This window comes from Klebsiella pneumoniae complex sp. WS1778, from assembly GCF_049472055.1.
GTDB classification, from domain to species: Bacteria; Pseudomonadota; Gammaproteobacteria; order Enterobacterales; family Enterobacteriaceae; genus Klebsiella; species Klebsiella quasipneumoniae.
In genome coordinates this window covers 684,633-740,176 of the sequence record NZ_JBKGTJ010000002.1, presented here as the reverse complement: position 1 = coordinate 740,176, position 55,544 = coordinate 684,633, and the positions used below count along the sequence as shown (strand labels likewise).

At 57.7% G+C, this 55,544-nt stretch carries 55 protein-coding genes, 1 other RNA gene and 1 other annotated feature (2 of these 57 cut by a window edge); of the genes, 35 read left to right on the top strand and 21 right to left on the bottom strand.

What is annotated here, in order from left to right:
- Positions 1 to 381: the 3' portion of a YbgC/FadM family acyl-CoA thioesterase gene (locus ACLEXF_RS13460; protein ID WP_048323174.1), read on the top strand. The gene continues 21 nt to the left of window position 1, outside the view; only the last 381 of its 402 coding nucleotides appear in the window; its start codon lies beyond the left edge, outside the window; it ends in the stop codon at positions 379 to 381.
- A gap of 128 nt (positions 382 to 509) precedes the next feature.
- On the opposite strand, the gene queC is transcribed toward ACLEXF_RS13460, so the two are convergent.
- The gene (gene queC, locus ACLEXF_RS13455; protein ID WP_043521445.1) at positions 510 to 1,211 is read right to left on the bottom strand and encodes a 7-cyano-7-deazaguanine synthase QueC; all 702 of its coding nucleotides are present in this window, start codon (positions 1,209 to 1,211) and stop codon (positions 510 to 512) included.
- A 66-nt stretch (positions 1,212 to 1,277) separates the two neighbouring features.
- Entirely contained in the window at positions 1,278 to 2,975 is a 1,698-nt protein-coding gene (locus ACLEXF_RS13450) for an SgrR family transcriptional regulator (protein WP_114506127.1), read from the bottom strand.
- A gap of 127 nt (positions 2,976 to 3,102) precedes the next feature.
- Here ACLEXF_RS13450 and cof point away from each other — a divergent pair, with 127 nt between their 5' ends.
- Positions 3,103 to 3,921 carry an HMP-PP phosphatase gene (gene cof, locus ACLEXF_RS13445; protein WP_032455636.1) on the top strand — a complete coding sequence of 273 codons (819 nt, stop codon included), beginning with the start codon at positions 3,103 to 3,105 and terminating at the stop codon, positions 3,919 to 3,921.
- Positions 3,922 to 3,965: 44 nt separating this feature from the next.
- On the opposite strand, the gene ACLEXF_RS13440 is transcribed toward cof, so the two are convergent.
- Entirely contained in the window at positions 3,966 to 5,018 is a 1,053-nt protein-coding gene (locus tag ACLEXF_RS13440; protein WP_023319850.1) for a PLP-dependent cysteine synthase family protein, read from the bottom strand.
- 115 nt (positions 5,019 to 5,133) lie between these two features.
- On the opposite strand from ACLEXF_RS13440, the gene ACLEXF_RS13435 reads away from it, so the two are divergent.
- From ACLEXF_RS13435 to amtB, 5 genes are all read left to right on the top strand, one after another.
- Entirely contained in the window at positions 5,134 to 5,592 is a 459-nt protein-coding gene (locus ACLEXF_RS13435; protein WP_004204786.1) for an Lrp/AsnC family transcriptional regulator, read from the top strand.
- Between the two features lie 42 nt (positions 5,593 to 5,634).
- Positions 5,635 to 7,407 carry a SmdA family multidrug ABC transporter permease/ATP-binding protein gene (locus ACLEXF_RS13430; protein ID WP_017898906.1) on the top strand — a complete coding sequence of 591 codons (1,773 nt, stop codon included), beginning with the start codon at positions 5,635 to 5,637 and terminating at the stop codon, positions 7,405 to 7,407.
- Entirely contained in the window at positions 7,400 to 9,178 is a 1,779-nt protein-coding gene (locus ACLEXF_RS13425) for a SmdB family multidrug efflux ABC transporter permease/ATP-binding protein (protein ID WP_004204783.1), read from the top strand. Before ACLEXF_RS13430 ends, ACLEXF_RS13425 begins: the two co-directional genes overlap by 8 nt.
- A 243-nt stretch (positions 9,179 to 9,421) precedes the next feature.
- A complete protein-coding gene (gene glnK / locus ACLEXF_RS13420) occupies positions 9,422 to 9,760 on the top strand; it encodes a P-II family nitrogen regulator (RefSeq protein WP_002891893.1) in 339 nt (112 codons plus the stop codon).
- Positions 9,761 to 9,793: 33 nt separating this feature from the next.
- Complete coding sequence (amtB, locus tag ACLEXF_RS13415; protein WP_004204781.1) at positions 9,794 to 11,080, top strand: ammonium transporter AmtB; 1,287 nt, start codon at positions 9,794 to 9,796, stop codon at positions 11,078 to 11,080.
- A 51-nt stretch (positions 11,081 to 11,131) separates the two neighbouring features.
- Here amtB and tesB read toward each other — a convergent pair whose 3' ends face one another.
- Entirely contained in the window at positions 11,132 to 11,995 is an 864-nt protein-coding gene (gene tesB, locus ACLEXF_RS13410) for an acyl-CoA thioesterase II (RefSeq protein ID WP_004204779.1), read from the bottom strand.
- Positions 11,996 to 12,211: 216 nt separating this feature from the next.
- On the opposite strand from tesB, the gene ACLEXF_RS13405 reads away from it, so the two are divergent.
- Positions 12,212 to 12,703 carry a YbaY family lipoprotein gene (locus ACLEXF_RS13405; protein WP_115664651.1) on the top strand — a complete coding sequence of 164 codons (492 nt, stop codon included), beginning with the start codon at positions 12,212 to 12,214 and terminating at the stop codon, positions 12,701 to 12,703.
- A gap of 38 nt (positions 12,704 to 12,741) precedes the next feature.
- Here ACLEXF_RS13405 and ACLEXF_RS13400 read toward each other — a convergent pair whose 3' ends face one another.
- Both ACLEXF_RS13400 and ACLEXF_RS13395 read right to left on the bottom strand, forming a co-directional pair.
- Positions 12,742 to 13,053: an MGMT family protein gene (locus tag ACLEXF_RS13400; RefSeq protein ID WP_004204778.1), complete on the bottom strand. Its 312-nt coding sequence runs from the start codon at positions 13,051 to 13,053 to the stop codon at positions 12,742 to 12,744.
- Positions 13,054 to 13,119: 66 nt separating this feature from the next.
- On the bottom strand, positions 13,120 to 13,527 hold the full coding sequence (locus ACLEXF_RS13395) for a hypothetical protein (protein WP_017898905.1): 408 nt from the start codon (positions 13,525 to 13,527) through the stop codon (positions 13,120 to 13,122).
- A gap of 241 nt (positions 13,528 to 13,768) precedes the next feature.
- Here ACLEXF_RS13395 and ffs point away from each other — a divergent pair.
- From ffs to ACLEXF_RS13380, 3 genes are all read left to right on the top strand, one after another.
- An RNA gene (gene ffs / locus ACLEXF_RS13390) (signal recognition particle sRNA small type) lies at positions 13,769 to 13,865 on the top strand.
- Between the two features lie 311 nt (positions 13,866 to 14,176).
- Entirely contained in the window at positions 14,177 to 14,434 is a 258-nt protein-coding gene (locus tag ACLEXF_RS13385) for a hypothetical protein (RefSeq protein WP_004204776.1), read from the top strand.
- Positions 14,431 to 14,646 carry a hypothetical protein gene (locus ACLEXF_RS13380; RefSeq protein ID WP_004142688.1) on the top strand — a complete coding sequence of 72 codons (216 nt, stop codon included), beginning with the start codon at positions 14,431 to 14,433 and terminating at the stop codon, positions 14,644 to 14,646. Before ACLEXF_RS13385 ends, ACLEXF_RS13380 begins: the two co-directional genes overlap by 4 nt.
- A gap of 134 nt (positions 14,647 to 14,780) precedes the next feature.
- Here the strand turns inward: ACLEXF_RS13380 and ACLEXF_RS13375 are convergent, their stop codons facing one another.
- Positions 14,781 to 16,208: a PLP-dependent aminotransferase family protein gene (locus ACLEXF_RS13375; protein WP_004204774.1), complete on the bottom strand. Its 1,428-nt coding sequence runs from the start codon at positions 16,206 to 16,208 to the stop codon at positions 14,781 to 14,783.
- Positions 16,209 to 16,296: 88 nt separating this feature from the next.
- Here ACLEXF_RS13375 and ACLEXF_RS13370 point away from each other — a divergent pair, with 88 nt between their 5' ends.
- Positions 16,297 to 16,911, top strand: a complete 615-nt coding sequence (locus tag ACLEXF_RS13370) for a YczE/YyaS/YitT family protein (protein WP_004204770.1) — start codon at positions 16,297 to 16,299, stop codon at positions 16,909 to 16,911.
- Between the two features lie 44 nt (positions 16,912 to 16,955).
- Here the strand turns inward: ACLEXF_RS13370 and ACLEXF_RS13365 are convergent, their stop codons facing one another.
- The gene (locus ACLEXF_RS13365; protein ID WP_130944936.1) at positions 16,956 to 17,783 is read right to left on the bottom strand and encodes a nickel/cobalt efflux protein RcnA; all 828 of its coding nucleotides are present in this window, start codon (positions 17,781 to 17,783) and stop codon (positions 16,956 to 16,958) included.
- Positions 17,784 to 17,947: 164 nt separating this feature from the next.
- On the opposite strand from ACLEXF_RS13365, the gene ACLEXF_RS13360 reads away from it, so the two are divergent.
- Positions 17,948 to 18,220, top strand: a complete 273-nt coding sequence (locus ACLEXF_RS13360) for a metal-sensing transcriptional repressor (protein WP_004204767.1) — start codon at positions 17,948 to 17,950, stop codon at positions 18,218 to 18,220.
- 62 nt (positions 18,221 to 18,282) lie between these two features.
- Here the strand turns inward: ACLEXF_RS13360 and ACLEXF_RS13355 are convergent, their stop codons facing one another.
- Together ACLEXF_RS13355 and ACLEXF_RS13350 are read right to left on the bottom strand one after the other, a co-directional pair.
- Positions 18,283 to 19,842, bottom strand: a complete 1,560-nt coding sequence (locus ACLEXF_RS13355) for an EAL domain-containing protein (RefSeq protein ID WP_004204766.1) — start codon at positions 19,840 to 19,842, stop codon at positions 18,283 to 18,285.
- Positions 19,843 to 20,077: 235 nt separating this feature from the next.
- Positions 20,078 to 21,187, bottom strand: a complete 1,110-nt coding sequence (locus tag ACLEXF_RS13350; RefSeq protein WP_023319854.1) for an ABC transporter ATP-binding protein — start codon at positions 21,185 to 21,187, stop codon at positions 20,078 to 20,080.
- Positions 21,188 to 21,542: 355 nt separating this feature from the next.
- Here ACLEXF_RS13350 and ACLEXF_RS13345 point away from each other — a divergent pair, with 355 nt between their 5' ends.
- From ACLEXF_RS13345 to ACLEXF_RS13320, 6 genes are all read left to right on the top strand, one after another.
- Positions 21,543 to 22,775 (top strand): maltodextrin ABC transporter substrate-binding protein, encoded by a 1,233-nt coding sequence (locus tag ACLEXF_RS13345; protein WP_017898899.1) that lies wholly within the window; start codon positions 21,543 to 21,545, stop codon positions 22,773 to 22,775.
- A 62-nt stretch (positions 22,776 to 22,837) separates the two neighbouring features.
- Positions 22,838 to 24,145: a carbohydrate ABC transporter permease gene (locus ACLEXF_RS13340; RefSeq protein ID WP_017898898.1), complete on the top strand. Its 1,308-nt coding sequence runs from the start codon at positions 22,838 to 22,840 to the stop codon at positions 24,143 to 24,145.
- 10 nt (positions 24,146 to 24,155) lie between these two features.
- Positions 24,156 to 25,007, top strand: coding sequence for a sugar ABC transporter permease (locus ACLEXF_RS13335; RefSeq protein ID WP_004204761.1), 852 nt, complete (start codon positions 24,156 to 24,158; stop codon positions 25,005 to 25,007).
- Positions 25,008 to 25,011: 4 nt separating this feature from the next.
- Complete coding sequence (locus ACLEXF_RS13330; protein WP_004204760.1) at positions 25,012 to 26,214, top strand: glycoside hydrolase family 53 protein; 1,203 nt, start codon at positions 25,012 to 25,014, stop codon at positions 26,212 to 26,214.
- A gap of 30 nt (positions 26,215 to 26,244) precedes the next feature.
- Complete coding sequence (locus ACLEXF_RS13325) at positions 26,245 to 28,302, top strand: beta-galactosidase (RefSeq protein WP_407259911.1); 2,058 nt, start codon at positions 26,245 to 26,247, stop codon at positions 28,300 to 28,302.
- A gap of 63 nt (positions 28,303 to 28,365) precedes the next feature.
- Positions 28,366 to 28,680 carry a glucose PTS transporter subunit EIIB gene (locus ACLEXF_RS13320; protein ID WP_004204757.1) on the top strand — a complete coding sequence of 105 codons (315 nt, stop codon included), beginning with the start codon at positions 28,366 to 28,368 and terminating at the stop codon, positions 28,678 to 28,680.
- Between the two features lie 136 nt (positions 28,681 to 28,816).
- Here the strand turns inward: ACLEXF_RS13320 and ACLEXF_RS13315 are convergent, their stop codons facing one another.
- Positions 28,817 to 30,088: a maltoporin gene (locus tag ACLEXF_RS13315; RefSeq protein ID WP_004204756.1), complete on the bottom strand. Its 1,272-nt coding sequence runs from the start codon at positions 30,086 to 30,088 to the stop codon at positions 28,817 to 28,819.
- 270 nt (positions 30,089 to 30,358) lie between these two features.
- On the opposite strand from ACLEXF_RS13315, the gene ACLEXF_RS13310 reads away from it, so the two are divergent.
- The 3 genes from ACLEXF_RS13310 (at position 30,359) to ykgO (ending at position 31,949) form a co-directional block, all read left to right on the top strand.
- On the top strand, positions 30,359 to 31,429 hold the full coding sequence (locus ACLEXF_RS13310; RefSeq protein ID WP_004204755.1) for a LacI family DNA-binding transcriptional regulator: 1,071 nt from the start codon (positions 30,359 to 30,361) through the stop codon (positions 31,427 to 31,429).
- 116 nt (positions 31,430 to 31,545) lie between these two features.
- The gene (locus ACLEXF_RS13305; RefSeq protein ID WP_004204754.1) at positions 31,546 to 31,809 is read left to right on the top strand and encodes a type B 50S ribosomal protein L31; all 264 of its coding nucleotides are present in this window, start codon (positions 31,546 to 31,548) and stop codon (positions 31,807 to 31,809) included.
- Complete coding sequence (ykgO, locus tag ACLEXF_RS13300; protein WP_002892018.1) at positions 31,809 to 31,949, top strand: type B 50S ribosomal protein L36; 141 nt, start codon at positions 31,809 to 31,811, stop codon at positions 31,947 to 31,949. The genes ACLEXF_RS13305 and ykgO overlap by 1 nt, the downstream gene beginning before the upstream one ends.
- On the opposite strand, the gene ACLEXF_RS13295 is transcribed toward ykgO, so the two are convergent.
- A complete protein-coding gene (locus ACLEXF_RS13295; protein ID WP_004204753.1) occupies positions 31,946 to 32,644 on the bottom strand; it encodes a GNAT family N-acetyltransferase in 699 nt (232 codons plus the stop codon). The two genes, ykgO and ACLEXF_RS13295, sit on opposite strands and share 4 nt — an antisense overlap.
- Before the next feature lie 100 nt (positions 32,645 to 32,744).
- Here ACLEXF_RS13295 and ACLEXF_RS13290 point away from each other — a divergent pair, with 100 nt between their 5' ends.
- Positions 32,745 to 34,202: a PLP-dependent aminotransferase family protein gene (locus ACLEXF_RS13290; RefSeq protein WP_048294265.1), complete on the top strand. Its 1,458-nt coding sequence runs from the start codon at positions 32,745 to 32,747 to the stop codon at positions 34,200 to 34,202.
- On the opposite strand, the gene ACLEXF_RS13285 is transcribed toward ACLEXF_RS13290, so the two are convergent.
- Positions 34,171 to 34,641, bottom strand: a complete 471-nt coding sequence (locus tag ACLEXF_RS13285; RefSeq protein ID WP_004204751.1) for a YlaC family protein — start codon at positions 34,639 to 34,641, stop codon at positions 34,171 to 34,173. The genes ACLEXF_RS13290 and ACLEXF_RS13285 overlap by 32 nt on opposite strands.
- 42 nt (positions 34,642 to 34,683) lie before the next feature.
- Between ACLEXF_RS13285 and ACLEXF_RS13280 the strand changes: the two genes are divergently transcribed.
- Entirely contained in the window at positions 34,684 to 34,806 is a 123-nt protein-coding gene (locus tag ACLEXF_RS13280) for a hypothetical protein (protein ID WP_032426076.1), read from the top strand.
- Here the strand turns inward: ACLEXF_RS13280 and maa are convergent.
- The 5 genes from maa to acrA form a co-directional block, all read right to left on the bottom strand.
- Positions 34,778 to 35,344 (bottom strand): maltose O-acetyltransferase, encoded by a 567-nt coding sequence (maa, locus tag ACLEXF_RS13275; RefSeq protein WP_004204750.1) that lies wholly within the window; start codon positions 35,342 to 35,344, stop codon positions 34,778 to 34,780. The genes ACLEXF_RS13280 and maa overlap by 29 nt on opposite strands.
- A gap of 158 nt (positions 35,345 to 35,502) precedes the next feature.
- Entirely contained in the window at positions 35,503 to 35,721 is a 219-nt protein-coding gene (locus tag ACLEXF_RS13270) for an HHA domain-containing protein (protein ID WP_002892050.1), read from the bottom strand.
- 26 nt (positions 35,722 to 35,747) lie between these two features.
- On the bottom strand, positions 35,748 to 36,122 hold the full coding sequence (gene tomB / locus ACLEXF_RS13265; protein WP_002892066.1) for an Hha toxicity modulator TomB: 375 nt from the start codon (positions 36,120 to 36,122) through the stop codon (positions 35,748 to 35,750).
- A 484-nt stretch (positions 36,123 to 36,606) separates the two neighbouring features.
- A complete protein-coding gene (acrB, locus tag ACLEXF_RS13260; protein WP_004204748.1) occupies positions 36,607 to 39,753 on the bottom strand; it encodes a multidrug efflux RND transporter permease subunit AcrB in 3,147 nt (1,048 codons plus the stop codon).
- A gap of 22 nt (positions 39,754 to 39,775) precedes the next feature.
- Positions 39,776 to 40,969, bottom strand: coding sequence for a multidrug efflux RND transporter periplasmic adaptor subunit AcrA (gene acrA, locus ACLEXF_RS13255; RefSeq protein ID WP_004204747.1), 1,194 nt, complete (start codon positions 40,967 to 40,969; stop codon positions 39,776 to 39,778).
- A 142-nt stretch (positions 40,970 to 41,111) separates the two neighbouring features.
- Here acrA and acrR point away from each other — a divergent pair, with 142 nt between their 5' ends.
- Together acrR and mscK are read left to right on the top strand one after the other, a co-directional pair.
- Positions 41,112 to 41,762 (top strand): multidrug efflux transporter transcriptional repressor AcrR, encoded by a 651-nt coding sequence (gene acrR / locus ACLEXF_RS13250; protein WP_004204746.1) that lies wholly within the window; start codon positions 41,112 to 41,114, stop codon positions 41,760 to 41,762.
- 128 nt (positions 41,763 to 41,890) lie between these two features.
- Positions 41,891 to 45,238 carry a mechanosensitive channel MscK gene (gene mscK / locus ACLEXF_RS13245; protein WP_049093333.1) on the top strand — a complete coding sequence of 1,116 codons (3,348 nt, stop codon included), beginning with the start codon at positions 41,891 to 41,893 and terminating at the stop codon, positions 45,236 to 45,238.
- Positions 45,239 to 45,273: 35 nt separating this feature from the next.
- Here mscK and ACLEXF_RS13240 read toward each other — a convergent pair whose 3' ends face one another.
- The 3 genes from ACLEXF_RS13240 to priC all read right to left on the bottom strand — a co-directional run bounded on the left by ACLEXF_RS13240 (position 45,274) and on the right by priC (position 46,966).
- On the bottom strand, positions 45,274 to 46,185 hold the full coding sequence (locus ACLEXF_RS13240; RefSeq protein ID WP_053810700.1) for an Rpn family recombination-promoting nuclease/putative transposase: 912 nt from the start codon (positions 46,183 to 46,185) through the stop codon (positions 45,274 to 45,276).
- Positions 46,186 to 46,252: 67 nt separating this feature from the next.
- Positions 46,253 to 46,426 carry a pleiotropic regulatory protein RsmS gene (rsmS, locus tag ACLEXF_RS13235; RefSeq protein WP_004204742.1) on the bottom strand — a complete coding sequence of 58 codons (174 nt, stop codon included), beginning with the start codon at positions 46,424 to 46,426 and terminating at the stop codon, positions 46,253 to 46,255.
- Between the two features lie 12 nt (positions 46,427 to 46,438).
- Positions 46,439 to 46,966 (bottom strand): primosomal replication protein N'', encoded by a 528-nt coding sequence (priC, locus tag ACLEXF_RS13230; RefSeq protein WP_004204741.1) that lies wholly within the window; start codon positions 46,964 to 46,966, stop codon positions 46,439 to 46,441.
- A 69-nt stretch (positions 46,967 to 47,035) separates the two neighbouring features.
- On the opposite strand from priC, the gene ACLEXF_RS13225 reads away from it, so the two are divergent.
- From ACLEXF_RS13225 to ACLEXF_RS13185, 9 genes are all read left to right on the top strand, one after another.
- Entirely contained in the window at positions 47,036 to 47,422 is a 387-nt protein-coding gene (locus ACLEXF_RS13225; protein WP_423265772.1) for a DUF454 family protein, read from the top strand.
- Between the two features lie 140 nt (positions 47,423 to 47,562).
- Positions 47,563 to 48,114, top strand: coding sequence for an adenine phosphoribosyltransferase (gene apt / locus ACLEXF_RS13220; protein ID WP_004204738.1), 552 nt, complete (start codon positions 47,563 to 47,565; stop codon positions 48,112 to 48,114).
- A 92-nt stretch (positions 48,115 to 48,206) separates the two neighbouring features.
- The gene (gene dnaX, locus ACLEXF_RS13215; RefSeq protein ID WP_288464506.1) at positions 48,207 to 50,111 is read left to right on the top strand and encodes a DNA polymerase III subunit gamma/tau; all 1,905 of its coding nucleotides are present in this window, start codon (positions 48,207 to 48,209) and stop codon (positions 50,109 to 50,111) included.
- Positions 49,444 to 49,508: a sequence feature (DnaX frameshifting element), on the top strand. (Overlaps the previous gene by 65 nt.)
- A gap of 57 nt (positions 50,112 to 50,168) precedes the next feature.
- Positions 50,169 to 50,501, top strand: coding sequence for a YbaB/EbfC family nucleoid-associated protein (locus ACLEXF_RS13210; RefSeq protein ID WP_002892173.1), 333 nt, complete (start codon positions 50,169 to 50,171; stop codon positions 50,499 to 50,501).
- Positions 50,501 to 51,106: a recombination mediator RecR gene (gene recR, locus ACLEXF_RS13205; RefSeq protein ID WP_407259909.1), complete on the top strand. Its 606-nt coding sequence runs from the start codon at positions 50,501 to 50,503 to the stop codon at positions 51,104 to 51,106. Before ACLEXF_RS13210 ends, recR begins: the two co-directional genes overlap by 1 nt.
- Positions 51,107 to 51,217: 111 nt before the next feature.
- The gene (gene htpG / locus ACLEXF_RS13200; RefSeq protein WP_004177228.1) at positions 51,218 to 53,092 is read left to right on the top strand and encodes a molecular chaperone HtpG; all 1,875 of its coding nucleotides are present in this window, start codon (positions 51,218 to 51,220) and stop codon (positions 53,090 to 53,092) included.
- A 222-nt stretch (positions 53,093 to 53,314) separates the two neighbouring features.
- On the top strand, positions 53,315 to 53,959 hold the full coding sequence (gene adk, locus ACLEXF_RS13195) for an adenylate kinase (RefSeq protein WP_002892184.1): 645 nt from the start codon (positions 53,315 to 53,317) through the stop codon (positions 53,957 to 53,959).
- A 128-nt stretch (positions 53,960 to 54,087) separates the two neighbouring features.
- Positions 54,088 to 55,050, top strand: a complete 963-nt coding sequence (hemH, locus tag ACLEXF_RS13190) for a ferrochelatase (protein ID WP_407259908.1) — start codon at positions 54,088 to 54,090, stop codon at positions 55,048 to 55,050.
- 63 nt (positions 55,051 to 55,113) lie between these two features.
- On the top strand, positions 55,114 to 55,544 hold the beginning of the coding sequence (locus ACLEXF_RS13185; RefSeq protein WP_032455647.1) for an inosine/guanosine kinase. It continues 874 nt past the right edge of the window; only the first 431 of its 1,305 coding nucleotides appear in the window; the start codon lies at positions 55,114 to 55,116; its stop codon lies beyond the right edge, outside the window.

Sequence of the window (55,544 nt, the reverse complement as noted above, 5' to 3'; positions counted from 1 at the left end):
CGCGGCTATCATCTGGACGTCTACCAGCATGTGAATAACGCACGCTACCTGGAGTTCCTTGAGGAGGCCCGCTGGGATGGTCTGGAAAAGAGTCCGGCGTTTCAGTGGATGACCGAGAAAAACATCGCCTTCGTGGTGGTGAATATTAATATTAACTACCGCCGTCCGGCGGTCCTGGGCGATGTGCTGACGGTGAGCAGCAAACTGGAGCAACTCAACGGCAAAAGCGGCACGCTCAGCCAGGTGGTCACTCTCAACCCCAACGGCGAGGTGGTGGCCGATGCGCTGATTACCTTCGTCTGTATCGATTTGAAAACCCAGAAGGCGCTGCCGCTGCAAGGGGAACTGCGTGAGAAACTCGACCAGATGAACTTGCGCTGACAACCGTCGCGTGCCTGCCGGGCGGTGGCGCACCTCGACCCACGGAAGGTGATGAACCCCTTGCCCCGGTAAGCGTAGCGCTACCGGGGAAGTTGAACTGAAGCTTTTGGAAGATACCTCTGCGGAGGCTATGCCTGTGTCAGCCCGGTTTTTTGCTTCATCACCGCCATTACCCCGACTTTATCGGCCAGATACTGGTTAAGCCCGTTAGCGCGCAGGTTGCAGGCGGCGCACTGGCCGCAGCCATCGCCCTTAATGCCGTTGTAGCAGGTAAGGGTTTCCCGGCGCACCAGATCTAACTGACCCCAGTAGTCGGCCAGCGCCCAGGTCTCGGCTTTGTTCAGCCACATCAGCGGTGTTTCAAAGCGTATGTCTTTCGCCATTCCAAGGCTGACGGCGTGGTGCAGCGCTTTGACAAACTCATCGCGGCAGTCCGGGTAGCCGGAGAAGTCGGTCTCGCACACGCCGGTGATGATAGCTTCGGCTTTTACCTGATAGGCGTAGATGGCCGTCAGGGTTAAAAACAGAATATTGCGCCCCGGGACAAAAGTATTGGGAATGCCCTCGGCATTAGGCTGATAGTCCGGTACCGGAATGTTATCGCGGGTCAGGCTGCTGACCGCCAGTTCATTGAGCAGGGTAACGTCCAGCACTTTATGCGCGACGGCGCCAAGTTTCAGGGCGAGTTCGCGCGCAACGTCGATTTCCGCGCGGTGGCGTTGGCCATAATCAAAAGTGACGCAATGCACTTCATCATACTGTTGCAGAGCCTGCACCAGACAGGTGGTTGAATCTTGTCCTCCGCTGAAGACAACTACGGCGCGTTTCATGGCAATTCCTGACTAAATGAGTAAAGGCGATATGGTAGCGCCAGACGCCCGCCACCACCAGCTCTGTCACGTCGACGCCGGCAGCCAGGCGCTGGCGAAGTCGAACCAGCCGCGGGCGTTGAGGCGCAAGCCATTGACTCCCGGCGGGGCGCTGATCCGATAGTTATATTTAAACAGCGGCGTCATGATGGCGTCTTCCATCAGGCTGTTAAATACGTTGCGCAGCGCATCGTTGCGGCTGCGGGCTTCCGGCTGCGCCTGTACCGCGTCTAATGTCGCCTGCAGATGGGCATATTGCGCCCCGGTCAGCAAATTGGGCCACAGCATATCGCAGCGCAGCCACTGCTCCAGGGCATACTCCGGCGCTTCGCCGATCAGGCGGTCGCCCATCATCAGGTCGGCCTGCCCCAGATGCTGGCAGCCTTCCCAGTTTTTGGCGTCATGGAACAGCAGCGTCAGCTCGCAGCCCAGCACAGCCAGCCGCTGTCTCAGCTGTTCGGCCATGGCGTGGAGTTCGACCGGCAGATGGTAGAGCAGCGTGAGCCTGGCCGGCAGCGGCACCGCGCTGTTTTCCGGCCCCTGCGGGATGGACCATCCCGGCAACACCTCATGGCTTGGCGTAATAAGATCCTCGTCGAGCGGCAGCGTATCCAGCAACGACGAGCAGTGAATTATCGATACCAGCCGCTGGGCCTGCGCTTTGCTAAGCCGAGGGCTGTGACGCAGGGTCAGATAGCAGAAGCCAAGACTGATGCTGTTGCTGACCTGGCGCAGGTTATGCAGCTCTTCGCGATCGCCAATAGTGATCTGCACCGGGTGGCGGCAGCTGGTCCCGAGATCGCGATCGAAGAGCTGGGGGGTGATCCAGTACTCCACCGCCTGGATCAGCGGATGCTGCAGGTGGTAGCGGGGATGGTTCTCCAGGCGGACGAGTTCCGGACTAAACCGCTTCAGGCGGAACGGTCCGCAGCCGATGGCCGGATCGTCAGGATGGGCCAGTACGCTGCAATAGCTGGCGAGGCGGAACGGCAGCCAGTAGTCAGGACGATGCAGCGTGATGGTCAGGCACTGGGCGTGAGTGACATCGATGCGGCTGATGCTGGCGAACAGAGTCCGCAAGGCGGGCAGATCCAGCAGCAGCAGTAAGCGCTGCCGCAGCTGTGCGGTTTCCACCGCATCGCCGTTGTGCCAGCACAGCGTGGAGCGGATATAAAACTGCCAGCGCAGGCCGTCAGGGGAGACCTGCCAGTGGTGCGCCAGATCGCCGATCGGCATATTGTCACCTTCGTCGAAGCGCGTCAGCCCGGCATAGATCTGCCCGGCCAGATGCTGCTCGGCGCGTCCGGGCAGAAAGCCGGGACGCAGCGGCTCCAGCGGGCGATAGTAGGGAATACGCAGGGTCGGGGTATTGTTTTGCCATTGACCGCCCAGAAAGGGGTGAAGCAGGGCTTTCAGCTCCACCGGGGCTAGCTGCGCCAGCTCCAGCGCGTTTTGCTGCTGACCTTTATGCAGCGCCTGCTCCATCATCTCATTGCGCAGACGTTCCGGCGTTTTGTAAAAAGAGAGCAAGCCGCGCTTGCCGCGCCCGGAGCTGGCCTGCCAGCTTAACCATCCAGCTTCCTGCGCCTGACGCAGTAGGGTACGGACGTGGCGTTCGCTGCAAAAACAGCGTTCCGCCAGCTCGCCGACGGTGACCTGCTGCGGCGCCCCGGCAGAGGGCTGCCACAGCCGCTGGTACTGGTTTAAACGGTGTAAGAGTCTCATAAGCGCTGTCGCCCACCGGGCCGCAATAAACCCGGAACAATTTATATTATCTATTCACTATTACTTCCGTATATCCCAGGTGATACTGCAACACAAGCGAAGCCCATCACACATCGGGGAAAACACCATGGCAAAACTGGCAGCATTTGATATGGACGGCACCTTACTGATGCCGGACCATCGTCTCGGAGAAAAGACGCTCACCGCGCTGAAACGGCTGCGGGAACGCGATATCACTCTGACGTTCGCCACCGGCCGCCATGCGCTGGAGATGCACCATGTGATGGGTGAATTTTCCCTGGACGCATTTCTGATCACGGGCAACGGGACGCGCATCCACTCGCTGGAAGGGGAGGAGCTGTACCGTCAGGATCTCAATCCCGAGGTAGCGGAAGACGTGCTGCATAGTCGATGGGATACCCGGGCCAGCATGCACGTGTTTAATGACGGCGGTTGGTTCACCGGCCAGGCAAGACCTGAGCTGCTGAAGGCGCATGTCTTCAGCGGGTTTCGCTATCAACTGTGCGATCCGAAACGTATGTCGGCGCATCATGTCACCAAGATCTGCTTCTGCGGCGATCATGACGATCTGCGCCGCCTGCGGATCCAACTGAATGAGGCGCTGGGCCAGCGCGCGTTTCTCTGCTTCTCGGCGATGGACTGTCTGGAAGTGCTGCCGGTTGGCTGCAATAAAGGCGCGGCGCTGGCGAGGCTGAGCCAGCACCTGGGACTCACCCTACAGGAGTGCATGGCCTTCGGCGATGCGATGAACGATCGCGAGATGCTTCGCAGCGTTGGGCGGGGGTTCATCATGGGCAACGCGATGCCGCAGCTGAAAGCCGAGCTGCCGCATCTCCCGGTTATTGGCGACTGCCGGCATCAGGCGGTCTCCCATTTTTTAACGCATTGGCTGGATAATCCTGATCTTCCTTATTCCCCCGAATAGAGAGACCCTTCCAGCAAGCCAGATAGCATTCTATCTGGCTTTTTTTATGTTCTGCCGACCAGCCGGGCGATCTCCGCCTGCCAGGGGGCGATATCGCCGATGTTGGCCGCCACCCACTGCGGGTTGTAATAGCTTTCCAGATAACGCTCGCCGCTGTCGCACAGCAGGGTGACGAGGGAACCCGTGCGTCCTTCCTCGCGCATCCGCGCGGCCAGCTGCAGCACGCCCCACATGTTGGTCCCGGTCGAGGCGCCGACTTTTCGCCCAAGCTGCGTTTCCAGCCACAGAGCAGTGGCCACGCTCGCCGCATCCGGCACGCGCAGCATCTCATCGACAACATCGGGAATAAACGATGGCTCGACGCGCGGGCGGCCGATGCCTTCAATTTTGCTGCCGATCGGGCTGCGCAGGCTGGCGTCGCGGGTCTGCCAGTAATCGAGGAATACTGAATTTTGCGGGTCGACAACCATCAGCTGCGTCTCGTAACCCTGGCTGCGAATATAGCGGCCAATGGTCGCCGAGGTCCCCCCGGTGCCGGCGCTCATCACGATCCACGACGGCTGCGGGTGCGGTTCATGGCTCATCTGGCGGAAAATACTGTCGGCGATATTGTTATTGCCGCGCCAGTCGGTGGCCCGCTCGGCGAAGGTAAACTGATCCATATAGTGGCCGTTCAGTTCACGCGCCAGCGTTTCGGAAGCCGCGTAGATTTCGCAGGCGCTCTGCACAAAATGGCAGCGTCCGCCGTAGAACTCGATCTGTTCGATTTTTCGTCTGGCGGTGCAGGAGGGCATCACGGCGATAAACGGCAGCCCCAGCAGGCGGGCGAAATAGGCCTCAGAAACTGCAGTCGAACCCGAAGACGATTCGATAATCGTGGTGCCTTCTTTGATCCAGCCGTTGCACAGGCCATAGAGAAACAGCGACCGCGCCAGACGATGTTTGAGGCTACCGGTCGGATGCGTACTTTCATCCTTCAGATAAATCGGGATCCCCGGAAAACCAGGCAGCGCCAGGCGAATCAGGTGTGTATCGGCGGAACGCTGATAGTCGGCGTTAATTTCACTAATGGCGTGTTTTACCCAGGCGCTATTCATCTCGGATTCCTGTTTGTCATTTTGTGCCCAGCTTAGCGGATTGTGCGGGAAAAATTGTTGCTATTTGGCCTTTCAATTACAATTGCGGGAGTAAATTATTCTCTCTGGTGGCCTTATGTTAGATAAAATTGACCGTAAGCTGCTGGCGCTGCTGCAGGAAGATTGCACCCTCTCTTTGCAGGCGCTGGCCGATGCCGTTAATCTGACCACGACCCCTTGCTGGAAACGCCTGAAACGACTCGAGGATGAGGGTATTCTCCGCGGGCGCGTCGCCTTACTGGATGCGGAAAAGGTGGGGCTGGGGCTGACGGCGTTTGTCCTGATCAAGACCCAGCATCACAGCAGCGACTGGTATTGCCATTTTGTGAGCGAAGTGACGCAGATGGCTGAAGTGCTCGGCTTCTGGCGGATGGCGGGGGAGTATGACTATCTGCTGCGGGTGCAGGTGGCCGATATGAAGCGCTATGACGACTTTTATAAACGGTTGGTGAACAGCGTGCCGGGGCTGTCGGATGTCACTTCGAGTTTTGCCATGGAACAGATAAAATACACCACCGCCTTGCCTGTCGAATAACGGTATTGCGCCGTAACCCATAACAAATCAGGATCTTACTGCTTGCGATTATTTGCACAACTCAGCTGGTATTTCCGCCGGGAGTGGCGCCGCTATCTTGGCGCAATTGCCCTGCTGGCCATTATTGCCGTCCTGCAGCTTGTTCCGCCGAAGGTGGTGGGCATTGTGGTCGACGGCGTGACGCAACAACATTACACCGCGGAGAAGGTGTGGATGTGGATCGGCGCGCTGGTGCTGATCGCGGTGATGGTCTACCTGCTGCGCTATGTCTGGCGCGTGCTGCTGTTCGGCGCCTCTTACCAGCTGGCGGTCGAACTGCGGGAAGACTTTTACCGGCAGCTGAGCCGCCAGCATCCGGCGTTCTATTTGCGCCATCGCACCGGGGATCTGATCGCCCGCGCCACCAACGACGTGGACCGGGTGGTGTTTGCCGCCGGTGAAGGGGTGTTAACCCTGGTGGATTCCCTGGTGATGGGCTGTGCGGTGTTGATTGTGATGTCGACGCAGATTAGCTGGCAGCTCACCCTGCTGGCGCTGCTGCCGATGCCGCTGATGGCCCTGGCGATCAAACGCAACGGCGATGCCCTTCACGAACGTTTTCGCGTCGCCCAGGCGGCCTTTTCCAGCCTCAACGATCGCACGCAGGAGAGCCTGACCAGCATCCGCATGATTAAGGCGTTCGGGCTGGAGGATCGCCAGTCGGCGCAGTTTGCCGCCGATGCGGCTGATACCGGAGCGAAAAATATGCGCGTGGCGCGAATTGACGCTCGCTTCGACCCTACCATCTATATCGCCATCGGGGCAGCGAACCTGCTGGCCATCGGCGGCGGCAGCTGGATGGTGATCCACGGCAGCCTGACGCTGGGGCAGCTGACCAGCTTCGTGATGTACCTTGGCCTGATGATCTGGCCGATGCTGGCGCTGGCGTGGATGTTTAACATCGTGGAGCGCGGTAGCGCGGCCTATGGTCGTATCCGCACCCTGCTCGAAGAGGCGCCGGCGGTGGACGACGGGACCGAGACGGTGCCGGCAGGCCGCGGCGTCCTGCAGGTCGCTATCCGCGATTTCATCTATCCGCAGGCGAGCAAACCTTCACTGGAACAGGTTAATTTTACCCTTCAGCCGGGGCAAATGTTGGGCATCTGCGGGCCGACGGGCGCCGGCAAAAGCACCATTCTGGCCCTGCTGCAGCGCCATTTTGACGTCACCAGCGGCGAGATCCGCTTTCACGATCTGCCGCTACCGCGTCTGCAGCTCGACAGCTGGCGCGAACGGCTGGCGGTGGTCAATCAGACGCCGTTTTTATTCTCCGATACCGTCGCCAATAATATCGCGCTGGGAAAACCGGACGCGACGCCGGAACAGATTGAGCGGGTGGCGCGGCTGGCCAGCGTGCATGACGACATTCTGCGTCTGCCCCAGGGGTACGATACCGAAGTGGGCGAGCGCGGCGTGATGCTCTCCGGCGGCCAGAAACAGCGTATCTCTATTGCCCGCGCCCTGCTGCTGGAGGCCGAAATTCTGATCCTGGATGATGCCTTATCGGCGGTGGATGGTCGCACCGAACACCAGATCCTGCATAACCTGCGCCAGTGGGGAGAGGGCCGGACGGTGATCATCAGCGCCCACCGGCTGTCGGCGCTGACCGAGGCCAGTGAAATTCTGGTGCTGCAGCATGGGCATGTCGCCCAGCGCGGCCGCCATGAGGCGCTGGCCGTGCAGCCAGGCTGGTATCGCGACATGTATCGCTATCAGCAGCTGGAGGCCGCGCTCGACGAGGTTCCCCAGGAGCAAGAGGAGGTCCTGGATGCGTAGCTTTACCGAACTCTGGCCGACGCTTAAACGCCTGCTGGCCTATGGTTCACCGTGGCGTAAGCCGCTGGCCATCGCGGTGGCGATGATGTGGATCGCGGCGGCGGCAGAGGTGAGCGGTCCGCTGCTTATCAGTTATTTCATCGACAATATGGTGGCGAAACATACTCTGCCGCTGAAGCTGGTGGCAGGCCTGGCGGCAGCCTATATCGGTCTGCAGCTGCTGGCGGCGTTACTGCACTATAGCCAGTCGCTGCTGTTTAACCGCGCCGCGGTTGGCGTGGTCCAGCAGTTACGCAGCGATGTGATGGATGCCGCCCTGCATCAGCCGCTCAGCGAGTTTGATACTCAGCCGGTCGGGCAGCTTATCTCCCGGGTAACCAACGATACGGAAGTCATTCGCGACCTGTACGTGACGGTAGTGGCGACGGTGCTGCGTAGCGCGGCGCTGATCGGCGCGATGCTGGTGGCGATGTTTAGCCTCGACTGGCGGATGGCGCTGGTGGCGATCGCGATTTTCCCGGCGGTGCTGATCGTGATGATCATTTATCAGCGCTATAGTACGCCGATCGTGCGCCGGGTGCGCGCCTGGCTTGCCGACATCAACGATGGCTTTAACGAAGTGATCAACGGCATGGGGGTCATTCAGCAGTTCCGCCAGCAGGCGCGTTTTGGCGAACGGATGCGTGAGGCCAGCTACGCCCACTACCTGGCGCGGATGCAGACGCTACGCCTCGACGGTTTTCTGCTGCGTCCGCTGCTGAGTCTTTTTTCCTCGCTGGTGCTGTGTGGGCTGCTGATGCTGTTCGGCTTTAGCGCGGCGGGCACGATTGAGGTCGGGGTCCTGTATGCGTTTATCAGCTATCTCGGGCGCCTTAACGAGCCGCTCATTGAGCTGACCACCCAGCAGTCGATGCTGCAGCAGGCGGTGGTCGCCGGCGAACGCGTTTTCGAACTGATGGACCGTCCGCGCCAGGCGTGGGGCGCCGATGACGCGCCGCTGAGCAGCGGTCGGGTGGAAATCGACCATCTCTCCTTCGCCTACCGCGGGGATCGTCTGGTCCTCCAGGATATCACGCTGGATATCCCTTCCCGCAGCTTTGTGGCGCTGGTCGGGCATACCGGCAGCGGGAAGAGTACCCTCGCCAGTCTGATGATGGGCTATTATCCGTTAACCCACGGGGAGATCCGCATCGATGGCCGGCCGCTCGCTTCTCTTAGCCACAGCGCGTTGCGTAGGGGCATCGCGATGGTGCAACAGGATCCGGTGGTGCTGGCGGATACCTTCTACGCCAACGTCGCGCTGGGCCGGGACATCAGCGAAACCCAGGTCTGGGAAGCGCTGGAGGCGGTGCAGCTGGCGGCGGTGGCGCGCAGCATGAGCGACGGCCTGTACACCCAACTGGGCGAGCAGGGCAATAATCTCTCCGTCGGACAGAAGCAACTGCTGGCGCTGGCGCGCGTGCTGGTGGACACCCCGCAGGTACTGATTCTGGATGAGGCGACGGCAAACATCGACTCCGGTACCGAGCAGGCGATCCAGCAGGCGCTGGCGAAGGTTCGCCAGCATACCACCCTGGTGGTTATCGCCCATCGGCTGTCGACCATCGTCGAGGCGGATACCATTCTGGTTCTGCATCGTGGTCAGGCCGTCGAGCGGGGCAACCACCAGCAGCTGCTGGCGGCGAAAGGCCGCTACTGGCAGATGTATCAGCTACAGCTGGCTGGTGAAGAGCTGGCGGCCAGCGCCAGAGAAGAGTCGCTCAGCGCCTGATGCACCACCAGCAGGCAGCGAAGGCTGGGCGGCCTGTCGTGGTGCAAAAACGTTACATCAAATGCACCGCTGTGGTGCATTTTTGCCCGTTAAATGCCTTTACGCCGGCTAATGCCTGACCTCTCGCCTGTTTTTTGCCATCAAAGGGCCGCTCAGCGGCTTTTTTTCATTTCTGGCATAGCCCTTGCTTTATATCCATCGTGTTAGCTGCGGCCATTACCGAATACTGACTGGAGGGGACTTATGAAGCTGGTTACCGTGGTAATCAAACCATTCAAACTGGAAGACGTGCGTGAAGCCTTGTCTTCCATCGGCATTCAGGGCCTGACGGTCACTGAAGTCAAAGGATTTGGCCGTCAGAAAGGACATGCGGAGCTCTACCGCGGCGCCGAGTATAGCGTCAACTTTCTGCCAAAAGTGAAGATTGATGTGGCGATCGCCGACGATCAGCTGGATGAAGTTATCGATGTCATCAGCAAAGCGGCTTACACCGGAAAAATTGGCGACGGCAAAATTTTTGTCGCTGAATTGCAGCGCGTCATTCGCATCCGTACCGGCGAAGCTGACGAAGCGGCACTGTAATTTCCAGACCACACAGTGATGGGGAACGAAACAATGAAAATGGCAACAATGAAATCGGGTCTGGGGGCATTAGCCCTTCTTCCGGGGCTGGCGATGGCCGCGCCTGCGGTGGCGGACAAAGCCGATAACGCGTTTATGATGATTTGCACCGCGCTGGTTCTGTTTATGACTATCCCGGGGATTGCGCTGTTTTACGGCGGCCTGATCCGCGGTAAGAACGTTCTTTCCATGCTGACGCAGGTGATTGTCACCTTTGGCCTGGTCTGCGTACTGTGGGTCATTTATGGCTATACCCTGGCCTTCGGCACCGGCGGCAGCTTCTTCGGCAGCTTTGACTGGGTGATGCTGAAAAATATTGAACTGAAAGCGCTGATGGGCACCTTCTATCAGTATATCCACGTCGCCTTCCAGGGCTCGTTCGCCTGCATCACCGTCGGGCTGATCGTCGGGGCGCTGGCTGAACGTATCCGTTTCTCCGCCGTGCTGATTTTCGTGGTGGTGTGGATGACGCTCTCCTACGTGCCGATTGCGCATATGGTCTGGGGCGGCGGTCTGCTGGCGACGCATGGCGCGCTGGATTTCGCCGGCGGCACCGTTGTGCACATCAACGCCGCGGTCGCCGGGCTGGTGGGCGCGTATATGATGGGCAAACGCGTGGGCTTCGGCAAAGAAGCGTTCAAACCGCATAACCTGCCGATGGTGTTCACCGGCACCGCTATCCTCTACGTGGGTTGGTTCGGTTTCAATGCCGGGTCTGCCAGCGCAGCGAATGAAATCGCGGCCCTGGCGTTCGTTAACACCGTCGTGGCGACCGCCGCTGCTATCCTGGCGTGGACCTTTGGCGAATGGGCTCTGCGCGGCAAACCTTCACTGCTGGGCGCCTGCTCCGGGGCAATTGCCGGTCTGGTTGGCGTTACGCCGGCGTGTGGTTATATCGGTGTCGGCGGCGCGCTGATCGTCGGTATCGCCTCTGGCCTGGCGGGTATCTGGGGCGTGACTGCGCTGAAACGCTGGCTGCGTGTGGATGACCCTTGCGACGTCTTCGGCGTTCACGGCGTCTGCGGCATCGTCGGCTGTATTCTGACCGGTATCTTCGCGGCGACTTCTCTGGGCGGCGTCGGTTATGCGGAAGGCGTCACCATGGGCCATCAGCTGCTGGTGCAACTGGAAAGTATCGGCATTACCGTGGTCTGGTCCGGCGTCGTCGCTTTTATCGGCTACAAAGTAGCGGATATGACCGTAGGGCTACGCGTGCCGGAAGAGCAGGAGCGCGAAGGGCTGGACGTCAACAGCCATGGCGAAAACGCTTACAACGCCTGACAGAAAACCCTTCTCCATGTAGCAAAAAGCCTCCCGTAGGGGAGGCTTTTTTTATGCGTTGCGGTTGCGCATCACCCCTTCCTGCACCGTTGAGGCAACCAGCGTGCCATCCTGGGTGTAGAACTCGCCGCGGACGAAGCCGCGGGCGCTGGAGGCCGAGGTGCTTTCGACGCTGTACAGCAGCCACTCATTGATATTAAACGGCCGATGGAACCACATCGAGTGATCGATAGTGGCGACCTGCATGCCGGGCTCAAGGAAACCAACGCCGTGCGGCTGCAGCGCCACCGGCAGGAAGTTAAAGTCCGAGGCATAGCCCAGCAGATACTGATGAATGCGCAGATCGTCGGGAACGGCGCCGTTGGCGCGCAGCCACACCTGACGCACCGGCTCGGCGATATGGCCTTTCATCGGGTTATGAAACTCCACCGGGCGGATCTCCAGCGGCTTATCGCAGAGGAATTTGTCTTTCACCTGCGGCGGCAGGAGATGCGCCAGCTTGCGGGCAATGTCGGTTTCCGAAGGCAGCCCATCAGGGGAGGGGGCGGCCGGCATCGCTTTCTGATGTTCATAGCCGTGCTCTGGCGCCTGGAAGGAGGCGGTCATATAGAAGATCGGCTTCCCGTTCTGGATGGCGGCGACCCGGCGGGCGCTAAAGCTGTTGCCGTCGCGCAGCACCTCCACATCGTAGACGATCGGTTTTTGACTGTCGCCGGGGCGCAGAAAGTAGCTGTGAAACGAATGCACCAGACGTTCAACGGGCACGGTCTCTTTTGCCGCATACAGCGCCTGGCCCACCACCTGGCCGCCAAAAACCTGGCGCAATCCCAGGTCTTCGCTCTGTCCACGGAACAACCCTTCCTCAATTTTTTCCAAATCTAATAATGCCAGCAGGTTAGAGAGTGCCTGACTCATACTTTTCCTCAGTTAACAATGGCGGCGCCGCGCGCGTAATGTGGCAAAGTATAACCTGGAATCGCAAGTGGTCCGATGGGTGTAATAATCTGAATAACAACCGGTCAACAGGAAGAAATCTGCGATCTGTGCCACACTTATTGACGACACGAAAGTTCCTGCCGGCGAAGCGGCGGAACATCCTCCTGGGTATTAAGGGATGATAAGGAGAACATCATGAAATTTGCCTATATGTTTAGTGCCTTAACCGTCGCCGCGACGCTGACCGCCTGTGCTAATCACCACTCGAACAATTCTTCGACGCAGGCGGCCGCACCCGACCCTTACGGTATTGCGACGCTGAGCGTGGCGCAGCAGCAGCCGAGCGTCACGGGGACGATTAATATCCGCCAGAGAATCGCTTTGCCGCCGGATGCGGTGCTGACGGTGACCCTGTCGGATGCTTCTCTGGCCGATGCGCCAGCCCGCGTATTGTCGCAAAAAGCGGTGCGTACCGAAGGCAAGCAGGCGCCATTCAACTTTGCACTGCCTTACAACCCGGCAGATATTCAACCGAACGCCCGCATTCTGTTGAGCGCAGCGATTACGGTTAACGGCCAGCTGATGTTCATTACCGATACCGTGCAGACGGTGATCAACCAGGGGGGCACCCATGCCGACCTGACGCTGGTTCCGGTTCAGCAGACCGCCGTGCCTGTCGCACAGTAAGCTCGCTAAGCCCCCGAATGGGGGCTTTTTTTTGGTCTTCAGTAAACCCAGCGATAGCGCTGGAGATCGATATGGCCGCCGCCGGAGACCTGCACCCCTTCGGCCAGCAGCGCCTGACGCTGCCGCTGCAGATCGGGGCCGGTGAGGGAGATATCGCCATGGCGATTGACTACCCGATGCCAGGGCAGAGTGGACCCTTCCGGCAGACGCTTCAGCACACCGCCCACCTGGCGCGCCGCGCGCGGCGAACCAGCCAGCCTGGCGACGTCGCCATAGGTCGTGACATACCCTTCCGGTATCGACGCCACAATGTGCCAGACACGTTGGGGAAATGTATCGTGCGGATCCATATTCAGTCCTGTTACCCGAAAAACGCCAGCATAAGCGCTGATCTTCAGGCTGTACAGCCTGCCCGATCAGGCGGGCTGTTCGACGGTGAACGTCAGAGCGAGGCCGAGGATCTGCATGCCATGGACATTGTCGGAAGGTGAACTGGCGATGAGGCTCTCAAGGAATTTTAACCGCTGCGAGGTCGCGTTGATGATCAGCTTCGCGCGCAGGCCCGGCATGGTCAGCGACGAGATGGGGTATACCACCCGACCGCTGATGTAGACCGGTAGCTTGCGCAGTTCCACCTGGCGCAGGACGCCGACGGTGGAATAGAGCAGCGCCAGCGGCGTGACCGCCCGCACCGGCGCCTGACTGATGGTCACGAAGTCGAGCATTTTTTCAGGGCGCAGATAATTCACCCCCTGAAAGGCGATGGTCATCCCTTCAATGGCGGGTAAAGGCAGAGTGATGGTCTGTGGTGATGAGTCAGTCATTCGATTACCGTCGAGACAAGGTGCTGATGATAAAAGGGGACGCAAGATGGCTAAGTATGGTGGATATCCCGACTGTGTGCTGAGCGCGCGCTCGCAATCTCACAGGTTGAGCGTGAGTGACTGGTTTTATTCGCGTTATTGCGCAATAAACCAGCAGGCAGTCGGGGCGTGCTTGCAATTCACCAGGTCAGCAGGGATAATGCGCCAGCGCGTTGGGTAACAACGCTCTCAATGGGGGCTCTGTTGGTTCTCCCGCAACGCTACTCTGTTTACCAGGTCAGGTCCGGAAGGAAGCAGCCAGAGCAGACGACGTGTGTGCCGGGATGTAGCTGGCAGGGCCCCCACCCATTTCGGCCTTCGTAATTTTCCCCTTGTATTTGTGCGGTCTTCTCTGCTGGCCAGAATTTATTTCTGATACAGATCACATATTATTTTTAGTTGCTAAAACACCCTCTACTTATTCCATAATATTTACTTGTCATAAATCTGAAATGCTACTGAAATATTAATGTCATTTGCGTGTCATAAATAAAGCGCATCTTATTGGTGGGAATTTGTTGCCAGATCCATGCTATAAAATATATCTCTGGATCAGCATGTTAACTTCGTGTATTAATTATGATGATTTTATTGCACGGGAAGCGTAGCTATGACCACAGTGGTTTTGAATGTAAAAATTGACGCTGAGTTAAAAGAGAAGTTGCGTCATTATGCGGAAGTGAATAACGAGAACCTGGGTACGGCAACGGAAAAGCTGCTGCAGCTGGCTTTTCAGCTGGAGGCGTCAGCAGATGAGGCGGGGGTGACGGAAGAGGACATTGACAGCCAGCATACCGAAGAGGAAGCGACGCCATTAACCCCTAAAGAAATCAAAGCATTAAGAAAACTTCTGAAGAAGAAAAAATGAAACAACAATTCTCTACAGCCAGCAACTACAGCGAAGCCTGCGATATGTTGCGCTCAGGATACGTGAAACACGTTCGCCTGAACTGGAATATCGGTAGTGATGAGTTCTTTCGCATTGCCTCCGACTGGTGTGACACCGGCGCTAAAATTAAAAAAGATGAAGATGGCTTTATTATTTCCTTGAAAGGGTTTCCTATTCCGCGCCAGCATTAATGAAATTGCCTTATTTCCGTCACCGGGTTGCCATAACCAGATGGCAGGATACCCAGGCAATTTTATAAAAACATCTCATATACCTCATGGATGACGGACTTTTGACGGGCTGAAGCCAGCCCGTCGATATTTTCTTATATTATTTTCCGCAAACGCGTACTTTCCCGCTGTTCTGCAAGGCTGTGCCACAATGGTTGTAGCGTGGAGAAGGCCTGGCGCAATGCTTCATCCGGCAGCGTAAACGGCAGACGTAAATAGCGATCGAACGCGCCCTCCAGACCAAACCGCGTGCCGGTGCCGATATGGATCCCCTGGCTTTCCGCACGCGCAGAGAACAAAGTGGCTAGCATGTCAGGGAGTTCCACCCAAAAAGAGAGCCCGCCTTCCGGTGGCGTAAAGCGCCAGCGGGGAAAATACTCTTTCATCAGCTCTTCGCACATGTCCCGGCGCGCCTTCAGCATCTCCCGTCGCGGCGGCAGCAGCGTGGCGGCGTTTGCCAGCAGCCAGCTGCAGGCCAGCTGCTCCAGCAGCGGCGTACCCAAGTCCAGAGAGTCGCGGGCCTGAATAAGCGAGGCGATTGTTCGCGTGCTGGCGCGGATCCAGCCGATGCGCAGTCCCCCCCAGAAACTTTTCCCGGCCGAACCGATGGTGATCACCGCGGCGTCGGGATTAAAGCAGGCCAGCGGCGGCGGGGGCGGGGCGTTATACCAGAGGTCGACCATGGTCTCATCGATCACCAGCGTTGTTCGCGTCCTGGCCGCGATGTCCGCGACCCGCTGGCGGGTGAGGGCATCCATACAGCGCCCGGTGGGGTTGTGAAAATCCGGCATCAGCCACGCCAGACGCGGCGCGGTCTGCGCAATGATCGCCGCGAATCCATCGCAGTCCCACCCCTGCTGTGGGAGTGCGACCCCAATGGGCCGGCAGGAGGCGCCCTGAATGGCGCTGATGGCCATTGGATAGGTCGGGGCATCAATGACCACCCGGTCACCGGGGCCGGTGAACAGACGCAGGATTAGCGCGAAGGCGCTGAGCGCGCCGTTGACCACCATCACTTCATCGGGCCGCGTCGGCAGGCCACGTTCGCTGTAGCGCCGGGCAATCGCTTCCCGCAGCACCGGGAGCCCCTGCTGATCGTAACCGGTCTGGGCGAGATAGGGCGGCAGCAGGGTCATGGCATGCTGGAAGGCCTGATGGACCTCCGGACCGGCGCTGAGGGCGGCGGTAGAGAGATTGATCGTCGAGGGGGTCGCAGAGGGCGGCGGCAGGTCGGCAGGGCGTTCCGGCAAAACAATGCGCGACCCGCTTCCCTGGCGGCTTTGGAGAAATCCCTCCTCCCGCAGCTGGCCGAGGGCGCTGGCGATGGTCGTCCGGCTGACGTTGAGGGCCGCCGCCAGCTCGCGCTCGCCGGGCAGGCGCGTCTGTAGCGTCAGACGGCCATCGAGGATCAGCAGGCGGAGCGCTTCCGCCAGCTGGCGCCATAGCGGTGTGCGTGAACTGGACTCCTGCCAGTTGCCGAGCAGGCGTACCAGGGACTGTGTTCCAAAGCGTCGGGCTGACATAGCGATCCACTTTTCCAAAACTGGCCATTAATTATCAGTCCATTTTTGCTGATGATGAGGGCATTCGCAATGATGTTGAGGAAAAAATATGCTTCGTCGCCTGCTGCAGTTATATATCGGTCTGGTGCTCTACGGCGTGTCCACGGCGCTCTTCGTGCATGCTAATCTCGGCGCCGATCCGTGGGACGTCTTTCATCTTGGAGTGGCTAAACAGCTGGGGATCAGTTTCGGGACCGTGATTATTCTGACCGGCGCCGCGGTGCTGCTGCTATGGATCCCGATCCGGCAGATGCCGGGGCTCGGTACGGTGAGCAATGTGATAGTGCTGGGGTTGGCGGCGGACGCCACGCTGGCCGTCCTGCCGCCGCTGGAATCGCTGGTGGCGCGCAGTGCGCTGCTGGTGGTGGCGATTGTGCTGAACGCTATCGCCACCGGGATGTACATTGGCGCGGGGTTTGGCCCGGGTCCGCGCGATGGCCTGATGACCGGCCTGCACGCTCGCACCGGCTGGTCATTGCGCGGTATCCGGACGGCGATCGAGCTTTCCGTGCTGCTGATTGGCTGTCTGCTGGGGGGCAAGTTTGGCGTCGGAACCGTCATTTACGCGCTGTCGATTGGACCGCTTATCCAGCTGTGCCTGCCGTGGTTCAGTCAGCCCGTCAACCGCAACGCGGTCAACACTCCCCGGGAGAGCGTCTCCTGAAGGGAACCCGCGCCCTCGTCGTCAAGAAGAGGGCGCTTTGTGGTTTACAGACCGCTCAGGCCATGAAGCATCATGTAGATCCCCACCACAATAATCAGTGCACCTGAGATCCAGGGCGCCTTGCGCGAGAGGTCGTTAAGCCACGGCCAGCGGCGGGTGGCATGTTTCATGCTCAGGGCGGCGATAGCCCCTGAAGCCACCAGCGTCAGCGCCAGACCGACGCTAAAGCCCAGCACCAGCGTGGCGCCCAGCGAGAATTTCTTCAGCTGTAAACAGATAAGCAGCACGGTAATGGACGCCGGGCAGGGGATCAGCCCGCCGGTCAGGCCAAACAGCACGATCTGCCCGGTGGTCACCTGGCGGCCATCGAAGCGCCGGTTAATCTCCTGAGCATGGGCCCGCTGATGCGCATCCTGCCACTCTTCCGCCACCAGCGGCGCGGCGGATGAGGACGCATGGTGATGGTCATGGTGGTGATCATGTTCGTGGTGATGATCATGTTCGTGGTGGTGATCATGGTGCGTGTGGGGCTGCGATTCGCGCCAGGTGCGCCAGAGCATCCAGCAGGCAATCAGCACAATGACAATCCCTGAGACCAGCTGAAACCAGGGTTCAGAGGTTTGGGCGTTCCAGCCGCGGCCAAACCACAGACCGGCCATGGCGATCAGCCAGACCACCGCCGTATGCGAAACCGTGGCCGCCAGCCCCAGCAGTACCGCCTGTTTTAAGGTTCCTCGCACCGCCACGATAAAGGCGGCCATCATTGTTTTTGAGTGCCCGGGTTCGAGGCCGTGCAGCGCGCCGAGCAGTATTGCGCTGGGAATAAACAGCCAGGCATTGCCCTGCTGCAAAAGGGAAGTGAAATCGTTCATATCGGGATCCTTGCCAAAAGTGCGTTTATCCTACTCCCCCCCAGTAGTAAAATACTACCCCCCAGTAGATAAAGCGGCTAATAAAAGGGATCATGGTATGCTGGCAGGCGTTGCTGACCACGCAGGTCGGTAATCCCGGACAGAAAAAAACGGTGGATCGCGTAATGTCACACACAGTGAGAGACAAAAAGAAGTTACTGACCCGGCTGAAGAAAATTCAGGGGCAGAGTACCGCATTAGAGAAAATGCTTAATCGCGAGCATGAGTGCGCTGAGGTGCTACAGCAGCTGGCGGCGATCCGCGGCGCGGTCAATGGCATGATGCTGCAGGTTATCCAGGGACATCTCACCGACCATGTGGTGAAAGAGCCAGACGAGACGCAGCGTGAGGCGGATCTGGAGACGGTGATGCAGGTGATTAAATCCTATCTGAAGTAGCCTCCGGCAGAGGGCGGCGAAGAGGCCGCGCCCGCTGACCTTCTGCGCAGGCCGCCTGCCGCTTAATGCGCATGGAGGTTCTCTTCCGCCCACAGAATAAACGACTCTTTTGGCAGCGCTTTGCTGTACAGCCAGCCCTGGGCGTACTGAACGCCATGCTGTCTCAGCCAATCGCGCTGGCTTACGGTTTCCACCCCTTCGGCGACGGTGGCCAAATTGAGCGCCTTGGCCATTTCAATAATGTGCGGCGTCAGCGGCCGGTACTCGAGGGTATCGACAAAGGATTTATCGATTTTCAGCGTGTCGACGTCCAGCTTCTGCAGATAGCTCAGGCTGGAGTAGCCGGTACCGAAATCGTCAATCGAAATGCGGTGCCCGGCCTCGCGGTAGTGTGCGATCACCGGCATGGTGGTCTCCGGGTCAACAAACCCGCGCTCGGTGATCTCAAGGATAATCTGTTCCGCGGCGATCCCCCAGTGCTGCAGCTGATCGTGTAATAGCTTGGGTAGGGTGGGAGAGCGTAAGTCATCCACCGACAGGTTGATGGAGATATGCACTTCCGGCCGCTGCCTCAGCCAGGGACCCAGGTCGGCAAAAATTTTCCTGACGATATCTTCCGTCAGCTGGGTGATCAGTCCGGTTTGCTCGGCCAGGGGAATGAAGATATCCGGCGATAAAAAGGTGCCGTCGGGTTGCTGCCAGCGCGCCAGCGCTTCGGCCCCGGCGATTTTTCCGTCCTGCAATGAAATAATCGGCTGATAGTGAACCTGAATCGCCTGGGAATTGAGGGCGTCCAGCATACTGTTGCGCGGTGAACGCAGGTGTCTCAGCAGGCGCAGCAGCAGCCAGGTGGCAAGCAGGCTGGTGAAGATGCCGACAGGGAGCCAGAAGATCAGCTGCTGGCGAATACGCTGCTGTAGCGGCAGCGTGGATGACCAGGTCACAATGCCGGATCCCAGCTCGGGAATGCGCTGGATCCGGTAGACCGTATTATCCAGGGTCAGCATATTCAGGTGCGGATCTTTAATCCGTTGCCAGACCTTCGCCGGCAGCGGCTGGCTGCTGATCACCATTTTCAGATGGTCCAAACCAAACAGCATGGTATGGATCTTCTCCTCGCTGGCGGGCACCACATCAATGAAGGAGATGGGATCGATCATTACCATATGCTGCCGGCTGGCCATGGCCGTCATCTGGTGATTAAGGCCAAGATCGTTAATCGAGGTCAGCCAGGTGCGATAGCCGTCGGGGGCAATGTGGTCCGGTGGCGGGAAGGTCACCGCAACGCTATGGTCTTCCAGGGAGGAGCATTGCGGTACGGAATCTTCCAGCCAGAGCACTTCCTGCACGTAGCGATGGGTATAGGCGATCCGGCGGAGGGCGAGCAGATGCTCCGGGCTACAGGAAGCGGCAGAGTGTGAGTCGGCCTCCCGCAGTGCTTCCCGGGCCTGATCGGCGACCTGCAGCGTGCGGACGACAATACGGTTGGAATAATCATCCAGCTCACGATAGAACTGCATTTTGGCCTGCCGCGCCGCCTGCCAGATGCTGAGCGAGATAGGCAGGATGATGGCCAGTATCAGCACTCCTGTAAACAGCGCCATCAGATGCCGGGTCCTCATGCCTGTATCCTTATCGTTCGCCGGGTGTCATCAGTATATGCGAAAGATAAACCGGGCGCAGCGGGAGAAATCGCGCTGCGTGGGCAAAAAAACCGGCATCACAATAACCTGCGATGCCGGGAGAGAAGGATGATTCCGATGCAGCAGAATAAAAATGAGGGTGTGAATGCCGGGCAGGATGTATTCCGGCATTCAGTCGCAGCATACGCTGCGCAGATGACAGCAATATGTTGGCTTAGTGGGCGTCCGGCGCCGTGATATCGGCGCTGATGCGCAGATCGTTCTCATCAAACACCATGCAGAAGCGGTCATCGAAGGCCAGATTAATCTTCTGCCACGGGCGGAAATGGACGTCGCCGGGCAGCAGAACCTTGACGTTATCGTGACCGTAGCACTGGCCGAACAGGTAGGTATTGTTGCCCAGACGCTCCACCACTTCACATTGAAACTCCACCACGGTACCGGTGGAGACTTCCGGCGTGAGGTGCTCTGGCCGGATCCCCAGCGTGACCGCGGCGCCGGGCTTCAGCGGTTGGGTGGCAACGTTCAGGGTGAGCTGTTGGTCCTGGGCGAGGGTGACCGTTAAGCGCTCTGCCTGCCAGTCGCTGACGGTGGCCGGCAAAAAGTTCATCTTTGGCGAGCCGATAAAACCGGCGACGAACTTGTTGACCGGATTGTAGTACAGCGCCATCGGCGAACCCATTTGTTCGACCTTCCCGTAGTTCATGACTACGATTTTATCGGCGAGCGTCATCGCCTCCACCTGATCGTGCGTGACATACACCATGGTGGTCTTCAGCTCCTGGTGCAGTCGGGCGATATGCAGGCGCATATCGACGCGCAGCTCGGCATCGAGGTTAGAAAGCGGCTCATCGAACATAAACACCCGGGGATTACGCACGATAGCGCGGCCAATGGCCACACGCTGCCGCTGGCCGCCGGAGAGCTGCTTCGGTTTACGATCCAGCAGGTGAGAGAGCTGCAGCGTTTTGGCCACCATTTCCACCTGGCGACGGATCTCCGCTTTCGGCACTTTATTGACTTTCAGCCCATAGCCCATATTCTCCGCCACCGTCATATGCGGATAGAGCGCATAGGACTGAAAAACCATCGCCACGCCGCGGCGGGCGGGGACCACATCGTTCATCACCTCATCGCCAATCAGCACTTCCCCGTCACTGACCTCTTCCAGCCCGGCAATCATACGTAACAGCGTCGATTTTCCACAGCCGGAAGGGCCGACGAAGACCGCAAACTCGCCATCTTCAATATCGAGATTGACCTGGTGCAGCGTCACCGTGCTGCCGAACCTTTTGGTGACATTCCTCAGTCGTATATTGGACATCCACATTCCCCGAAGTGAGTAGCCGTTGTTTGCCGTTGGCGTGTCGCTGATTTGAGTGTGTTTGTATTACGTGTAACAAATCAGCGTGACGATATTCAACAGCGCTAAAATCATGTCCTGACTATAACTTCCGCGGTTTTTGCGCCATACAGCGGCGTTTCATTTCTGCAAGGATGATCACACAACTGGCAGCTTATGGTAGTTTTATCCCCAATCAAAGCGTAGCGTATAACAAAAGCGAACCAGAGTCTGTTTTCTATGTAACAAGGCAGTTTGAAATGATTTTTTTTCTAACTGGCAGACGTAAGTCAAATAAAAAACCATTAAATTGTTATACCTTCACATGAGGTTGATAATGAAAAAGAACACGCTTGCTGCACTGATCCTTACCACCCTCGCGGCGGGGCAACTTACCAGCCTGCAGGCGCATGCCGCCGGGCAGCTCAACGTTTGGGAAGACATTAAAAAATCCACTGGCATCAAAACCGCGGTCAGCGATTTTGAGAAGCAGTACAACGTGAAGGTCAATCTGCAGGAGATGCCTTATGCCCAGCAGCTGGAAAAGCTGCGCCTCGATGGCCCGGCGGGCATTGGGCCGGACGTACTGGTGATCCCGAATGACCAGCTCGGCGGCGCCGTCGTTCAGGGACTTCTCTCGCCGCTCAACGTTGAGCAGGCGAAACAGGATGCCTTTACGCCAGCCTCTATCAACGCCTTCCGCATGGACAACGCGCTGTATGGGATCCCGAAAGCGGTGGAAACCCTGGTGCTTATCTACAACAAGGACCTGATCGACAAGCCGCTGGACAGTCTGCAGGCCTGGCTGGACTACTCGAAGACCCAGCGCGAGCAGAACAAATACGGCCTGCTGGCCAAGTTTGATCAGATCTACTACAGCTGGGGGGCGATTGGCCCGATGGGCGGCTATATCTTCGCGAAGAACGACGGCGGCGGTTTTAATCCGCAGCAGGTGGGGCTCAATACGCCCGGCGCCGTGGAAGCCGTGACCTTCCTGAAAAAATTCTATGCCGAGAAGGCCTTCCCCGCAGGGATCCTCGGCGATAACGGGCTGAACGCCATTGATTCGCTGTTTACCGAGAAAAAAGCGGCGGCGGTGATCAACGGCCCCTGGGCCTTCCAGCCGTATGAAGCCGCCGGTATCAACTATGGCGTGGTGCCGCTGCCGACCCTGCCGGACGGCAAGCCAATGAGCTCCTTCCTCGGCGTTAAGGGCTACGTGGTATCGACCTGGAGTAAAGACAAGGCGCTGGCGCAACAGTTTATCGAGTTCATCAACCAGCCGCAGTATGTAAAAGCCCGCTATGTCGCCACCGGCGAAATCCCGCCGCTGAAGGCGATGATTGACGACCCGGTGATTAAAAATGACGAAAAGGCCAGCGCCGTCGCCGTTCAGTCGGCTCGGGCGATGGCTATGCCGGGCATTCCGGAGATGGGGGAAGTGTGGGGGCCGGCCAATGCCGCGCTTGAACTGAGCCTCACCGGCAAGCAGGCGCCGCAGGCCGCGCTCGATAATGCGGTGAAACAGATCAAGATGCAGATTGAAGCGATGCAGGCCAGCAATCAGTAATTTACCGTCACGTGAAGTCACCGAGCGGGAGGGGGACCTCCCGTTTGTAGAAGGAGTCGAGTGTGAGCATCCATTCCAGCGAAAATTTTAGCGACGCGCGCGGGCCCGGGCGCCATGCGTGGTGCGGCCTGTTGCTGGCAATCGTGCCGGGTTTCGGCCAGTTTTATCATCGCCAGTGGCTGAAGGGGCTGGTCTTCCTGGTGCTGCTGAGCAGCTTTTTGGGTATTTTTTACGATTTCCTGCGCGAGGGGCTGTGGGGGCTCTATACCCTGGGTGAAGAGGTGCCCCGGGATAACTCTATCTTCCTGTTAGCGGAGGGGATTATCAGCGTGCTGATCGTCGCTTTTGGCGTGCTGATCTATTTTCTCTCGCTGCGGGACGCGTGGCTGAACGGCAAAAAACGCGATGAAGGGGTCGCGCTGAACAGCGTGCGTAAGCAGTACCAGATGCTGCTGAGCGACGGCTTCCCGTACCTGATGATCACCCCGGGCTTTATTCTGCTGGTCTTTGTGGTGATCTTTCCCATTCTGTTTGGTTTCGCCATCGCCTTCACCAACTACAACCTGTACCACACGCCGCCGGCGAAGCTGGTGGACTGGGTGGGGCTGAAAAACTTCGTCAATATTTTCACCCTCTCCATCTGGCGCTCCACCTTTCTGGATGTGCTGCAGTGGACCGTGGTGTGGACGCTGCTGGCGACCACCCTGCAGTGTACGGTGGGCGTGCTGTTGGCGATTCTGGTGAACCAAAAAGATCTGCGCTTTAAGCCGCTGATCCGCACCATCTTTATTTTGCCGTGGGCGGTGCCGGGGTTTGTCACTATCCTCGTCTTTGCCGGGATGTTCAATGACTCCTTCGGGGTGATTAACAACGCGATCCTGTCATTCTTCGGCATCAGTCCGAAGGCATGGCTAACCGACCCGTTCTGGACCAAAACCGCGCTGATCATGATGCAGACCTGGCTTGGCTTTCCGTTTGTCTTTGCCATGACCACCGGCGTGCTGCAGGCGATCCCGGACGATCTGTATGAAGCGGCGACGATGGACGGCGCCAGCGCCTTTACCCGCCTGCGCACCATCACCCTGCCGCTGGTGCTGTACGCGATCGCGCCGATCATCATCACCCAGTACACCTTCAACTTTAATAATTTCAACATTATTTATCTGTTTAACAACGGCGGCCCTGCGGTGGCGGGATCTAACGCCGGCGGGACGGATATTCTGGTGTCGTGGATCTATAAGCTGACGATGTCCTCGTCGCAGTACGCCATCGCGGCGACCATCACTATCCTGCTGTCGATCTTCGTCGTCGGCCTGGCGCTGTGGCAGTTCCGCGCCACCAAATCCTTCAAAAATGACGACATGGCGTAAGGGAAGCAACATGGCTCAATCACCTAGTATTAAACGCGAAAAGTGGATACGACTCTCTCTTACCTGGCTGGTGGTTATCCTGGTCTCGGTGGTGATTATCTACCCGCTGGTCTGGACCGTCGGGGCGTCGCTGAACGCCGGCAATAGCCTGCTCAGTACCTCGATCATTCCGGAAAACCTGTCGTTCCAGCACTATGCCGATCTGTTCAATGGCAATGTGAATTACCTCACCTGGTACTGGAACTCGATGAAAATCAGCTTTCTGACCATGGTGCTGACCCTGATTAGCGTCAGCTTTACCGCTTACGCCTTCTCCCGCTTCCGCTTTAAAGGGCGGCAGAACGGGCTGATGCTGTTCCTGCTGCTGCAGATGATCCCGCAGTTTTCCGCGCTGATTGCCATCTTTGTGCTGTCGCAACTGCTTGGCCTGATAAACAGCCATCTGGCGCTGGTGCTGATCTACGTCGGGGGAATGATCCCGATGAACACCTGGCTGATGAAGGGGTATCTCGACGCGATCCCTAAAGATCTGGATGAGTCCGCCCGCATGGACGGCGCCAGTAGCTTTCGCATCTTTATTGAGATCATCATGCCGTTGTCGAGGCCGATCCTCGCGGTGGTGGCGCTGTTCTCCTTCACCGGCCCGCTGGGGGATTTCATCCTCTCCAGCACCATCCTGCGTACCCCGGATAAATACACGCTGCCTATCGGTCTGTATAACCTGGTGGCGCAAAAAATGGGGGCCAGCTACACCACCTACGCGGCGGGGGCGGTGCTGATTGCCGTGCCGGTCGCGATCCTCTATCTGGCGTTACAAAAATACTTCGTCTCCGGCCTGACCTCGGGCAGTACTAAAGGATAAGCACATGAAAAGATTTACACCCGCATGGCTTGCGGTTTGTCTGGCATGCAGTTTTTCCCTCCCTTCGCTGGCAGCGGACGCGCTTGAAACCCGCGCCTTTCAGGGTATGCCGGCGGACTTTATTAAAGGCGCGGATATCTCCACGCTGCTGGATGCCGAAAAGCACGGGGCAATTTTCTACGACCAGAATAACCAGCGTAAGGATCCGATCGCCATTCTGAAAGAGAACGGCGTCAACTATGTTCGCCTCCGCCTGTGGGTGGATCCGCAATCGGCAAGCGGCGAGGGCTATGGCGGCGGGAATAACGATCTGGCCACTACTCTGGCGCTGGCGAAACGGGCGAAAGCCCAGGGAATGAAGCTGCTGCTCGACTTCCATTACAGCGATTTTTGGACCGATCCCGGCAAGCAGTTCAAACCCAAGGCCTGGGAAAAGATGGATTATCCGCAGCTGAAAACGGCGATTCATGACTATACCCGGGATACCATCGCCCGCTTTAAGCAGGCGGGCGTCCTGCCGGATATGGTGCAGATCGGCAATGAGATCAACGGCGGTATGCTGTGGCCGGAAGGGAAAAGCTGGGGGCAGGGGGGCGGCGAGTTCGACCGGCTGGCCGGGCTGCTGAACGCGGCCATTGATGGTCTGAAGGCGAATCTGCGCAATGGCGAGCAGGTGAAAATCATGCTGCATCTGGCTGAAGGGACCAAGAACGATACCTTCCGCTGGTGGTTTGACGAAATAGAGAAACGTCATGTGCCCTATGACGTGATTGGTTTGTCGATGTACACCTACTGGAACGGGCCGATCAGCGCCCTGAAGGCCAATATGGATGACATCAGCAAACGCTATAACAAAGATGTCATTGTCGTCGAGGCGGCCTATGCCTATACCCTGGCTAACTGCGATAACGCGGAAAACAGTTTTCAGGCCAAAGAGGAAAAGGACGGGGGCTATCCCGCCACCGTACAGGGGCAATATCGCTATATTCACGATCTGATGCAGGCCGTAATAGATGTTCCCGACCAGCGCGGCAAAGGTATTTTTTACTGGGAGCCGACGTGGATTGCCGTGCCGGGAAATACCTGGGCCACCCCGGCGGGGATGAAATATATCCATGACGAATGGAAAGAGGGTAATGCGCGGGAAAATCAGGCGCTATTTGACTGCCAGGGAAAAGTACTGCCGTCGGTAAAAGTATTTAATTAATTATTTGTCGTTCTTTTCAGGAAGTTTATTATGAATAAATTTGCACCTTTACATCCAAAGGTTAATACGCTGCTGCATGGCGCGGATTATAATCCGGAACAATGGGAGAATGACCCCGACATTATTGATAAAGACATTGCCATGATGCAGCAGGCAAAATGCAATGTGATGTCGGTGGGCATATTTAGCTGGGCGAAACTTGAGCCGCGCGAAGGGGTATTTGATTTCGCCTGGCTGGATACTATTCTCGATAAACTGTATGCCGCCGGCATTCATGTATTTCTGGCCACGCCGAGCGGCGCGCGTCCAGCGTGGATGTCTCAACGCTATCCGCAGGTTCTGCGGGTGGGGCGCGATAGGGTGCCGGCCCTGCACGGCGGCCGTCACAACCACTGTATGTCATCGCCGATCTATCGTGAGAAGACCCTGAAAATTAATAGCCTGCTGGCGGAGCGCTATGCTGCGCACCCGGCGGTGCTGGGCTGGCATATTTCCAATGAATATGGCGGCGAATGCCATTGCGATCTCTGCCAGGCCCGCTTTCGCGGCTGGCTGAAGGCGCGGTATCAGACCCTGGAGAACCTCAACCAGGCCTGGTGGAGCACCTTCTGGAGCCATACCTATAGCGACTGGTCGCAGATTGAATCGCCTGCGCCGCAGGGCGAGGTGTCGATCCACGGTCTGAATCTGGACTGGCATCGCTTTAATACCGCCCAGGTGACCGATTTCTGCCGCCATGAAATCGCCCCGCTGAAGGCGGCGAATGCCGCCCTGCCGGTGACCACCAACTTTATGGAGTATTTCTACGATTACGACTACTGGCAGCTGGCGGAGGTGCTGGACTTTATCTCGTGGGACAGCTATCCGATGTGGCACCGCGACAAAGACGAAACCGCGCTGGCCTGCTACACCGCGATGTATCACGACATGATGCGCAGCCTGAAGGGCGGCCAGCCGTTTGTGCTGATGGAGTCCACGCCGGGTGCGACTAACTGGCAACCGACCAGCAAACTGAAGAAACCGGGCATGCATATTCTCTCCTCGCTGCAGGCGGTGGCGCATGGCGCCGACTCGGTGCAGTATTTCCAGTGGCGGAAAAGTCGCGGTTCGGTTGAGAAATTTCACGGCGCGGTGGTCGACCATGTCGGGCACATCGATACCCGTATTGGCCGTGAAGTCAGCAAACTCGGTGAGATACTGAGCAAGCTACCGGAGGTCCGGGGCTGTCGCACCGAGGCGAAAGTGGCGATTATCTTCGACCAGCAGAACCGCTGGGCGCTTGATGACGCCCAGGGACCGCGCAATCTGGGGATGGAGTATGAGAAGACGGTCAATGAGCACTACCGTCCGTTCTGGGAGCAGGGCATCGCCGTCGATGTGATTGACGCCGACGCTGATTTAACGCCATACCTGCTGGTCATTGCCCCGATGTTATACATGGTGCGCGACGGCTTTGCCGCGCGGGCGGAGGCGTTTGTCGCCAGCGGCGGCCATCTGGTGACCACTTACTGGACCGGCATCGTCAACGAATCCGATCTCTGCTATCTCGGCGGCTTCCCTGGCCCGCTGCGCAATCTGCTGGGCATCTGGGCGGAAGAGATCGACTGCCTGAATGACGGCGAGTTTAATCTGGTGCAGGGCCTGGCCGGGAATCAGTGCGGTCTGCAGGGCCCGTATCAGGTGCGCCATCTCTGTGAACTGATCCATACCGAAAGCGCGCAGACGCTGGCCACCTACCGGGATGATTTTTATGCCGGAAGGCCAGCGGTGACGGTGAACGGCTTCGGGAAAGGTAAAGCCTGGCATGTGGCCTCCCGCAACGATTTGGCCTTCCAGCGCGACTTCTTTGCCGCCCTGAGCAAGGAGCTGGCGCTACCGCGGGCGATCGCGGCGGATTTACCGCCCGGCGTGGTGGCTACTGCGCGCACCGACGGTGAGAGCACGTTTGTCTTCCTGCAGAACTACAGCGCGCAAAGCCATACCCTGAGCCTGCCGTCAGGGTATCGGGATTGCCTGACCGACGCGGTGGTGTCGGCCCCGCTAACCCTGTCAGCATGGGATTGCCGTATTCTCCGTCGCCACGCCTAATCTTTTTTCTCCACGCCTGCTCTGACGAGCAGGCTTTTTTTATCTATTACCCTGGAGTTTATGATGGTGAGTTTAAAATCTTTCCTGCACTATTTCTCTCCTGCACGTCCGGCACAGCCGTTAAGCGAAGCGGAAAAACAGCAAATCGAGGCGTTGGTTCAGGCCTTCGGCGGTGAAGCGAATATTACCCAAGTGGACGCCTGTATTACCCGTCTGCGGGTAACGGTTCGTCATCTGGCAGCCGTGGACTCGGACGCATTACAGCAGCAGGGCGCGCTGGGTGTCATTATTCTTGGCCAGCAGGTTCATGCTATTTTCGGTAAGCAGTCCGATGCGCTACGTCAATTGCTGGATGACCATTTTGCCGCGCGGAAATAAATAAAACGGGATAACCTGAAAACAGGTTATCCCGAAAATAAGACAAAGACAGCAGTGGCAATAATGATTACCGGAGGGAAATTAATGACCTTACAGTTGGAGATATCAATAACGTATTTGTCTTACCAGCGCGATATTACCACCAGGCTTCAACCTGTACGCCGAAATTCCAGGTATTATTCGCCGTCTGGTCTTCAAACGGTTTACCATCTTCGGAATCATTCAGATACGACGCGAAAATACGTAATTCCGGGCGTGACATAAAGTCCGGCCCGTCCGCCAGGCCCAGCGCAATGGTATATTTCTCACCGGCCTGTTTGTAGCTGGTGCCATTGTTATAGCTGTCTTTCTGATAGAAACCGCCGACTTCGCCAATCAGGCGCACGTAGTCGGTGAACTGATACTGCCCGCGGGCGACCAGCGACAGCATCCGCGTTTTATCGGTATAGTCGGTAATGTCATCCGCCGAGCCCCAGGTCAGAACGTGGTTGATGGAGAATTTCTCGGTAATGGGGATCAGACCGGTGTTAATCACGCGATAGCCGGTGGCGTCGTTCACGTAGTTCCACATATCGTACCAGCCGCCGCCCTGGGAGACCATGTTCTGCGCCAGACCTTTGTTGGCATACTGCAGCACGGTTTTGTTATAGCCGCCCAGCATATCCTGACTGATTTCACCGGTCAGCATCACGCCATTTTCGGCATCGTACAGTCCGCCGTAGCTGTCCTGTTTTTTAGTGGTGTTCGGCATGGCGTAGTCGATGCCGAATTCGGTCCACGACCCGGACCACGGCTTCCATCCCGCGTAGCGTAAATCGATATAGTTGATATTGACGTTGCTGTCGCCATCGACGCGATAGTCAACGTCGTTGGCATCGCCGCGGATCCACGCCAGCGAGACGGCGCCCGGGCCAAGGGTGTAGTTTTCCACCCCGGCCCCGGAGCCGGAAATGTTCCAGTATTTAGTATCGATGATGTGCAGGTCGTGACGCTGGTAGTAACGTTTGCCGCCCCAGATCACCGCATTCGGATCGCCCGGGATCAGCCCTTTGATCTGCAGGTTCAGCTGACGTAAGCCGAACTGCGCGTCATCGTTCAGCGTGGTTTCATTATCGTTAGAGCCATCGGAGACCATGCTGACCATGCTGTCGAGATAGAAACTGACATCATCTTTTTTGTAGACCTCGGAGCCTAGCTCCAGCTCGCCATAGGTATCCGATTCGTTACCCAACCGGCCCAGCTTGTTCTTTTGCCATTCCGCTTCGCTACCGTCGCCGGAGACCCCAACCCCGGCACGCAAATAGCCATGAAAATCAACGGTCGGGATCGCAGCGGTAGCCGCAAAGGCGGAAGGGGCGATTAGCGCAGCGGCTAATGCTGTGGAAAGGACGCGCAGTGTCGTATTCATCTCTATCCTCTTATTGTTTTGTATTACGTTCACATAACTGATGTCATAAAATGCCTAAATGTAACTTCAGGCAAATGAGATATGATTATTGTGTGACTAAGTGCAAATAATAACGCTGGTTTTTGTTGTGATGAGTGAGGTGATTCACAATTAACCTGATTGTGAACGTAATACTTTTTGTGGTGTAATTTTGCGATGAGAGGTAGCGGTGAGCGTTTTTTCAAATGGCCCCTGTTACAATCATGGGATAACAACATAAGGAACCGGACCATGAAGTCTAAAAGCGCTACTCTGGAAGACGTCGCTCGTCATGCGGGCGTCTCTTACCAGACCGTGTCCAGGGTACTCAACAAATCTGCCAATGTATCCGAAGCGACGCGCCGCAAGGTGGAGAAATCGATAGAGGCTCTGCGCTATGTGCCAAACCGGCTGGCGCAGCAGCTGGTGGGGAAGGAGAGCCAGACGGTCGGACTGGTGACGATTTCGCTGGCCTGGCATGCCCCCTCTCAGGTGGCGGCGGCGGTAAAACGCTATGCCAATCTGGAAGGTTACCAGGTCCTGATTTCAATGATTGATGAGAGCGTCAACCAAAGCATCCAGGATTCCATCAATGAGCTGAAGTCTCAGCGGGTGGATAAGGTCATTATCAACGTGCCGCTGGAGACTGAACAGGCGCAGAAAATCGCCGCTGACAATGATGATATCGTCTGCCTGTTTCTCGACGTTGATCCCTACAGTTCCGTGTTTAACGTTTCGTTTAACCCGGCGGACGGCACCCGGGCCAGCGTCAAATATCTCTATGAGATGGGGCATCGGGAGATTGCGTTGCTGGCAGGCCCGGACAGCTCCGTATCGGCGAAACTGCGGCTGAAAAGCTGGCTCGAGACCCTGGATGGCTACGGTCTGAAGCCGGTGACCGTCCTGCGCGGCAACTGGGATGCGCAGAGCGGCTACGCCGGCGCGCTGCAGATGCTGCGGGAAACGCCTAATTTCAGCGCCGTGCTGGTGGGCAATGACCAGATGGCGCTGGGGGTGCTCAGCGCCTTCCATCAGCATCAGGTGGCGGTGCCGGGAGAGAAGTCGGTGATTGGCTATGACGATACCTACGAAAGCTCCTTTTTCTATCCGGCATTGAGTACGGTCTCGCTGGACCTCGACCTGCAGGGGAAAGAGGCGGTGCGGCGGATCCTCGCCAGTACCAGCGGCGCGGCGCATACCTCATCCATCCTGCCGGCGCGCCTGGTGATTCGCCATTCCAGCGGCGCCAGAGTCGAGCAGGGGAAAGATCTTCAGGCCATCGCGGAGCAACTTCGCGCTATCGCCCACCGTCTGGCGCCCTGAAGCCAAAGGCGAGGAAACTCGCCTCTTTGTTATTACCCCTGATATGACCATGGTTGATCTTTGTCGTGGAACGGCGTATCTTAATTGTTATGTTATAACATAATGATGAGGTCATCATGAAAGCCCATATCCATCCTCCCTATCGCACGGTGGTGTTTCACGACACCAGCGCCAATGAATATTTTAAAGTTGGCTCAACCATCCGCACCGAACGCGTGATTGAGCTCGACGGTGAGACGTATCCGTATGTGACGATCGACGTCTCCTCGAAATCGCATCCGTACTACACCGGCAAACAAAAAACGTTCGCCAGCGAGGGTAGCGCGGCCCGTTTCCGCCAGCGCTTTGGCGGCTTCATTGATGCAAAAAGGAAGGCATGATGCAGGTCGTTAACTCATTACGCAGCGCCAAACAGCGCCACCCGGATTGCCAGCTGGTCAAACGCAAAGGGCGGCTGTACGTGATCTGCAAGAGCAACCCCCGCTTCAAAGCAGTGCAGGGGCGCAAAAAACGTCGTTAACGGAAGCTTTCCAGGGGACGGCGCTGCTGGCCGTCGGCGGTAAAATTGTCGGCGGCCAGCCATTGGCGCATGGCGCTATCCAGCTGCGGCCATTCGCCATCAATCACTGAAAACCAGTCCGTGTCCCGGTTGTGTCCTTTGCTCACCAGCGCCTGACGAAAACGTCCTTCGTACTGAAATCCCAGTCGCCTTGCCGCACGGCCTGACGGCGTATTGAGGCTATTGCATTTCCATTCATAGCGACGGTAGCCGAGCGTCTCGAACACATACTGCATCAACAGCCAGTGCGCTTCGGTGGCCATAGCCGTTCGGCTTAGCAGCGGAGAGAAATGGACATGCCCCACCTCGACCACGCCATGGGTGGCATCGATGCGCATTAACGCCAGCGAGCCGACCGCCGTTCCACGCTGCTGGTCAACGACGGCGAAATGGATCGGATCGGCCAGCGTCGCAACCTGCGCCACCCAGGCGCTAAATTCAGCCAGGCTGGTTTCCGGTTCGCGCAGCAGCCACGTCCAGCTGCGGGCGTCGGGCGCCAGCTGATGGGCAGCAAACAGATCGCTGGCGTGGGCGAGGGTGAGTGGTTCGAGCCGACAGCGGCTGCCCTGAAGTACCTGCCGGGTCGGCCAGGGGCGGGGTTGCCAGTCGGGCAGCGCGGCGCCGAGCGCCTGTCCAAACTGATTGTATTCACACATTGCGGTTTCCTTATTGGGGATGTACAGGCAGCGTACGCGCTGGCTGGTTCCATAAAAAGTGCCATTACAGTATGTTTTTATGGATCCACGAGGAGGCGACATGAATATACCGGACGATGCGTTTTATGGGTTGGTGACGCAGGGGATGCGGCAGCGAACGGACGAAACCCTGCAGCGCGCCCTTTACCACACTTTGCGCCATGCCATCCTGCAGGGAACCCTGGCGGCCAGCTGCCGTTTGCCAGGATCGCGCGTGATTGCCGGTCGACTGCATCTGTCGCGTAATACGGTGAATGCCGCACTGGAGCAGCTGACGCTGGAGGGATACCTGACGCGAAGCCGTCAGGGGACGCAGGTGGTGCCGCTCGCCGCTAGCCGTCGGCAGGAGGTAATCGCGCCACCCGTTGTGCTGTCTGAGCGGCTGCAGGGGCTGCCAGCCGCTATGCGCCGTGACTCGCCGGCGCTGCCGTTTACGCCTGGCATGCCGGCGGTGAACTATTTCCCGCTGCCGCTGTGGCGGCGGTTAATCGATAAGGCATTGCGCGACGAAGGCAGCACGCTGCTGGGCTACGGTGAGGCCGCGGGCGATCCCCAACTGCGGGAGGCTATCGCCCGCCATCTGGCGCTCTCCCGGGGCATCCGGTGCGATATCCGGCAGATCGTCATCACCGAGGGGGCGCTGGAAGGGATCAACTTATGCGCCTCGTTGTTGACCAACCCGGGCGACAGCGTGTGGCTGGAAGAGCCGGGGTACCTGGGCGCCAGGAGTGGTTTCCAGCGAGCGGGGCTGCGGGTCTGTGGGATGGCCGTCGATGGTGAAGGGATGTGTATCGACAACGGCGTGGCAGAGCCACCCCGGCTGATTTTCACCTCTCCCTCTCATCAGTATCCCCTTGGGAGCGTCATGAGCGCCGCGCGACGTCTGGCGCTGGTGGAGTATGCCCATCGGCACGGCGCGTGGATTGTGGAGGATGACTACGACAGCGAGTTTCGCCACAGCGGAGAGCCGATCCCGGCGATGCTGGGGATGGTCCCGGATGCCCCGGTGGTCTATCTCGGCACCTTCAGCAAAACCCTGTTTCCGGCGCTGCGTATCGGTTTTATGGTCATGCCGTCCGCGCTGGCGGATGCCGCTCAGGAGGCCATTGGCGCGCTGCTGCGCGGCGGGCACCGCGCTGAACAGCGTGCGCTGGCCAGCTTTATCGAGAAGGGACACTATGCGCGTCATCTGGCAGCGATGCGTCGTCTGTACCGCAAACGTCAGCAACAGCTGCGCGAGGCGCTGGCGCAAGAGATTACCGTGCCGTGCGAAGTCCTCGGTGGGGAAGGGGGACTCCATCTGACGTTGGCCATAGAGGGGATCGACGATCGAACGATTGCGCAGCAGGCGCGTCAGTTTCAGCTGGCGCCCGCTGCGCTAAGTCATTTCTATCTCGACCCGCGGCGGGGGCGGAGCGGGCTGGTGCTGGGGTATGGCAATACTTCGACTTCCCGCTATCCGCTGGCGCTGCGGACGCTGAATCGTCTTATTGCGCAGTACCGGCGCGGGTCAGCGTAAAGACATCGTAAAAGGAGAGCTCGCCTTTGGTGTCGACCATTTTTTTAAGCTGTGCCTTCTGCTCGCTATCGACGTCCGGCGACTGCAGGATACGGTCGATCAGCTGTCGGGGGACAAAGCGGGTGTTGTACCATTCGCCGTTGTAACACACGCGAAAGTCGAGGACATCGATATCTTCGTAACGATAGCGTGGATAGACGTCAAAGAAGAAAAAAGCGTTGAACAGGATGAACAGCACTACCAACAACCAGACCGAATCCACCAGCGTTTCAGAGCGCAGCATGACCACCAGCGTCGCCAGAAACGCGGCATACATGGCAACAAACAGGCCCGGATGGTTGCGGATGAAACTGATGCTAAAACGCGGGCGATTATCGCGTTTTTCCTGCACGTTAAGTTCGTCAATGGTGTGAGTCAGCAGGCGTTGTATTTCTGTCATCTTGGTCCCCGAATTCTGCAATAAGCCCGCCCCGTGCGCCCGATGGATCAGGTGCGGCAGGCTCAGCCTGAAGGTTATTTTATGTTGCAGTATTCTGCGGAGAAAGTAACAGATCAGTTACAGAAAAGCATAACAGTTACGCATTCGGCGGCGGAAGGCGCTTGATGATCTGCGCCGGGTTGCCGCCGACAACGGTACTGGCGGGAACGTCTTTAGTGACCACCGCTCCGGAGGCGATGACCGCATTATCGCCAATGGTCACCCCGGGATTGATCACCGCCCGACCACCAATCCACACATTGTGGCCAATGGTCACCGGTTTGCCATATTCCTGGCCGCTGTTTCGGGCCTCAGCATCCAGCGGATGGGTGGCGGTATAGATATGGACGCCCGGCGCCAGCATGCAGTTATCGCCAATATGGATAGGGCAGACGTCCAGCATCACACAGTCGAAATTGGCGTAAAAACCGGCGCCGAGAAAGATATTGTAGCCGTAGTCGCAGCGAAAGCTTGGCTCGATATACGCATCGCCAGCGCGACCGAACAGCTCGGCCAGAATATGCTGACGCTCTTCCTGCGCATTCGGGGCGGAATGATTATAACGGTGCAGCAGCTGTCTGGCGCGCAGGCGATCGGCGCGAAGCGTTGGGTCGCCAGATAAATAGAGCTCACCGGCGATCATTTTGCGTTTTTCTTCACTCATTGGTCTTCCTTATACCTGACGTTAGAGGGTCGCAACAGTATAAAAAAGAAACCGGTTACAAGTTTGCTGTTGGCTGAATGCTGTGATGACTATCACAAAGATGTCCTGCTGAGGCTGGCGATTACCATCCGGTCAGCAGACCGCGTCGGGCGCACTAATTAGCGGATAAATTTCCAGACGGACGTCGGGATTTTATCGTACAGCTTATTCATAGTCAGTTCAGCCAGACGATGATCGGCGGCTGAGTAAAATACCGCCAGCTCATTATCAGAAAGTTCATATTTGTTTTTTTCAATGACGCGCTCCAGCGTGTCAATTGTCTGGCAACGACGTAAGCGCATCAAATAGTCTGTTTTAGTTAATGGCTTATCAGACATAATTCCACCTTTTGATTGTAATAATCCTAACACGAAAGACTGGCCGGATTTTCCCGGCTGGCGTTGACAAAACAACGAAATAACCGATTACCGGATTTTTTCCACTTTTGCAAATCCGTAGAGTTAATGCCGTAGTTACTGAACAACGTAAATGTGTCGTCCAGATATTCGTCAACCTGAGCGATCAGCTTATTATCCTCAGCGTACTTAATTTTATAATTAAGGGCGAATGTGGCAATGTGCTCGATCAGTTCATTTAACTGGAGATTGACAGCCGATGTCGGGTCGTTGACCCAGCCATGGTTGCTCTCTTCCAGGTTTGCAAGGCAGTCATGATACAGCGTTTCGCAGAGAAAGCGTAGTTGTGCGATATCATGTCTTTTTGGCGAGTATTCGTCCATAACGCATCCCCTTTTGAGTGGTTTAAACGACGACTAACAAACACCGTTGTGGGATGAACACGACTAACTGACCTGACACTAACTGAGTAATCCTGCTGATTTAACTATAATCCACTCTCCAGGAGATTTCATCGTGCTATTACGAAAAATTACAATTATCAGAGAGAAATTATCTTAAAAATAGACGAATTAATTTCTGCGGCCCGGGCGCGCAGCCTGAAAAATAGAGATGTCTTATCAATCATTGGCTTAAGACAGGCAGTCGTCGCGTTCAGAAACCGCCGGCCGTGAATGATGATATTAGGATTATTCCTGGTAAATGAGCGTAAGAAGATCCTAAGGGCTAAACAGCGCGATAGATATAGTCTGCAACACATCAATAGATATTAAATGCAGCGCGAAAAATAAACAATGGCAATATGTGCCCTGTCGGTAATGAACAAAAAAAGGGCCGCGGTGGCGGCCCTTTGTTCAGTAGTGCAGATTAATGATGCTCAACCTGATGGCTGTGCTCAATATCTTCCGTTTTCTTACTAAAGCGGCGACGAACCACCACAAAGAACACCGGCACGAAGAAGATAGCCAGGATCGTCGCGGTCACCATCCCGCCCATTACGCCTGTACCGACGGCGTTCTGCGCACCGGAGCCAGCACCGGAGCTGATAACCAGCGGCATAACCCCAAGGATAAACGCCAGAGAGGTCATCAGGATCGGACGCAGACGCATACGCACCGCTTCAAGCGTCGCCTCAATCAGCCCTTTGCCCTCTTTCTCCATCAGGTCTTTGGCGAATTCAACGATCAGTATCGCGTTCTTCGCCGACAGGCCGATGGTGGTCAACAGGCCAACCTGGAAGTAAACGTCATTGGTTAAACCGCGGAGGGTGGCGGCTAACAGCGCGCCGACCACACCTAACGGTACGACCAGCATGACCGAGAACGGAATCGACCAGCTCTCATACAGCGCTGCCAGACACAGGAAGACGACAATCAGCGAGATGGCATACAGGGCAGGGGCCTGGTTACCGGACAGCCGCTCCTGATAAGACATCCCGGTCCAGTCGTAGCCGATACCCGACGGCAGTTTACCCGCCAGCTCTTCCATCAGGCTCATCGCCTCACCGGTACTCTTGCCTGGCGCTGCCTGGCCAAGAATTTCCATCGATGGCAGACCGTTGTAGCGTTCCAGACGCGGCGAACCGTATTCCCAACGCGAGGTGGAGAAGGCGGAGAACGGCACCATCTGGCCATCACTGCCGCGAACATACCACTTGCCGATGTCCTCAGGCAGCATACGGTATTTCGCTTCGGACATGATGTACACTTTCTTCACGCGGCCGCGGTCGATAAAGTCGTTGACATAGCTTCCGCCCCAGGCAGCGCCCAGCGTGGTGTTAATGTCGCTGATGGAGACGCCCAGCGCCTGGGCTTTTTCCTGATCGATATCGACTTTGAACTGCGGTGTATCTTCCAGACCGTTAGGACGCACGCCGGTCAGCACGTCAGGATGCTGCGCCACCATGCCAAACAGCTGATTACGTGCCTGGGTCAGTTTTTCGTGTCCCAGGCCGCCCTGATCAATCAGCTGGAAGTCAAAGCCGGTCGCGGTACCCAGTTCAACGATAGCCGGCAGGTTAAAGGCGAAGACCATCGCGTCTTTAATCTGCGAGAAGTAGCCCATCGCCCGACCGGTGATCGCTTCAACTTTGTTTTCTTCGCCCGGACGTTGGCTCCAGTCTTTCAGCGAGACGAACGCGATACCGGTGTTCTGGCCGCGGCCGGCGAAGCCGAAGCCGTTAACCGCAAACACGGATTCCACGTTGTCCTTCTCTTTGGTGAGATAGTAATTCGTCATCTCATCCAGCACTTTCTGCGTGCGCTCCTGGGTGGCGCCGGCAGGCAGCTGGGCCATACTCAGGAATACCCCCTGGTCTTCGTCCGGCAGGAACGAGCTCGGCAGACGAACGAACAGCCACGCCATGCCCACCACGATGATCAGATACAGCACCAGATAGCGACCGGTGCTGCGCAGAATGTTGCCTACGCTGTCGGTGTAATGGTGCGTGCTCTTATCGAACATGCGGTTAAACCAGCCGAAGAAACCGGTGGTCGCGCCGTGGCTGCCTTTCTGAATCGGCTTCAGCATCGTGGCGCACAGCGCCGGCGTCAGGATCAGCGCGACCAGTACCGATAGCGCCATTGCGGAAACAATGGTGATGGAGAACTGGCGATAGATGGCGCCGGTTGAACCGCCGAAGAATGCCATCGGGATAAATACCGCCGACAGCACCATGGCGATACCTACCAGCGCGCCCTGAATCTGCCCCATCGATTTACGCGTCGCTTCTTTCGGCGGCAGGCCTTCTTCGGCCATGACGCGCTCGACGTTCTCGACCACCACGATGGCGTCATCCACCAGCAGGCCGATGGCGAGCACCATCCCGAACATCGTCAGGGTGTTTATCGAGAAGCCAAACGCCGCCAGCACAGCGAAGGTCCCTAACAGGACCACCGGCACCGCGATGGTCGGGATCAGCGTGGCGCGGAAGTTCTGCAGGAACAGATACATCACCAGGAAGACCAGGATGATCGCTTCCACCAGCGTTTTAACCACTTCGTGAATAGAGATTTTCACGAACGGGGTGGTGTCATACGGGTAAACGATTTTCATCCCCGACGGGAAAAACGGCTCCATCTTCGCCAGTTCAGCGCGGATCGCGTTGGCGGTATCCAGCGCGTTCGCGCCGGTAGCCAGTTTAATACCCAGACCGGACGCTGGCTGGCCGTTATACTTCGCCACCACGTCATAGCTTTCGCCACCCAGCTCAATTTTGGCGACATCACGCAGACGAACCTGGGAACCATCCTGGTTCACCTTCAGCAGGATGTTGCCAAACTCTTCCGTATTGGTCAGACGCGTCTGTGCGACGATGGACGCGTTGAGCTGCTGGCCTTTCACCGGCGGCGTACCGCCTAACTGACCAGCGGCTACCTGGGCGTTCTGCGCTTTCAGAGCGCTGATCACGTCCACCGGCGTGAGCTGGAAGTTATTCAGTTTATTCGGATCCATCCAGATACGCATCGCGTACTGGGAACCGAAAAGCTGAACGTCGCCGACGCCGCTGGTACGGCTGATCGGGTCCTTCATGTTGGCCGCCACGTAGTCCGAAATATCGTCCTGGTTCATGGTGCCGTTGGTGTTAATAACGCCGACAACCATCAGGAAGCTGCTGGACGCTTTCTCAACGCTGATCCCTTGCTGCTGTACTTCTTGCGGCAGCAGAGGGGTGGCCAGGGCCAGCTTGTTCTGAACCTGAACCTGGGCGATGTCCGGATCGGTACCGGATTCGAAGGTCAGGGTGATGGTCGCCGTACCGGTGGAGTCGCCATTCGAGGACATGTACATCAGGTGATCGATACCGTTCATATTCTGTTCGATAACCTGAGTCACGGTGTTCTGCACGGTTTCGGCGTCAGCACCGGGGTACATGGCGGTAATGGAAATTGCTGGCGGCGCAATCGTCGGATATTGCGCCACCGGCAATTTGAGGATCGATAATCCCCCAGCCAGCATGATGATGATGGCGATCACCCATGCAAATATGGGGCGATCGATAAAGAAATTAGGCATGTCTTAACGGCTCCTGTTTAAGTTAAGACTTGGTTTGTTCTGATGGCGCGTTGCCTGCGGCTTGCTGTTTATCATCAGAAGCTACTTCCTGCGCTTTTACCTGCACGCCTGGTTTGATTTTTTGCAGGCCGGTGACGATAACGCGATCGCCGGATTTCAGACCGTCAGTGACCAGCCATTTATCGCCAATCGCTTGAGAAGCAGTGACCTGGCGGACTTCGACCTTATCGCCTTCACCCACTACCATGACGCTGGCATCGCCGCGCGGCGTACGGGTGACACCCTGTTGCGGCACCAGCAGGGCGTCAGGGTTAACCCCTTCTTCCAGACGGGCACGGACAAACATCCCCGGTAGCAGGGTGTGATCCGGGTTAGGGAAAATAGCGCGCAGCGTGATAGAGCCGGTGGTCTGATCGACGGTGACATCCGAGAATTCCAGCGTGCCGGCCTGCGGATACTTAAGACCGTCGTTAGTCACCAGCTCCACTTTCGCTTTCCCGTTTTCCTGTTTCAGACGGCCATCGGCCAGCTCCTGTTTCAGGCGCAGGAAATCATTGCTCGACTGGGTGACGTCGACATAGATCGGATCCAACTGCTGAACGGTTGCCAGGGCGGTTGTTTGACCATTTTGCACCAGCGCCCCTTCGGTCACTGCGGATTTACCAATGCGGCCGCTAATCGGCGAGGTGACTTTGGTGTAGGCCAGATTGATGCGCGCGGTTTCAACGGCTGCTTTCGCCGCGACCACGGCCGCATTGCTCTGCTGCGCCGTCGCGACGGCGGTATCGTAGTCTTGTTGACTGATATATTTAGTGCCTAACAGTTTCTGATAACGCTTGACCGTCAGTTGATCCATGTTTGCCGCCGCCTGGGCTTTTGCCAGGTCGCCTTTGGCGCTGTCATAGCTGGCCTGATAGGTGGCTGGATCGATCTGATACAGGGAAACGCCGGCCTGGATATCGCTACCTTCCACGAAGTTACGTTTTAAAATAATGCCACTGACCTGAGGACGAACTTCCGCAATGCGATAGGCGCTGGTGCGGCCTGGCAGTTCGGTGGTTATTTGTAGAGGTGCGGATTTGAGCGTCACAATACCGACTTCCGGCATGTGCTGGGCTCCTTGTTGAGCCGGTTTATCGTCACATCCTGTTAGCGCTAAGCTGCCTGAGAGCATCAGAACGACCGCCAGAGGCGTTAACCCTCTGTTTTTGTTCATATGTAAACCTCGAGTGTCCAATTTCAAAATGTTCAGTGGCTCAAACAACCACAAACCCACTACAGTCTTTCTATTATGGTCGTGCTATGGTACATACATTCACAAATGTATGTAAACGTAACCTCTGTAAAGTCATTAACCTATGGCACGAAAAACCAAACAACAGGCACGTGAAACCCGGCAACTGATTCTGGATGTTGCTCTGCGTCTGTTTTCGCAGCAAGGCGTATCATCTACCTCGTTGGCAACAATTGCAAAAGCTGCGGGTGTAACGAGGGGGGCTATCTACTGGCATTTCAAGAATAAATCAGATTTATTCAACGAAATTTGGGAGCTGTCAGACGCCAGTATTAGCGATCTCGAAATTGAGTATCGGGCAAAATTCCCCAACGATCCACTCTCAGTTATCAGGGAGATATTAGTCTATGTTCTTGAAGCGACAGTGACAGAAGAGCGTCGTCGGTTGATGATGGAGATTATCTTCCATAAGTGCGAATTCGTCGGAGAAATGACCGTAGTGCAGCAGGCCCAGCGGCAGCTCTCCCTGGCGAGCTACGAGCGTATCGAGCAAACCTTAAAAGAGTGTATCGCGGCGAAGCTGTTGCCTGCCAATTTACTCACCCGGCGAGCGGCGATTTTAATGCGCAGCTACCTTTCAGGCCTGATGGAGAACTGGCTGTTTGCTCCCGACTCGTTCGACCTGCATGCGGAAGCGCGTGACTACGTCGCCATCCTGCTGGAGATGTATCAATTCTGCCCCACGCTTCGCGGCCCGGAGAGCCTGCCAGCTTAACGAAGCGTGCGGATGAGCGTGAATTTTTAGCGCGGTCCGCCGCTATTCGCCAGCGATGAGAAGTGCTATTCTGCGCGCTTGCGACGACCCCCGGTATTCTCCGGCATTTGCATTCATTCATATTAACTATGCTGCACACGATCTCCAGGCAACGCGCCACGTTCATCTTTACCATTATGCTGCTCTGTTTTATTGGCCTTTTCAGTCCAGTTCAGGGCCGCGCCGCAGACCTCCCTGACCGGGCGGAGGTGCAGAGTCAGCTCAACACATTAAACAAGCAAAAGGAACTGACTCCGCAGGATAAACTGGTCCAGCAGGATTTGACCCAGACCCTGGAAACATTGGATAAAATCGATCGCATCAAGAGCGAGACGACGCAGCTCCGCCAGCAGGTCGAGCAAGCCCCGGCGAAGCTGCGCCAGGCGGTGGATAACCTTAACAACCTGAGCGATGTCCCGAACGACGACGCGACGCGCAAGACGCTGAGCACGCTCTCCCTGCGTCAGCTGGAATCACGCGTCACCCAAACGCTGGACGATCTGCAGAATGCGCAAAACGATCTGGCAACCTACAACAGCCAGCTGGTTTCCCTGCAAACGCAGCCGGAACGGGTGCAAAATGCGATGTACAACGCCTCCCAGCAGCTGCAGCAGATCCGTAATCGTCTGAATGGCACCTCGGTGGGCGATGAGACTCTGCGTCCGACCCAGCAGGTGTTGCTGCAGGTCCAGCAGGCGTTGCTCAACGCGCAGATCGAGCAGCAGCGTAAGAGCCTCGAAGGCAACACTATCCTGCAGGATACCCTGCAGAAGCAGCGTGACTATGTGACCGCCTGGAGCAACCGGCTGGAGCATCAGCTGCAGCTGCTGCAGGAGGCGGTGAACAGCAAGCGGCTGACGCTGACTGAGAAAACCGCCCAGGAGGCGGTCACGCCGGATGAAACCACGCGTATTCAGGCCAACCCGCTGGTCAAGCAGGAGCTGGATGTTAACCACCAGTTGAGCGAGAAGCTGATCCAGGCGACGGAGAATGGCAACCAGCTGGTGCAGCGCAATATACAGGTAAAGAACTGGCTCGACCGCGCTCTGCAGTCTGAGCGGGATATTAAAGAGCAAATTTCCGTGCTCAAGGGCAGCCTGCTGCTGTCGCGCATTCTTTATCAGCAGCAGCAGACGCTGCCGTCGGCGGATGAGCTGCAGGATATGACTAATCGCATTGCCGACCTGCGGCTCGAACAGTTTGAAGTTAACCAGCAGCGCGACGCCCTGTTCCAGAGCGATGCCTATGTCGCTAAGCTGGAAGAGGGGCACAGCGCTGAAGTAACCGATGAAGTGCACGCCGCGCTGCTGGAAGTGATCGACATGCGTCGCGAGCTGCTTGACCAGTTCAATAAACAGCTGGGGAACCAGCTGATGATGGCCATCAACCTGCAGATCAATCAGCAGCAGCTGATGAGCGTCTCCAGCAGCCTGAAAGAAATCCTGACCCAGCAAATTTTCTGGGTGAACAGCAATAAACCGATGGACTGGGAGTGGATTAAGGCCTTCCCGGAAGCGCTGAAAGGTCAGTTTAAGGCGATGAAAATCACCGTGAACTGGGAAAAAGCGTGGCCGGCGGTATTTATCGCTTTCCTCGCCGGATTACCGCTGCTGCTAATTGCCGGCCTGATCCGCTGGCGTTTGCAGTGGCTCAAGGATTATCAGGCGAAGCTGGCTTCTCAGGTAGGCCAACTACGCAATGATACCCAACTGCATACGCCGAAGGCGATCTTTATCGACCTGATCCGCGCCTTACCGGTGGTGCTGGTGATTCTGGCGATTGGCCTGATCTTACTCACCATGCAGTTAAATATTAGCGGACTGCTGTGGGCGTACAGTAAAAAACTGGCGATGTTCTGGCTGGTGTTTGGCCTGTGCTGGAAAGTGCTGGAAAAGAACGGCGTGGCGGTCAGCCACTTTAATATGCCGGCGCAGTTGACCAGCCACTGGCGGCGGCAGATTGTCCGCGTCAGCCTGGCGCTGCTGCCGCTGAATTTCTGGTCGGTGATTTCCGAGCTGTCGCCGCTGAACCTGATGGACGATGTGCTGGGGCAGCTGGTGATTTTCTTCAACTTACTGCTGATCGCGGTGCTGGTCTGGCCGATGTGCCGCGAAAGCTGGCGCGATAAAGAGTCGCACAGCCTGCGCCTGCTGACGATCACGGTGCTGTCTATCGTTCCGGTGGCCCTGATGGTGCTGACGGCGACCGGCTACTTCTACACCACGCTGCGCCTGGCGGGACGCTGGATCGAGACGGTTTATCTGGTAATGATCTGGAACCTGCTGTACCAGACCGTGCTGCGTGGCCTGAGCGTGGCGGCGCGGCGTATCGCCTGGCGCCGGGCGCTGGCGCGCCGTCAGCATCTGGTGAAGGAGGGCGCGGAAGGCGCCGAGCCGCAGGAGGAGCCGACTATCGCCCTCGAGCAGGTTAACCAGCAGACGTTGCGCATCACCATGCTGGTGATGATCGCGCTGTTCGCGGTCATGTTCTGGGCGATTTGGTCGGATTTGATCACCGTTTTCGCCTATCTCGACAGCATCACCCTCTGGCATTACAACGGCACCGAGGCGGGGGCCAGCGTGGTGCGCAGCGTGACGATGGGCAGCCTGCTGTTTGCCATTGTGGCGTCGATGGTTGCCTGGGCGCTAATCCGCAACCTGCCGGGGCTGCTGGAGGTGCTGGTCCTGTCGCGGCTCAATATGCGTCAGGGGACTTCCTACGCCATCACCACCATTCTTAACTATGCGATTATCGCCATTGGGGCGATGACGGTATTCGGGTCGCTGGGCGTCTCCTGGGACAAACTGCAATGGCTGGCGGCCGCGCTGTCGGTTGGTTTGGGTTTTGGTCTGCAGGAGATCTTCGGTAACTTTGTCTCCGGCCTGATTATTCTGTTCGAACGTCCGGTGCGCATCGGGGATACGGTGACTATCGGCACCTTCTCCGGTACGGTAAGCAAAATCCGTATTCGCGCCACCACCATTACCGACTTCGATCGCAAAGAGGTGATCATCCCGAACAAGGCGTTCGTTACCGAGCGCTTGATCAACTGGTCGCTCTCCGACACCGTGACCCGCGTGGTAATCCGCCTCGGCGTCGCCTACGGTTCCGACCTGGATAAGGTGAAGGAGGTGCTGCTGAAGGTGGCGCACGATCATCCGAAAGTGATGCAGGAGCCAGCGCCGGCGGTCTTCTTCACCACCTTCGGCCCCAGTACGCTGGATCATGAACTACGTCTGTATGTCCGTGAACTGCGCGATCGCAGCTACACGGTGGATGAGCTCAACCGCGCCATCGACCGTCTGTGCCGGGAGAATGACATCAACATTGCCTTTAACCAGCTGGAAGTCCATCTGCGAAATGAAAAGGGTGATGAAGTCACGGAAGTGAAGCGGGATGGAAAGGGCGACGATTTAGCACCCTCCGTCGCGTCTTAACTGAAGAGGGGCGGCGCAACGCCGCCCCTGTTGCATCAGGGCGCCAGCGCGGCGAGCTCCTCGTCGCTAAGCCCGGTGAGTTCCCTCACGATTTGTCGTTCGAGGCCGCGCGCCAGCATTCTGGCGGCGATGCTGCGAGTGGCGGCTTCTCGACCTTCCTGCTCGCCCTCCTGCTGCCCCTGTTTACGGCCTTTCTCTTCCAGCCATTCGGCAATGGTCATCATCAGCTCCTTATGCCTGGGCGACTGCGCCGCCAGCGCGCGGATCAGCGCCCCCGGATGTTCCGTTGTACCCGCCTGCAACATATAGCGCAGCAGCGTATTCAACTGCGCTTCTGTCAGATAGCCTTGCGTCATCAGCGCGATCAGCGGCACCTGCAGCTCGGCCAGATCGCGATGGCGGATATGCTTTTGCAACAGCTCCAGCATGGCCATCCGCCGATGACGGACTATCTGATTATCTGGCATAACGGTGAGGTCCACCAGCGGAAAATCACCGCTATAGAGCGCCTTCGCCAGCGCCGGTTCGGCGAATAGCTGTTGCCAGTTGCGGGGCCAGGGCCAGGGGCTGACCTTGCCGTGATAAAACAGAATCGGCACCACCAGCGGCAGCGTGTCGTGGCCAGCGTCCAGATGACGCTGCATGGCGGCCAGCGCGTAGCGCAGCAGGCGAAACGCCATCAGCTTGTCCGGGGTACTCTGGTGCTCAATCAGCGCGTAAACATAGCCCGGTCCGTGGCGGGTGCGCAGTGAGTAAAGGATATCGGAATAGCTGGCGCGCAGGTCCTCTTCAACAAAGCTACCGGAGACCAGCTGCAGCGAATCCAGCTCGCAGATTGCCAGAAACGGCGCGGGCAGATACAGCTGCATGAAATCCTTCGCCACCGCATGATGCATCAGCATCTGGCGAAAAACCGCATCGTGCGGGGTTTGACTGACCTTTTCCATCAATATTGCCTCCATCGGCGTCATGCGCAGAGGACCACTCTGCCAGCACTCCGCCGTGGGCAACATCTTACTTCTGCGGCGTTTGCGAGGCGCTTTCCGCGTTTTTTAACTTGTTTGCATAATCCCGCCTGACAATTTCCAGCGCGTCCAGCACGGTTTGCGCCGGGATCTGATGTGATTCCAGCAACATGATTAAATCGACGGCCAGTTTGACCTCATCGGGGGCATTTTCCAGCGACATCGGACTCTCCTGTTAGCGCGTCAGCCGCGCCAGTACGTTTTCAATCTTATCCAGCGCCTGTCGGCAGCGTGCCAGCCGTCCACTGTAGACCTCGACTTCCCTGGCCAGCCGCTGCTGCTCGTCGAGGCTGGTAGCCTGCGTCAGCTGGCGCTGGCGTTGGTCGCGCATCGCCAGCAGGCGGCGCTCATACTCCTGATGCTGTAGGCGACGGCGCTGCCAGCGGCTCAGCGTTGGCGAGGCATGGTCCCAACTGCGCAGCGACCAGGTGGCGGTTTCGCGACGCAGCGCAGCGATTTGCGCCGCCAGACGCTCGGCGATCCAGGCTACCTGCGGCAACTGCTGGCGCTCGACGGCCTGGCGGAGTTGGTGAAAGTTGTGTTGGGCTTCCGCCAGATAGGCCTGCATCAGCGTGCTGCGGGTGTGGAAGAGCTGGCGGTCAAAGCGCGGGCTGAGGGTCGCGTGCTCCGCCAGCGGCGCCACCTGCGCGGCCAGCTCGCTGAGCTGATTGTTCAGCGTTTGTAAAAGTTGAGCTGTTTTCACCAACCCCCTCCATTCTCCATCAGCCAACTGTGCTACAGTAGCCGTATCTGTTTGATAACGATTCGCATTATGCCACCTGTTATTTTAACCATTATCGGCTGGCTGGCGGTAGCGCTGGGTACGCTGGGCGTCTTCTTACCGTTGCTGCCGACGACGCCGTTTATTCTGCTTGCTGCCTGGTGCTTTGCCCGCTCATCGCCGCGCTTTCACCAGTGGCTGCTGTATCGCTCATGGTTCGGCGGCTATCTTCGCCACTGGCAACAGTACCGCGCCATGCCTCGCGGCGCCAAACCGCGCGCCATTGCCATGATCGTGGCGACTTTTGCTATTTCGCTGTGGCTGGTTAAGCTTACGTGGGTGCGCATCATGCTGTTGGTCATTCTGGCCTGTCTGCTGATCTTTATGTGGCGCATTCCGGTGGTTGACGCAAAGCAACAAAACACTGATGCGCAATAATGCCTGTTGCAATTGTTGCTGACAGCCAGTAAATTCTGGCGTTTTCGAGCGCGGGTAAGCCTGGTCAAAGGTTAAACAAATGTTTCTTTGGCCCCTTTTGCACGCCCGTGGGTAACACCGTTTCAATCAGGCATACACTTATGACCGCAACTGCACAGCAGCTTGAATATCTGAAGAACAGCATCCAGAGTATCGAGGATTATCCAAAACCGGGCATTCTTTTCCGCGATGTCACCAGTTTACTGGAAGACCCGAAAGCTTACGCGCTCAGCATTGAACTGCTGACCGAGCGCTACAAAGACGCGGGAATTACCAAAGTGGTAGGGACTGAGGCGCGTGGCTTCCTTTTCGGCGCACCGGTTGCGCTGGCGCTGGGCGTGGGCTTTGTTCCGGTACGCAAGCCGCGTAAGTTGCCGCGTGAAACCATCGCTGAGAGCTATGAGCTGGAGTACGGCACCGATCAGCTGGAGATCCACGTTGACGCCATCAAACCGGGCGACAAAGTGCTGGTGGTGGACGATCTGCTGGCGACCGGCGGAACCATCGACGCGACGGTCAAACTGATCCGCCGTCTCGGCGGCGAAGTGCAGGATGCCGCTTTCATTATCAATCTCTTCGATCTGGGCGGCGAACAGCGCCTGGAGAAGCTGGGGATCCACTGCTTCAGTCTGGTGCCGTTCCCGGGCCACTAAGCAAATCCCTCCACATAGCCTCGCCGATCGGGCGGGGCTGTGATAGCATGACCCCTTCGTGATTTCACCTTCCAGCGTTTCAGAGCCAGCCCATGAGTTATCAGGTCTTAGCCCGTAAATGGCGCCCACAAACCTTTGCTGACGTCGTCGGCCAGGAACATGTGCTGACCGCACTGGCGAACGGCTTGTCGTTAGGGCGCATTCATCACGCTTATCTCTTTTCCGGTACCCGCGGAGTCGGTAAGACCTCCATCGCCCGCCTGCTGGCGAAAGGGTTAAACTGTGAAACCGGCATCACCGCCACCCCCTGCGGCGTGTGCGATAACTGCCGGGAAATTGAACAGGGGCGCTTTGTCGATCTGATTGAGATTGACGCCGCCTCACGCACCAAAGTCGAAGATACCCGCGACCTGCTGGATAACGTCCAGTACGCGCCGGCCCGGGGCCGCTTCAAGGTCTATCTCATCGACGAAGTTCATATGCTGTCGCGCCACAGCTTCAATGCGTTATTAAAGACGCTGGAGGAGCCGCCGGCGCACGTCAAATTCCTGCTGGCGACGACGGATCCGCAGAAGCTGCCGGTGACGATCTTATCCCGCTGCCTGCAGTTCCACCTGAAGGCGCTGGACGTTGAACAGATCCGCCATCAGCTGGAGCATATTCTTGGCGAAGAGCAGATTGCCTTCGAGCCCCGCGCGCTGCAGCTGTTGTCGCGCGCCGCCGACGGCAGCCTGCGCGATGCCTTAAGCCTGACCGATCAGGCTATTGCCAGTGGAGAAGGGCAACTGACGGCGGCGTCGGTGAGCACCATGCTCGGCACCCTCGATGACGATCAGGCACTGTCGTTGATTGAAGCCCTGGTCGCCGCCGATGGCGAGCGAGTCATGGCGGGCGTCAATGACGCCGCCGCGCGCGGCGTTGAATGGGAGGCGCTGCTGGTGGAGATGCAGAGCCTGCTGCACCGCATCGCCATGGTTCAGCTGTCCCCTTCGGCGCTGGGCGCCGACATGGCCGCGGTCGAAGTGCGCATGCGCGAACTGGCGCGCACCGTACCGCCGGGCGACGTTCAGCTCTACTACCAAACGCTGCTGATTGGCCGCAAAGAGCTACCCTATGCCCCGGACCGGCGGATGGGCGTCGAAATGACGCTGCTGCGCGCCCTGGCGTTTCATCCGCGTAAGCCGCTGCCGGAGCCCGAGGTGCAGCCGGCGCAGGCCGCCGCGCCCGCGCCGCGCCAGCCGGTTTCCCCCGCAGCGCCGCAACAGCCGCCGCAGAGTTTGCCGCCGACCACCAGCCAGGTGCTGGCGGCCCGCAGCCACCTGCAGCGCAGCCAGGGAGCAACCACCCCAAAAAAGAGTGAACCGGCAGCCGCTTCCCGCGCGCGGCCGGTGAATAACGCTGCGCTGGAGCGACTGAGTTCGATTACCGAGCGCGTCCAGGCTCGTCCGGCCGCGGCGGCGCTGGAGCAGGCCCCGGCGAAGAAAGAGGCTTATCGCTGGAAGGCGACGACGGTGGTTGAAGAGACCAAAGTCGAAGTCGCCACGCCTAAAGCGCTGAAAAAAGCGCTGGAGCATGAAAAAACGCCTGAGCTGGCGGCCAAGCTTGCCGTTGAAGCGGTCGAGCGCGACAGCTGGGCGGCAGAAGTGAGCCAGTTGGCAGTACCGAAGCTGGTCGAGCAGGTGGCGCTCAACGCGTGGAAAGAGCAGGAGGGCAATCGCGTCTGTCTGCATCTGCGCACCAGCCAGCGCCACCTCAATTCCGCCGGCGCACAGCAAAAGCTGGCTGAAGCGCTGGGGGTGTTGTACGGTACGCCCGTTGAATTGACCATCGTGGAAGACGATAATCCCGCGATGCGCACGCCGCTGGAGTGGCGGCAGGCTATTTATGAAGAGAAGCTCGCGCAGGCGCGCGAAGCGATTATTGCGGATAATAACATTCAGACCCTGCGTCGTTTCTTTGACGCCGATCTGGATGAAGAGAGTATCCGCCCCATTTGACTGCAAGTTTGACTTGCAGTCAGTACCTTTAATGATGACTGACTGAGAGAGAAGCCTATGTTTGGTGGAAAAGGCGGCCTGGGTAACCTGATGAAGCAGGCCCAGCAGATGCAAGAAAAAATGCAGAAGATGCAGGAAGAGATCGCTCAGCTGGAAGTGACCGGCGAATCCGGCGCGGGTCTGGTGAAAGTGACCATTAACGGCGCGCACAACTGCCGCCGCGTGGAGATCGACCCAAGCCTGCTGGAAGATGACAAAGAGATGCTGGAAGATCTGGTGGCTGCCGCGTTCAACGACGCTGCGCGCCGTATCGAAGAGACCCAGAAAGAGAAGATGGCTTCCGTCTCTGCCGGTATGCAGCTGCCGCCAGGCTTCAAGATGCCGTTCTGATGCAAACCAGCCCGCTGTTAACTCAGCTTATGGAAGCACTGCGCTGTCTGCCGGGCGTCGGCCCGAAGTCGGCGCAGCGCATGGCGTTTACCCTGCTGCAGCGCGATCGCAGCGGCGGGATGCGTCTGGCGCAGGCGCTGACGCGCGCGATGTCGGAGATCGGCCACTGTGCCGATTGCCGCACCTTCACCGAGCAGGAGGTGTGCAATATCTGCAGCAACCCGCGTCGCCAGGAAAACGGCCAGATCTGCGTGGTGGAGAGTCCGGCGGACATCTACGCCATTGAGCAGACCGGGCAGTATTCCGGCCGCTACTTCGTGCTGATGGGGCACCTGTCGCCGCTCGACGGCATCGGGCCTGATGACATCGGGCTCGATCGCCTGGAGCAACGGCTGGAGGCGGAGTCGATCACCGAGGTGATCCTTGCCACCAACCCGACCGTTGAGGGCGAGGCGACAGCCAACTATATCGCGGAGCTGTGCGCGCAGTATGGCGTCGACGCCAGCCGAATCGCCCACGGCGTGCCGGTGGGCGGCGAGCTGGAGATGGTCGACGGCACCACGCTGTCCCACTCGCTGGCCGGTCGCCACAAGATTAGTTTCTGAACAAATGGAGGCGGCTATCGCCGCCTCCGCTTGAAAAATTTCCCCGCTGTCCCCATCTCCCACTCAACGGTTTTTTACCCATTTAAAATGGCATTGTTGAGGTTGAATCAGATGAAAGGACAAGAAACTCGTGGTTTTCAGTCAGAAGTAAAACAGCTTCTGCACCTGATGATCCATTCCCTCTATTCCAACAAAGAAATCTTTCTGCGTGAGCTGATTTCCAACGCCTCTGATGCGGCCGATAAGCTGCGTTTCCGCGCGCTGTCGCAGCCGGATTTGTATGAGGGAGACGGCGAGCTGCGCGTGCGGGTTTCGTTTGATAAAGACAACCGTACCCTGACCATTGCCGATAACGGTATCGGTATGAACCGGGAAGAGGTTATCGACCATCTCGGCACCATCGCCAAATCCGGCACCAAAGCGTTCCTCGAATCGATGGGTTCCGACCAGGCAAAAGATAGCCAGCTGATTGGCCAGTTCGGCGTCGGCTTCTATTCGGCCTTCATCGTGGCGGATAAAGTGACCGTCCGTACCCGTGCGGCAGGCGATAAACCTGAGAACGGCGTGTTCTGGGAATCCGCCGGCGAAGGGGAATATACCGTGGCCGACATCACCAAAGCCGATCGCGGGACCGAAATCACCCTGCATCTGCGCGAAGGTGAGGACGATTTCCTTAACGACTGGCGCGTGCGCTCCATCATCAGCAAGTATTCCGACCATATCGCGCTGCCGGTTGAGATTGAGAAACGGGAAGAGAAAGACGGTGAAACCGTTATCAGTTGGGAAAAAATCAACAAGGCGCAGGCCCTGTGGACTCGCAGCAAGTCTGAAGTTAACGACGACGAATACAAAGAATTCTACAAGCACATTGCCCATGACTATAGCGACCCGCTGACCTGGAGCCACAACCGCGTGGAAGGTAAGCAGGAGTACACCAGCCTGCTGTATATCCCGTCGCAGGCGCCGTGGGATATGTGGAACCGCGATCATAAACACGGCCTGAAGCTGTACGTCCAGCGTGTGTTCATCATGGACGACGCCGAGCAGTTTATGCCGAACTACCTGCGCTTCGTACGCGGCCTGATAGACTCCAACGATCTGCCGCTGAACGTCTCCCGTGAAATTCTGCAGGACAGCAGCGTGACCCGCAACCTGCGCACCGCGCTGACCAAACGCGCGCTGCAGATGCTGGATAAGCTGGCGAAAGACGACGCCGAAAAATATCAGACCTTCTGGAAACAGTTCGGCCTGGTGCTGAAAGAGGGGCCGGCGGAAGATCCGAGCAACCAGGAGGCGATCGCCAAACTGCTGCGCTTCGCGACCACCCATACTGACTCCTCCGCGCAGACCGTGTCGCTGGAAGAGTACGTCTCACGCATGAAAGAAGGTCAGGAGAAGATCTACTACATCACTGCCGACAGCTATGCGGCGGCGAAGAGCAGCCCGCACCTCGAGCTGCTGCGTAAGAAAGGGATCGAAGTGCTGCTGCTCTCCGATCGCATCGACGAGTGGATGATGAGCTACCTGACCGAGTTCGACGGCAAAGCGTTCCAGTCTGTCGCTAAAGCCGACGAGTCGCTGGACAAGCTGGCGGATGAAGTGGACGAGTCCACCAAAGAAGCCGAAAAAGCGCTGGAGCCGTTCGTTGAGCGTGTGAAAAACCTGCTTGGCGACCGGGTCAAAGAGGTGCGTCTGACCCATCGTCTGACCGATACCCCGGCGATTGTCACCACCGATGCCGACGAGATGAGCACCCAGATGGCGAAGCTTTTCGCGGCTGCGGGCCAGGCGGCGCCGGAAGTGAAATACATCTTCGAACTGAACCCGGCGCATCAGCTGGTGAAACGCGCAGCCGATACCCAGGATGACGCGCAGTTCGGCGAATGGGTGGAACTGCTGCTGGATCAGGCGCTGCTGGCCGAGCGCGGCACGCTGGAAGATCCGAACCAGTTTATCCGCCGTATGAACCAGCTGCTGGCTTCCTGACGCGAACCTGAACGAGTAGCCCGGCCGAGCGACGCGACGCCGGGAACGGGATAAATGCCCCGTCTGAGCGATTTGCTCAGACGGGGCATTTCACATTGGATTGCATAAAATATCTCACCATTAACCGTTTCAGCCGCACCGCCTTCCTTGAGCCATCGCCGTTCTGGTGGTATGGTTTAGCGTTTTTGAAAAATTGAATCGACTTTTGAGGGGATTTTCGTAATGCGTATTATTCTGCTTGGCGCTCCGGGCGCGGGTAAAGGAACTCAGGCTCAGTTCATCATGGAGAAATACGGTATTCCGCAAATCTCCACCGGCGATATGCTGCGCGCTGCGGTAAAATCCGGCTCTGAGCTCGGTAAGCAGGCGAAAGACATCATGGACGCCGGCAAGCTGGTGACCGATGAGCTGGTTATCGCGCTGGTTAAAGAGCGTATCGCCCAGGAAGATTGCCGTAACGGCTTCCTGCTGGACGGTTTCCCGCGCACTATTCCGCAGGCTGACGCCATGAAAGAAGCGGGCATTACCGTTGATTACGTGCTGGAATTCGACGTGCCGGACGAACTGATTGTCGACCGTATCGTTGGCCGTCGCGTTCACGCGGCATCCGGTCGCGTATACCACATCAAATTCAATCCGCCGAAGGTTGAAGGCAAAGACGACGTGACCGGCGAAGAGCTGACCACCCGTAAAGACGACCAGGAAGAGACCGTGCGTAAGCGTCTGGTGGAATATCATCAGATGACGGCGCCGCTGATCGGCTACTACACCAAAGAAGCGCAGGCGGGCAACACCAAATACGCCAAAGTTGACGGCACCAAAGCGGTGGCTGACGTGCGCGCCGAACTGGAAAAAATCCTCGGCTGATAAAGCCTTTTCTCATCCTGCTGCGGCAGGATGAGAACTCCTCTCATTCCTACCTTTTGCTATGATTGGTTCCGTTTAGCGCCATTTCAGCTACAATTGGCTGCGATTCAAATGGTTAAGAGGCGGTAATGGATCAGACGAAAACAGGTATCTTGCTGGCCAATTTAGGCACTCCCGATGCGCCCACCCCCGGTGCGGTGAAGCGTTATCTGCGACAATTCCTCAGCGACAAACGGGTGGTGGATACGTCTCGTCTGCTATGGTGGCCGCTGCTGCGCGGCGTCATACTGCCGATTCGCTCTCCCCGCGTGGCTAAACTCTATCAGTCCGTCTGGATGGAAGAGGGGTCGCCGCTGATGGTATACAGCCGTCGCCAGCAGCAGGCGCTGGCCGCCAGACTGCCGGATACCCCGGTGGCGCTGGGCATGAGCTATGGAACGCCGTCGCTGGCCAGCGCGGTGGATGATTTACTGGCGCAAGGGGTGGGGCACATCGTGGTGCTGCCGCTGTATCCGCAATATTCCTGCTCGACGGTGGCTGCCGTCTGGGATGAGCTGGCGCGGATCCTCGCGAAAAAACGCGCCATTCCCGGTATCTCGTTTATTCGCGATTACGCCGGGCACCCGGACTATATCCATGCTTTGGCGGCCAGCGTGCGCGCCTCGTTTGCCGTTCATGGGGAACCGGATCTGCTGCTGCTTTCCTATCATGGGATCCCGCAGCGCTATGCCAACCAGGGAGATGATTATCCTCAGCGCTGTCGTGATACCACGCGGGAACTGGTCTCCGCGCTGGGGCTGCCACCGGAGCGGGTGATGATGACCTTCCAGTCGCGCTTTGGCCGGGAACCCTGGCTGACGCCGTACACCGATGAGACGCTGAAGATGCTCGGCGAGAAAGGGACGAAGCATATTCAGGTGCTGTGCCCGGGCTTTGCCGCCGACTGTCTCGAAACGCTGGAAGAGATCGCCGTCCAGAACCGGGAAATCTTCCTCGAAGCGGGTGGCAAGCAATATGAATACATTCCGGCGCTTAACGCGGACGCCGCGCATATTGAGATGATGGTCAACCTGACCGCGCCTTATCGCTGATCGCGCGCAGGGCGGGGAATATGCTACTATTTCCCGCTTGTTCCCTGTTATTTAAGCGCCACTATGAAATTTCCCGGTAAACGCAAATCCAAACACTATTTTCCCGTTAACGCCCGCGACCCGCTGCTACAGCAAATTCAGCCGGAGAATGAATCCAGCGTCTCCTGGGTGGTGGGTATCGACCAGACGCTGGTGGATATCGAAGCGAAAGTGGATGAGGCGTTTATCGTGCGCTACGGCCTGAGCGCGGGCCACTCTCTGGTGATTGAAGATGATGTCGCCGAGGCGCTGTACCAGGAGCTGGTGCGCAATAATCTTATTACTCATCAGTTTGCCGGCGGCACGATCGGCAATACCATGCACAACTACTCGGTGCTGGCGGACGATCGCTCGGTGCTGCTTGGCGTCATGTGCAGTAATATCGAAATCGGCGGCTATGCCTATCGCTACCTGTGCAATACCTCCAGCCGTACCGATCTGAACTATCTGCAGGG

Bases quoted from the DNA above. Each gene is read 5' to 3' on its own strand.
- queC (WP_043521445.1), bottom strand. From the start codon at position 1,211: ATGAAACGCGCCGTAGTTGTCTTCAGCGGAGGACAAGATTCAACCACC.
- ACLEXF_RS13450 (WP_114506127.1), bottom strand. From the start codon at position 2,975: ATGAGACTCTTACACCGTTTAAACCAGTACCAGCGGCTGTGGCAGCCC.
- cof (WP_032455636.1), top strand. From the start codon at position 3,103: ATGGCAAAACTGGCAGCATTTGATATGGACGGCACCTTACTGATGCCG.
- ACLEXF_RS13440 (WP_023319850.1), bottom strand. From the start codon at position 5,018: ATGAATAGCGCCTGGGTAAAACACGCCATTAGTGAAATTAACGCCGAC.
- ACLEXF_RS13435 (WP_004204786.1), top strand. From the start codon at position 5,134: ATGTTAGATAAAATTGACCGTAAGCTGCTGGCGCTGCTGCAGGAAGAT.
- ACLEXF_RS13425 (WP_004204783.1), top strand. From the start codon at position 7,400: ATGCGTAGCTTTACCGAACTCTGGCCGACGCTTAAACGCCTGCTGGCC.
- glnK (WP_002891893.1), top strand. From the start codon at position 9,422: ATGAAGCTGGTTACCGTGGTAATCAAACCATTCAAACTGGAAGACGTG.
- amtB (WP_004204781.1), top strand. From the start codon at position 9,794: ATGAAAATGGCAACAATGAAATCGGGTCTGGGGGCATTAGCCCTTCTT.
- tesB (WP_004204779.1), bottom strand. From the start codon at position 11,995: ATGAGTCAGGCACTCTCTAACCTGCTGGCATTATTAGATTTGGAAAAA.
- ACLEXF_RS13405 (WP_115664651.1), top strand. From the start codon at position 12,212: ATGAAATTTGCCTATATGTTTAGTGCCTTAACCGTCGCCGCGACGCTG.
- ACLEXF_RS13400 (WP_004204778.1), bottom strand. From the start codon at position 13,053: ATGGATCCGCACGATACATTTCCCCAACGTGTCTGGCACATTGTGGCG.
- ACLEXF_RS13395 (WP_017898905.1), bottom strand. From the start codon at position 13,527: ATGACTGACTCATCACCACAGACCATCACTCTGCCTTTACCCGCCATT.
- ACLEXF_RS13385 (WP_004204776.1), top strand. From the start codon at position 14,177: ATGACCACAGTGGTTTTGAATGTAAAAATTGACGCTGAGTTAAAAGAG.
- ACLEXF_RS13380 (WP_004142688.1), top strand. From the start codon at position 14,431: ATGAAACAACAATTCTCTACAGCCAGCAACTACAGCGAAGCCTGCGAT.
- ACLEXF_RS13375 (WP_004204774.1), bottom strand. From the start codon at position 16,208: ATGTCAGCCCGACGCTTTGGAACACAGTCCCTGGTACGCCTGCTCGGC.
- ACLEXF_RS13370 (WP_004204770.1), top strand. From the start codon at position 16,297: ATGCTTCGTCGCCTGCTGCAGTTATATATCGGTCTGGTGCTCTACGGC.
- ACLEXF_RS13365 (WP_130944936.1), bottom strand. From the start codon at position 17,783: ATGAACGATTTCACTTCCCTTTTGCAGCAGGGCAATGCCTGGCTGTTT.
- ACLEXF_RS13360 (WP_004204767.1), top strand. From the start codon at position 17,948: ATGTCACACACAGTGAGAGACAAAAAGAAGTTACTGACCCGGCTGAAG.
- ACLEXF_RS13355 (WP_004204766.1), bottom strand. From the start codon at position 19,842: ATGAGGACCCGGCATCTGATGGCGCTGTTTACAGGAGTGCTGATACTG.
- ACLEXF_RS13350 (WP_023319854.1), bottom strand. From the start codon at position 21,187: ATGTCCAATATACGACTGAGGAATGTCACCAAAAGGTTCGGCAGCACG.
- ACLEXF_RS13345 (WP_017898899.1), top strand. From the start codon at position 21,543: ATGAAAAAGAACACGCTTGCTGCACTGATCCTTACCACCCTCGCGGCG.
- ACLEXF_RS13335 (WP_004204761.1), top strand. From the start codon at position 24,156: ATGGCTCAATCACCTAGTATTAAACGCGAAAAGTGGATACGACTCTCT.
- ACLEXF_RS13330 (WP_004204760.1), top strand. From the start codon at position 25,012: ATGAAAAGATTTACACCCGCATGGCTTGCGGTTTGTCTGGCATGCAGT.
- ACLEXF_RS13325 (WP_407259911.1), top strand. From the start codon at position 26,245: ATGAATAAATTTGCACCTTTACATCCAAAGGTTAATACGCTGCTGCAT.
- ACLEXF_RS13320 (WP_004204757.1), top strand. From the start codon at position 28,366: ATGGTGAGTTTAAAATCTTTCCTGCACTATTTCTCTCCTGCACGTCCG.
- ACLEXF_RS13315 (WP_004204756.1), bottom strand. From the start codon at position 30,088: ATGAATACGACACTGCGCGTCCTTTCCACAGCATTAGCCGCTGCGCTA.
- ACLEXF_RS13310 (WP_004204755.1), top strand. From the start codon at position 30,359: ATGAAGTCTAAAAGCGCTACTCTGGAAGACGTCGCTCGTCATGCGGGC.
- ACLEXF_RS13305 (WP_004204754.1), top strand. From the start codon at position 31,546: ATGAAAGCCCATATCCATCCTCCCTATCGCACGGTGGTGTTTCACGAC.
- ykgO (WP_002892018.1), top strand. From the start codon at position 31,809: ATGCAGGTCGTTAACTCATTACGCAGCGCCAAACAGCGCCACCCGGAT.
- ACLEXF_RS13295 (WP_004204753.1), bottom strand. From the start codon at position 32,644: ATGTGTGAATACAATCAGTTTGGACAGGCGCTCGGCGCCGCGCTGCCC.
- ACLEXF_RS13290 (WP_048294265.1), top strand. From the start codon at position 32,745: ATGAATATACCGGACGATGCGTTTTATGGGTTGGTGACGCAGGGGATG.
- ACLEXF_RS13285 (WP_004204751.1), bottom strand. From the start codon at position 34,641: ATGACAGAAATACAACGCCTGCTGACTCACACCATTGACGAACTTAAC.
- ACLEXF_RS13280 (WP_032426076.1), top strand. From the start codon at position 34,684: ATGGATCAGGTGCGGCAGGCTCAGCCTGAAGGTTATTTTATGTTGCAG.
- maa (WP_004204750.1), bottom strand. From the start codon at position 35,344: ATGAGTGAAGAAAAACGCAAAATGATCGCCGGTGAGCTCTATTTATCT.
- ACLEXF_RS13270 (WP_002892050.1), bottom strand. From the start codon at position 35,721: ATGTCTGATAAGCCATTAACTAAAACAGACTATTTGATGCGCTTACGT.
- tomB (WP_002892066.1), bottom strand. From the start codon at position 36,122: ATGGACGAATACTCGCCAAAAAGACATGATATCGCACAACTACGCTTT.
- acrB (WP_004204748.1), bottom strand. From the start codon at position 39,753: ATGCCTAATTTCTTTATCGATCGCCCCATATTTGCATGGGTGATCGCC.
- acrA (WP_004204747.1), bottom strand. From the start codon at position 40,969: ATGAACAAAAACAGAGGGTTAACGCCTCTGGCGGTCGTTCTGATGCTC.
- acrR (WP_004204746.1), top strand. From the start codon at position 41,112: ATGGCACGAAAAACCAAACAACAGGCACGTGAAACCCGGCAACTGATT.
- mscK (WP_049093333.1), top strand. From the start codon at position 41,891: ATGCTGCACACGATCTCCAGGCAACGCGCCACGTTCATCTTTACCATT.
- ACLEXF_RS13240 (WP_053810700.1), bottom strand. From the start codon at position 46,185: ATGGAAAAGGTCAGTCAAACCCCGCACGATGCGGTTTTTCGCCAGATG.
- rsmS (WP_004204742.1), bottom strand. From the start codon at position 46,426: ATGTCGCTGGAAAATGCCCCCGATGAGGTCAAACTGGCCGTCGATTTA.
- ACLEXF_RS13225 (WP_423265772.1), top strand. From the start codon at position 47,036: ATGCCACCTGTTATTTTAACCATTATCGGCTGGCTGGCGGTAGCGCTG.
- apt (WP_004204738.1), top strand. From the start codon at position 47,563: ATGACCGCAACTGCACAGCAGCTTGAATATCTGAAGAACAGCATCCAG.
- dnaX (WP_288464506.1), top strand. From the start codon at position 48,207: ATGAGTTATCAGGTCTTAGCCCGTAAATGGCGCCCACAAACCTTTGCT.
- ACLEXF_RS13210 (WP_002892173.1), top strand. From the start codon at position 50,169: ATGTTTGGTGGAAAAGGCGGCCTGGGTAACCTGATGAAGCAGGCCCAG.
- recR (WP_407259909.1), top strand. From the start codon at position 50,501: ATGCAAACCAGCCCGCTGTTAACTCAGCTTATGGAAGCACTGCGCTGT.
- htpG (WP_004177228.1), top strand. From the start codon at position 51,218: ATGAAAGGACAAGAAACTCGTGGTTTTCAGTCAGAAGTAAAACAGCTT.
- adk (WP_002892184.1), top strand. From the start codon at position 53,315: ATGCGTATTATTCTGCTTGGCGCTCCGGGCGCGGGTAAAGGAACTCAG.
- hemH (WP_407259908.1), top strand. From the start codon at position 54,088: ATGGATCAGACGAAAACAGGTATCTTGCTGGCCAATTTAGGCACTCCC.